46 protein-coding genes (1 of these 46 cut by a window edge) are annotated in these 57671 nt (G+C 73.3%); 21 read left to right on the top strand and 25 right to left on the bottom strand.

Going from position 1 to position 57671, the window contains the following annotated elements; translation table 11 throughout:
• The first annotated feature begins 62 nt into the window (after positions 1-62).
• Positions 63-890, top strand: coding sequence for a PH domain-containing protein (locus tag GXW83_RS29465; RefSeq protein ID WP_182446081.1), 828 nt, complete (start codon positions 63-65; stop codon positions 888-890).
• Positions 891-960: 70 nt separating this feature from the next.
• On the opposite strand, the gene GXW83_RS29460 is transcribed toward GXW83_RS29465, so the two are convergent.
• Together GXW83_RS29460 and GXW83_RS29455 are read right to left on the bottom strand one after the other, a co-directional pair.
• On the bottom strand, positions 961-1722 hold the full coding sequence (locus GXW83_RS29460) for a histidine phosphatase family protein (RefSeq protein WP_225447318.1): 762 nt from the start codon (positions 1720-1722) through the stop codon (positions 961-963).
• Positions 1723-2021: 299 nt separating this feature from the next.
• The gene (locus GXW83_RS29455; protein ID WP_182446080.1) at positions 2022-2783 is read right to left on the bottom strand and encodes a GntR family transcriptional regulator; all 762 of its coding nucleotides are present in this window, start codon (positions 2781-2783) and stop codon (positions 2022-2024) included.
• A 501-nt stretch (positions 2784-3284) separates the two neighbouring features.
• On the opposite strand from GXW83_RS29455, the gene GXW83_RS29450 reads away from it, so the two are divergent.
• The 7 genes from GXW83_RS29450 to GXW83_RS29420 all read left to right on the top strand — a co-directional run bounded on the left by GXW83_RS29450 (position 3285) and on the right by GXW83_RS29420 (position 15740).
• Complete coding sequence (locus tag GXW83_RS29450; protein WP_182446079.1) at positions 3285-4571, top strand: extracellular solute-binding protein; 1287 nt, start codon at positions 3285-3287, stop codon at positions 4569-4571.
• Positions 4572-4667: 96 nt separating this feature from the next.
• Positions 4668-5708 carry a carbohydrate ABC transporter permease gene (locus GXW83_RS29445; protein WP_225447317.1) on the top strand — a complete coding sequence of 347 codons (1041 nt, stop codon included), beginning with the start codon at positions 4668-4670 and terminating at the stop codon, positions 5706-5708.
• Complete coding sequence (locus GXW83_RS29440) at positions 5705-6535, top strand: carbohydrate ABC transporter permease (protein ID WP_182446078.1); 831 nt, start codon at positions 5705-5707, stop codon at positions 6533-6535. Before GXW83_RS29445 ends, GXW83_RS29440 begins: the two co-directional genes overlap by 4 nt.
• A 10-nt stretch (positions 6536-6545) precedes the next feature.
• Positions 6546-8090, top strand: a complete 1545-nt coding sequence (locus GXW83_RS29435; RefSeq protein WP_182447635.1) for a glycoside hydrolase family 3 protein — start codon at positions 6546-6548, stop codon at positions 8088-8090.
• A 323-nt stretch (positions 8091-8413) separates the two neighbouring features.
• Entirely contained in the window at positions 8414-9685 is a 1272-nt protein-coding gene (locus tag GXW83_RS29430) for an extracellular solute-binding protein (protein ID WP_182446077.1), read from the top strand.
• A 427-nt stretch (positions 9686-10112) separates the two neighbouring features.
• Positions 10113-11603, top strand: coding sequence for a sensor histidine kinase (locus GXW83_RS29425; RefSeq protein ID WP_182446076.1), 1491 nt, complete (start codon positions 10113-10115; stop codon positions 11601-11603).
• A 216-nt stretch (positions 11604-11819) separates the two neighbouring features.
• On the top strand, positions 11820-15740 hold the full coding sequence (locus GXW83_RS29420; protein WP_182447634.1) for a Pls/PosA family non-ribosomal peptide synthetase: 3921 nt from the start codon (positions 11820-11822) through the stop codon (positions 15738-15740).
• Positions 15741-16107: 367 nt separating this feature from the next.
• Here GXW83_RS29420 and GXW83_RS29415 read toward each other — a convergent pair whose 3' ends face one another.
• Positions 16108-16359 (bottom strand): WhiB family transcriptional regulator, encoded by a 252-nt coding sequence (locus GXW83_RS29415; protein WP_030257455.1) that lies wholly within the window; start codon positions 16357-16359, stop codon positions 16108-16110.
• 334 nt (positions 16360-16693) lie between these two features.
• A complete protein-coding gene (locus tag GXW83_RS29410; RefSeq protein ID WP_182446075.1) occupies positions 16694-17641 on the bottom strand; it encodes a diacylglycerol kinase family protein in 948 nt (315 codons plus the stop codon).
• Between the two features lie 101 nt (positions 17642-17742).
• Here GXW83_RS29410 and GXW83_RS29405 point away from each other — a divergent pair, with 101 nt between their 5' ends.
• Positions 17743-18240 (top strand): hypothetical protein, encoded by a 498-nt coding sequence (locus GXW83_RS29405; protein ID WP_182446074.1) that lies wholly within the window; start codon positions 17743-17745, stop codon positions 18238-18240.
• A 40-nt stretch (positions 18241-18280) separates the two neighbouring features.
• Here the strand turns inward: GXW83_RS29405 and GXW83_RS29400 are convergent, their stop codons facing one another.
• The 4 genes from GXW83_RS29400 to GXW83_RS29385 all read right to left on the bottom strand — a co-directional run bounded on the left by GXW83_RS29400 (position 18281) and on the right by GXW83_RS29385 (position 20978).
• On the bottom strand, positions 18281-19228 hold the full coding sequence (locus tag GXW83_RS29400; protein ID WP_225447316.1) for an RNA polymerase sigma factor SigF: 948 nt from the start codon (positions 19226-19228) through the stop codon (positions 18281-18283).
• 316 nt (positions 19229-19544) lie between these two features.
• Positions 19545-19958 (bottom strand): anti-sigma regulatory factor, encoded by a 414-nt coding sequence (locus tag GXW83_RS29395; protein ID WP_182446073.1) that lies wholly within the window; start codon positions 19956-19958, stop codon positions 19545-19547.
• Between the two features lie 243 nt (positions 19959-20201).
• Positions 20202-20678 (bottom strand): GNAT family N-acetyltransferase, encoded by a 477-nt coding sequence (locus GXW83_RS29390; RefSeq protein WP_182446072.1) that lies wholly within the window; start codon positions 20676-20678, stop codon positions 20202-20204.
• 30 nt (positions 20679-20708) lie between these two features.
• A complete protein-coding gene (locus tag GXW83_RS29385; protein WP_182446071.1) occupies positions 20709-20978 on the bottom strand; it encodes a UBP-type zinc finger domain-containing protein in 270 nt (89 codons plus the stop codon).
• A gap of 158 nt (positions 20979-21136) precedes the next feature.
• On the opposite strand from GXW83_RS29385, the gene GXW83_RS29380 reads away from it, so the two are divergent.
• Positions 21137-22735: a Na+/H+ antiporter gene (locus tag GXW83_RS29380; protein WP_182446070.1), complete on the top strand. Its 1599-nt coding sequence runs from the start codon at positions 21137-21139 to the stop codon at positions 22733-22735.
• Between the two features lie 67 nt (positions 22736-22802).
• Here the strand turns inward: GXW83_RS29380 and sodN are convergent, their stop codons facing one another.
• Positions 22803-23198 (bottom strand): superoxide dismutase, Ni, encoded by a 396-nt coding sequence (gene sodN, locus GXW83_RS29375; protein WP_182446069.1) that lies wholly within the window; start codon positions 23196-23198, stop codon positions 22803-22805.
• A gap of 173 nt (positions 23199-23371) precedes the next feature.
• Between sodN and sodX the strand changes: the two genes are divergently transcribed.
• On the top strand, positions 23372-23827 hold the full coding sequence (gene sodX, locus GXW83_RS29370; protein ID WP_182446068.1) for a nickel-type superoxide dismutase maturation protease: 456 nt from the start codon (positions 23372-23374) through the stop codon (positions 23825-23827).
• A gap of 25 nt (positions 23828-23852) precedes the next feature.
• Here sodX and GXW83_RS29365 read toward each other — a convergent pair whose 3' ends face one another.
• Positions 23853-24425: a CGNR zinc finger domain-containing protein gene (locus GXW83_RS29365; RefSeq protein ID WP_182446067.1), complete on the bottom strand. Its 573-nt coding sequence runs from the start codon at positions 24423-24425 to the stop codon at positions 23853-23855.
• Between the two features lie 656 nt (positions 24426-25081).
• Here GXW83_RS29365 and GXW83_RS29360 point away from each other — a divergent pair.
• The 3 genes from GXW83_RS29360 (at position 25082) to GXW83_RS29350 (ending at position 28134) form a co-directional block, all read left to right on the top strand.
• On the top strand, positions 25082-26278 hold the full coding sequence (locus GXW83_RS29360) for an NADP-dependent malic enzyme (RefSeq protein WP_304940977.1): 1197 nt from the start codon (positions 25082-25084) through the stop codon (positions 26276-26278).
• Positions 26279-26411: 133 nt separating this feature from the next.
• Positions 26412-27371 carry a zinc-binding dehydrogenase gene (locus tag GXW83_RS29355; RefSeq protein ID WP_182446065.1) on the top strand — a complete coding sequence of 320 codons (960 nt, stop codon included), beginning with the start codon at positions 26412-26414 and terminating at the stop codon, positions 27369-27371.
• Between the two features lie 118 nt (positions 27372-27489).
• Positions 27490-28134, top strand: coding sequence for a TetR family transcriptional regulator (locus tag GXW83_RS29350; protein WP_182446064.1), 645 nt, complete (start codon positions 27490-27492; stop codon positions 28132-28134).
• 75 nt (positions 28135-28209) lie between these two features.
• Here GXW83_RS29350 and GXW83_RS29345 read toward each other — a convergent pair whose 3' ends face one another.
• From GXW83_RS29345 to GXW83_RS29310, 8 genes are all read right to left on the bottom strand, one after another.
• Positions 28210-29280 carry a PadR family transcriptional regulator gene (locus GXW83_RS29345; protein ID WP_182446063.1) on the bottom strand — a complete coding sequence of 357 codons (1071 nt, stop codon included), beginning with the start codon at positions 29278-29280 and terminating at the stop codon, positions 28210-28212.
• Positions 29277-30200, bottom strand: coding sequence for a DUF4097 family beta strand repeat-containing protein (locus tag GXW83_RS29340; protein WP_182446062.1), 924 nt, complete (start codon positions 30198-30200; stop codon positions 29277-29279). The genes GXW83_RS29345 and GXW83_RS29340 overlap by 4 nt, the downstream gene beginning before the upstream one ends.
• Positions 30201-30296: 96 nt before the next feature.
• On the bottom strand, positions 30297-30476 hold the full coding sequence (locus GXW83_RS29335) for a DUF6104 family protein (protein WP_182446061.1): 180 nt from the start codon (positions 30474-30476) through the stop codon (positions 30297-30299).
• A 119-nt stretch (positions 30477-30595) separates the two neighbouring features.
• The gene (locus GXW83_RS29330) at positions 30596-34465 is read right to left on the bottom strand and encodes a multifunctional oxoglutarate decarboxylase/oxoglutarate dehydrogenase thiamine pyrophosphate-binding subunit/dihydrolipoyllysine-residue succinyltransferase subunit (RefSeq protein WP_182447632.1); all 3870 of its coding nucleotides are present in this window, start codon (positions 34463-34465) and stop codon (positions 30596-30598) included.
• Positions 34466-34772: 307 nt separating this feature from the next.
• The gene (locus tag GXW83_RS29325) at positions 34773-35924 is read right to left on the bottom strand and encodes an ATP-binding protein (protein WP_182446060.1); all 1152 of its coding nucleotides are present in this window, start codon (positions 35922-35924) and stop codon (positions 34773-34775) included.
• On the bottom strand, positions 35921-36655 hold the full coding sequence (locus tag GXW83_RS29320) for a response regulator transcription factor (RefSeq protein WP_182446059.1): 735 nt from the start codon (positions 36653-36655) through the stop codon (positions 35921-35923). The genes GXW83_RS29325 and GXW83_RS29320 overlap by 4 nt, the downstream gene beginning before the upstream one ends.
• A gap of 260 nt (positions 36656-36915) precedes the next feature.
• Positions 36916-37626, bottom strand: coding sequence for a spermidine synthase (locus GXW83_RS29315; RefSeq protein ID WP_182446058.1), 711 nt, complete (start codon positions 37624-37626; stop codon positions 36916-36918).
• Positions 37627-37693: 67 nt separating this feature from the next.
• Positions 37694-38638 (bottom strand): ribose-phosphate pyrophosphokinase, encoded by a 945-nt coding sequence (locus GXW83_RS29310; RefSeq protein ID WP_182446057.1) that lies wholly within the window; start codon positions 38636-38638, stop codon positions 37694-37696.
• 254 nt (positions 38639-38892) lie between these two features.
• Between GXW83_RS29310 and lon the strand changes: the two genes are divergently transcribed.
• Both lon and GXW83_RS29300 read left to right on the top strand, forming a co-directional pair.
• A complete protein-coding gene (gene lon / locus GXW83_RS29305) occupies positions 38893-41391 on the top strand; it encodes an endopeptidase La (RefSeq protein ID WP_182446056.1) in 2499 nt (832 codons plus the stop codon).
• A gap of 116 nt (positions 41392-41507) precedes the next feature.
• The gene (locus tag GXW83_RS29300) at positions 41508-42935 is read left to right on the top strand and encodes an FtsW/RodA/SpoVE family cell cycle protein (protein ID WP_182446055.1); all 1428 of its coding nucleotides are present in this window, start codon (positions 41508-41510) and stop codon (positions 42933-42935) included.
• A gap of 43 nt (positions 42936-42978) precedes the next feature.
• Here the strand turns inward: GXW83_RS29300 and GXW83_RS29295 are convergent, their stop codons facing one another.
• Positions 42979-44439 carry a hypothetical protein gene (locus GXW83_RS29295; RefSeq protein WP_370466798.1) on the bottom strand — a complete coding sequence of 487 codons (1461 nt, stop codon included), beginning with the start codon at positions 44437-44439 and terminating at the stop codon, positions 42979-42981.
• Entirely contained in the window at positions 44439-45242 is an 804-nt protein-coding gene (locus GXW83_RS29290) for a polysaccharide deacetylase family protein (RefSeq protein ID WP_182446054.1), read from the bottom strand. Before GXW83_RS29290 ends, GXW83_RS29295 begins: the two co-directional genes overlap by 1 nt.
• A gap of 145 nt (positions 45243-45387) precedes the next feature.
• Here GXW83_RS29290 and GXW83_RS29285 point away from each other — a divergent pair, with 145 nt between their 5' ends.
• Positions 45388-46140, top strand: a complete 753-nt coding sequence (locus tag GXW83_RS29285) for an enoyl-CoA hydratase/isomerase family protein (protein WP_182447630.1) — start codon at positions 45388-45390, stop codon at positions 46138-46140.
• 125 nt (positions 46141-46265) lie between these two features.
• Here the strand turns inward: GXW83_RS29285 and xylA are convergent, their stop codons facing one another.
• Positions 46266-47435, bottom strand: coding sequence for a xylose isomerase (gene xylA / locus GXW83_RS29280; RefSeq protein WP_182446053.1), 1170 nt, complete (start codon positions 47433-47435; stop codon positions 46266-46268).
• A gap of 123 nt (positions 47436-47558) precedes the next feature.
• On the opposite strand from xylA, the gene xylB reads away from it, so the two are divergent.
• The 3 genes from xylB (at position 47559) to GXW83_RS29265 (ending at position 51465) form a co-directional block, all read left to right on the top strand.
• Positions 47559-48971 (top strand): xylulokinase, encoded by a 1413-nt coding sequence (gene xylB / locus GXW83_RS29275; RefSeq protein ID WP_182446052.1) that lies wholly within the window; start codon positions 47559-47561, stop codon positions 48969-48971.
• Positions 48972-49151: 180 nt separating this feature from the next.
• Positions 49152-50312 carry an ROK family transcriptional regulator gene (locus tag GXW83_RS29270; RefSeq protein ID WP_225447573.1) on the top strand — a complete coding sequence of 387 codons (1161 nt, stop codon included), beginning with the start codon at positions 49152-49154 and terminating at the stop codon, positions 50310-50312.
• 97 nt (positions 50313-50409) lie between these two features.
• Positions 50410-51465, top strand: coding sequence for an ABC transporter permease (locus tag GXW83_RS29265; RefSeq protein ID WP_182446050.1), 1056 nt, complete (start codon positions 50410-50412; stop codon positions 51463-51465).
• A 111-nt stretch (positions 51466-51576) separates the two neighbouring features.
• Here the strand turns inward: GXW83_RS29265 and GXW83_RS29260 are convergent, their stop codons facing one another.
• Both GXW83_RS29260 and GXW83_RS29255 read right to left on the bottom strand, forming a co-directional pair.
• On the bottom strand, positions 51577-51804 hold the full coding sequence (locus GXW83_RS29260; RefSeq protein ID WP_182446049.1) for a hypothetical protein: 228 nt from the start codon (positions 51802-51804) through the stop codon (positions 51577-51579).
• 28 nt (positions 51805-51832) lie between these two features.
• A complete protein-coding gene (locus GXW83_RS29255; protein ID WP_182446048.1) occupies positions 51833-53017 on the bottom strand; it encodes an inorganic phosphate transporter in 1185 nt (394 codons plus the stop codon).
• Positions 53018-53438: 421 nt separating this feature from the next.
• On the opposite strand from GXW83_RS29255, the gene GXW83_RS29250 reads away from it, so the two are divergent.
• Positions 53439-54929, top strand: a complete 1491-nt coding sequence (locus GXW83_RS29250; RefSeq protein WP_182446047.1) for a C40 family peptidase — start codon at positions 53439-53441, stop codon at positions 54927-54929.
• Between the two features lie 4 nt (positions 54930-54933).
• Here GXW83_RS29250 and GXW83_RS29245 read toward each other — a convergent pair whose 3' ends face one another.
• Together GXW83_RS29245 and GXW83_RS29240 are read right to left on the bottom strand one after the other, a co-directional pair.
• The gene (locus GXW83_RS29245; protein WP_182446046.1) at positions 54934-57255 is read right to left on the bottom strand and encodes an FdhF/YdeP family oxidoreductase; all 2322 of its coding nucleotides are present in this window, start codon (positions 57253-57255) and stop codon (positions 54934-54936) included.
• Between the two features lie 80 nt (positions 57256-57335).
• A protein-coding gene (locus GXW83_RS29240) for an HAD family hydrolase (RefSeq protein WP_182446045.1) crosses the window boundary here: on the bottom strand, positions 57336-57671 show its end. 363 nt of this gene lie beyond the right edge of the window; 336 of the gene's 699 nt are visible here — the last part of the coding sequence; its start codon lies off the right edge, out of view; its stop codon occupies positions 57336-57338.

Genomic DNA, 57671 nt, shown 5'->3' with positions numbered 1-57671 from the left:
ATGCCATACCGAAACCTGGCCGGGAGCGAGCATCGGGGTCGGTTGGTGCAGAATCGGGAACCATGAGCGACGCCCAGCAGCAGAACCGGCCTGGCCAGGAGCCGTCCGGCGAGCAGACCCCCGCCCAGGAGACCCCTGCGGAGCCGTCCGCCGCCGAGGCCGCCCCGCGCAAGGCCGCCCCGGCCGCGTCCCCCGCCTCCGGCAGCGGGACGGGCGCCGGGAGCAGCGCCCCGGCCTACGGGGACCTGGTCTTCCGCTCGACGCCGAGCGTCCTCGCCGGTGGTCTGATCATCGTGCTGGTGTTGTGGCTGGCCATCGACGCCATCGTCGACGGCCGCCACCGCGCGCCGCTGGAGGGCGTGGCGGCCATCCTCTTCCTGGTGCCGCTGATCGGCGCCTACACCATCTGGCCGTGCGTGCGCGCCAACGCCGACCGGCTGGTGGTGCGCAACCCGCTGCGGACCATCACCGTGGCCTGGACCGATGTGGAGTCGCTGCAGTCGGCGCTCTCGGTGGAGCTGCGCACCGGCGGCCGCAAGTACCAGGTGTGGGCGATCCCGGTCTCGCTGCGGCAGCGCAAGCGTGGCAACCGCCGGGCGATGAGGCAGCTCGGCGACAGCACGCCGCAGACGTCCTCCCGGCGCGGGCGCTTCGGCGGCGGCCAGGACCACCCGGTGGGCGGCCCCGGCCTGCGCTCGCGCGGCCTGAGCGGCGGCCCCACCGCCGACCCGACCCGCGCCTGGGCCGACGGCGTGGTGGACCAGCTGAACGAGATCCGCGAGCTGGCCGGGGAGCCGACGAACGGCGCCGCCCAGGTGCGCTGGACCTGGTGGATCATCGCCCCGGCCGTGGTCGGCGGCATCGCCCTGGTCACGCTGCTCGCCGGCTGACGCGACGCCGGGGCGGGTCGGGCGTCCGGACCGGACGTCCGGGCCGGGGCTCAGCCCGTCCGGGCCGGGGTCACTCCAGGTGCGGGGTGGTGGCGTAGCAGTCCAGCTGCAGCCGCCCCTCCCCGCTGCGGGACCAGCGGGTGACCGAGGTGTTGCCGACCGCGCCGGTTCCGGCCACCTCGATCAGCTCGGCCTCGTCCAGGCCGTCGATGATGTGCCGCAGCATGAGCACCACCGCATCGTGCGCCACCAGCAGTACCCGCCGGTCGGGCTCCTCCTCGTAGAGGTCGCGCAGCAGGCTGCGCAGCCGCAGGGCCACGTCCGCGCAGGACTCGCCGCCGGGCGGACGCCAGCGCAGCTCGCCGAGCAGGCGGCGGCGGGCGGCCTCGCCGGGGTGGTGCAGTTCGATCGCGGCCGAGGTCAGCATCTCCAGGACGCCGAGTTCGCGGTCGCGCAGCCGCTCGTCGGTGCGGACGTCGGGCAGCGGCAGCCCGGCGTCATCGAAGGCGGCGAGCACCGCCTCGGCGGTCTCCTGGGCGCGTAGGTAAGGGGACACCCACAGGCTCTGCGGCACCGGGCCGCCGCCGCGGGAGGCGATCCACCGGCCCAGCGCCTCGGCCTGGCTGCGGCCGAGCGCGGTCAGCCGCAGGTCGGCGTCGCGGCAGCCGATGCCGACGTCCAGCGCCCCGACCGCCTCGGCGGCCTCGAAGGCGGCGTTCGCGGTGGACTGGCCGTGCCGGACGACGGTGAGCGAGAGCGGGAGCGTCGCCGCGCGGGTGGCGTGGCCGCCCTGCGCACTGCTCTGGGTGCTGCGGTGGTTGGTCAGTTCCACGGGAGGCCCCCCTGTGGGCTCGGTCGGCCCGGAGCGGGTGCGCGCGGGCCGCCGTCCCAGTGTGCGGGAGCCGGAGGTCCGAGCGGGGGCGCAAAGGTGGCGCGTTGGGTGGTGAAGGGAGTGACCGCAGGGGCGTGCGCGAGTCCCCGGACGCCGGTCGGCCCGGGTGCGGCCCCGCCGCGGCCGCAGCCTGCAGCGGCGCGGGCCGTCGTTCCGGCCCCGGGCGTGTCGCGGCCGGGGGACGGCGACGGCCCGGCGGCGGGGTCCGCCGGGCCGGGCCGTCGGGCCGGGGGCGCTGGTCAGCTGGGGCGCTGCAGCCGGGCGGTGAACTTGTACCGGTCGCCGCGGTAGACCGAGCGCACCCACTCCACCGGCTCGCCCGCGTCGTCGAAGGAGTGCCGGGAGAGCAGCAGCATCGGCAGGCCGACGTCGGTGCCCAGCTGCCCGGCCTCGGCCGGGGTGGCCAGCGAGGTCTCGATGGTCTCCTCGGCCTCGGCGACGTGCACCCCGTACACCTCGCTCAGCGCGGAGTACAGCGAGTTGTACTTCACCAGGTTCCGCCGCAGCGCGGGGAAGCGCTTGGCGGAGAGGTGCGCCGCCTCGATGGCCATCGGGTCGCCGTTGGCCAGCCGCAGTCGCTCCACCCGGAGCACCCGTCCGCCCGGGCGGATGTCCAGCAGCCCGGCCAGCCGCTCGTCGGCGGTGACGTAGCCGACCTCCAGCAGCCGGGAGGCGGGCTCCAGCCCCTGGGCGCGCATGTCCTCGGTGTACGAGGTGAGCTGGAGCGCCTGCGACACCTTGGGCTTGGCCACGAAGGTGCCCTTGCCCTGGATGCGCTCCAACCGGCCTTCGACCACCAGCTCCTGAAGCGCCTGCCGTACCGTCGTCCGCGAGGTCTCGAACTCCAGGGCCAGGGTCCGCTCGGGCGGTACCGGGGTTCCTGGCGCCTGGGTCTGCGTGATCTGCAGCAGGTGTTTCTTGAGCCGGTAGTACTTGGGGACGCGCGCGCTGATCGCGCCCTCCATGGACGGCTCCACGCCGGGGCCCCCTTCGGTCGTCATTGCCGCTCCTGCTTCCTGTCCCGTGGTCGGCGCCGCTGCACCGTCGTCCTGCGGCACATGGTGGCATGTCTTCCTCTGTGAAGCATGCGTGCGCCGGTGCTGTCAGGGCCCCTGCCGTCGGCGGAACGAACGAAAACGGCAGCCCCGGTGTGGACGAATCCTTTGATTGGTCCAGGCCAAGCGCATCCCATGGTCTAGGGGTTGACAGGGCGTCTTGGCAAGCCCCCATTTTCGGAGCCCTCGACCGGTCCAGGTCAGAGGGTGTACCACCGGATCACACGTTGACGCTTGCCGGGTGTCGGCTTGATAACAGCTGCTTCCCATTCATCTGCAACCCGTTGACACTCGCATTGGTCTAGGCCAAGCTCCAGGCACTGGTCTACACCACATCAACCAAAACGCTCCCTGACTCATCCCCGGGTCGCGGCACCCTCAACCTGCTCATCGCGGGGGCCGCTCACCGGATTGCATGGGGGGATCCGGGCATCCCAGGAGGATGGCGTGAACCGTCGTCTCATCGCAGCAATCGGCACCGCCGCGCTGCTGTTCAGTGTCGCCGCGTGTAGCAGCTCGTCCAAGAGCACCGCCACCAGTGGCAGCAGCTCCACCTCTGCCAGCGGCAAGACCCTCACGGTCTGGCTGATGACCGGCGACAACCCGGCCGGCTGGGTCAGCAGCGTCACGGCGGACTTCAAGGCCGCCAACCCGGGCGTGAAGCTGAACATCCAGATCCAGCAGTGGACCAACATCGTGCAGAAGGTCACCGCGGCCCTCTCGCAGAACAACCCGCCGGACGTCATCGACATCGGCAACACGCAGACCCCCTACTACGCGGCGGCCGGCGGCCTGATGGACATCACCGCCCTCAAGTCCGCGCTGGGCGGCGACGGCTGGACCGCCTCGATGAACGGCTCGGCCGTCTACAACGGCAAGCAGTACGCCGCGCCGTGGTACGCCGGCGGCCGTGCGGTCATGTACAACAAGAAGCTGTGGGCTGCGGCCGGTCTGACCTCGACCCCCACCACCATGGCCGAGTACATCTCCGACCTGAACAAGCTGAAGACCACCTCGGGCGTCCAGTCCGCGCTGTACCTGCCCGGGCAGTACTGGTACTTCTTCGACGGTCTGCTGCAGCAGGCGGGCGCCAACATCGCCACCCAGTCCGGCGGCACCTGGACCGGCACGCTCAGCTCCCCGGCGGCGCTGGCCGCGGCCCAGCAGTTCAAGACGCTGCAGGCGTACGGCACGGCCCCCAAGGACCAGACCGAGACCAACCAGGACAGCTTCTTCGAGAAGGGCAACGTGGCGACCATGATCGCCATGGGCTACGAGCAGGCCACCATCGCCGCCGCCGCCCCCTCGCTGGCCAACGAGATCGGCTGGTTCCCGATCCCCAGCGACACCGCCGGCACCCCCGGCAAGACCTTCCTCGGCGGCTCCAACCTTGCCATCTCCGCCAAGAGCCAGAACGCCACGCTGGCCCAGAGCTTCCTCAAGATCGCCCTGGACCAGAAGAACGAGTCCATGTTCGCCAAGGACTCCGGCTTCCTCCCCAACACCTCCGCCGACTACTCCGCGCTGGCCGGCAACGCCTACGCCGAGGCGTACGAGCAGGCCGCGCCCGAGGCCGGCTACACCCCGCTCGTCCCGACCTGGGCCAACGTGGAGAACGCGCCCAACCCGATCACCACGCTCTTCCTGACCCCCGTGCTGGAGGGCAAGAGCCCGGCGTCCTCCGCTGCCGCTGCCGACGCCCAGATCGCCACCCGTCTGAACCAGCAGCAGTAGTAGCAACCGCCTGTGTGCCGCCCGCCCCGGGGAGAGACTGCCGGGGCGGGCGGCGCCGCCCGCTGATCCGCACAGGGCCTGACAGAAGTGAGAGGCATGGCGATGCCATCCAAGGGAGCGCAGACCGGGCTCCGGGACGACGGCGGCACGGCCGTCGCCGCGCCCGGGACGTCCGGTGACACGGTGGTGGGGGCAGGAAAGGCCGCGAAGACGGCAGGCAGCAGACCGAAGCGTCGCTCGAACGGCAGTACCAACTCGGCCGTCACGCCCTACCTGCTGCTGCTGCCGGCCCTGGTGGCCATGCTGGTGCTGCTGGTCTGGCCGTCCATCGACGAGATCCTCATCTCCTTCCAGCGCCTCAACGCCTTCGAGCTGATCGGGCACGTGACCCGCTGGACCGGCTTCGACAACTACCAGTCGATCCTCTCCAGCTCGACCTTCTGGCAGGTCTTCGAGCGCACGGTGGTGTTCACCGCCGTCAACGTGGTGCTGATCATGGTCGGCGGCACGCTGATCGGGCTGCTGCTGAACCGGCTCGGCACCAAGATCCGCTTCGTGCTGTCGATCGCGCTGGTCTTCGCCTGGGCCGTGCCGGTGCTCGCCGCGACCACCGTCTTCCAGTGGCTCTTCGACCAGCAGACCGGCGTGGTCGACTGGACCCTCGCCCAGCTGGGCTGGAAGAGCATGGCGCACTTCGACTGGATGTCCAACGAGTACTCGGCCTTCTCCGTGGTCGTCCTGTGCATCGTCTGGCAGTCGATACCCTTCGTCGCCTTCAACGTCTACGCGGGCCTGACCACCATCTCCAACGAGCTGTACGAGGCCGCCCGGCTGGACGGCGCGGGACCGCTGCGGATCTTCCGCTCGGTGATCTTCCCGATGCTGAAGCCGTTCTTCTACGGCACCGTCTTCCTGGAGATCATCTGGGTCTTCGGCGCGCTCACCCAGGTGCTGGAGATCACCGGCGGCAACCCGGTCGGCAAGACCGTGACCCTGCCGGTCTACGCCTACGAGGTGGGCGTGGGGCAGCAGGCGTACGGCATGGGCTCCGCCGTCGCGGTGGTCACCATCGTCATGCTCTGCCTGATGATGTCGTTCTACTTCCGCATCATCCTGAAGCAGGAGGACGAGCTGTGAGGCGCTCGCTCGCAACCCGGATCACCTTCAACACCATCGCCCTGGTCCTGGCGGTCGTGTTCATCTTCCCGGTCTACTGGATGATCGTCACGGCCTTCACCCCGGCCAAGGATTTGTTCAGCAAGACCCCGGTGTTCTTCCCGACCGACCTGACCTTCGCGCACTTCAGGACCGTCACCAAGGTCAACGACTTCAGCAACTTCTGGGTCAACAGCCTCACCGCCACCCTCGGCGCGGTGCTGATCTCGCTGGTGATCGCGCTGATGGCCTCGGTGGCCATCGCCCGGATGCGGTTCCGCGGGCGCAAGGCGTTCATCCTGGTGGTCATGGTCGCGCAGATGGCGCCCTGGGCAGTGCTGCAGATCTCGGTCTACATGATCGTCCGCAACAACAACATGCTGGACCAGATCCTCCCGCTGATGCTGTTCTACATGGTGATGATCCTGCCGTTCACCGTCTGGACGCTGCGCAACTTCGTCGGGGCCATCCCCAAGGAGCTGGAGGAGTCGGCGCTGATCGACGGCTGCAACCGGGTCCAGGCGTTCTGGCGGATCATCTTCCCGCTGCTGGCCCCCGGGCTGATGGCCACCTCGCTGTTCGGCTTCATCACCGCCTGGGGCGAGTTCCCGCTGGTGCTGGTGCTGGAGACGGACTCCCCGCACTACACCCTGGCGCTGTGGATCACCTCGTTCCAGACCCAGTTCGGCGACGACTGGGGCGCCACCATGGCCGCCGCGACGCTGTTCGCGGTGCCGGTGCTGGTGCTGTTCATCATCATGCAGCGCCGGGCGGTCGGCGGCCTCACGGCCGGCGCGGTGAAGGGCTGACGTGAGCATCATCGAAAGGACCGCGAGGACCTCGGACACGCTGCACCGCGACGCGCTGGCGGTGCTGCAGCCCGGCTTCGTGGGCACCACCCCGCCGGACTGGCTCCGCCACCACGTGGCCGCGGGGCTCGGCTCGGTGGCCCTGTTCTCCCGCAACGTCACCGACCAGCAGCAACTGGCCGCGCTGACCGCGGAGCTGCGCGCGGAGAACCCCGAGATCCTGGTGGCCGTCGACGAGGAGGGCGGCGACGTCACCCGGCTGGAGTCCGGCAACGGCTCCTCCTGGCCGGGCAACCTCGCCCTGGGCGCCATCGACGACCCCGGGCTGACCCGGGACGTCGCCCGCGAGCTGGGCCGCGCGCTCGCCGAGTGCGGCGTCAACTACAACTGGGCGCCCTCGGCCGACGTCAACTCCAACCCGGGCAACCCGGTGATCGGGGTGCGCTCCTTCGGGGCCGACCCGGACCTGTGCGCCCGGCACACCGCCGCCTGGGTGGAGGGGCTCCAGTCGGTCGGCGTGGCCGCCTGCGCCAAGCACTTCCCCGGGCACGGCGACACCGCCGTCGACTCGCACCTCGGCCTGCCGGTGGTCGACATCGACGTGGACCTGCTGCGCTCGCGCGACCTGGTGCCGTTCAAGGCCGCCATCGCGGCCGGGGCCAAGGCCGTGATGACCGCGCACATCATGGTCCCGGCCCTGGACGGCTCCCGCCCGGCCACGCTCAGCCGGCCGATCCTGGACCTGTTGCGGCGCCCGGCCGCCGAGGGCGGCCTCGGCTACGACGGCCTGATCGTCACCGACGGCATCGAGATGGGCGCGATCGCCCACACCTACGGCACCGCGCGCGGCACCGTGCTCGCGGTCGCCGCCGGGGTGGACGCGATCTGCGTCGGCGGCGGGCTCAGCGACGAGGAGACGGTGCTCCAGCTGCGGGACGCCCTGGTGGCGGCCGTCCGCTCGGGCGAACTGCCGGAGCAGCGGCTGGCCGAGGCCGCCGGGCGGGTCCGCAGGCTGGGCGCGTGGACCGCCGCCCGGGCCCGCACCGGGGGCCGGATCGCGCCGGACCTGTCCATCGGGCTGCGCGCCGCCCGCCGGGCGCTGCGCGTCACCCTCCCGTCCGGGGCGGTCTTCGAGCCGATCACCGACCGGCCCTATGTGCTGTCGCTCAGCCCGGTCGCCAACATCGCGGTCGGCCAGGAGACCCCCTGGGGTGTCGCCGGGATGCTGGCGACCCGGCTGCCCGGCACCAGGACCCGCAGCGCCGGGCCCCGCGAGGCCGCGCCCGAGCTGCTGCCGGGGCTGCTGGAGCAGATCCGGCAGGACGCCGCCGGGCGCCGGGTGGTGGTGGTCGTGCGCGACGCGCACCGGCACGCGTGGATGGACGCCGCCCTGCGCGGGCTGCTGCAACTGCGCCCGGATGCGGCCGTGGTGGAGATGGGGGTGCCGCAGGCGGAGCCGATCGGCGCGCTGCACATCGCCACCCACGGCGCCGCCCGGGTCTGCGGGCTGGCCGCGGTCGAGGTGCTCACCGGCCTTCCGGGGAACCGCTTCTGACGCGCCATCGGATCTACTGAGGGGCGTTCCCCCGTTCCGGCCACTGCAGCCGGGGCGGGGAACGCCCTTTGTGGCAGCGGGAGTTGGGGCGGATGGCGGCCGTACGGCGGGCGGAATCCCAAGGTCCGGCCTACGCCCGGCGTCGGTCCGGTAACGGTTGACCCATGCGTCACACCGGGTTATTGACGCCCCAAATGGTCTAGTCCAAGCTTCCTGCATTCGGATCGGCACGCCCCGGGGGGAGCGTCCTCGAGGGCCCGGCATCCGGCAGCGGCCGCCCGGGCGGCGGGCGGGGCGCCCCCTGCGTTCAAGCGGAGGATGGCATGAATCGTCGGCTTCTGGTCGCTCTCGGCACGGCCGCCACGCTGGCGGCCGTGACCGCCTGCGGGTCCGGCTCGGGCGGCGGCGCGGCCCACGGCTACGCCGGGCAGACCCTGACCGTGTGGCTGATGCAGGGGGACGCCCCCGCCTCCTGGCAGGCGGCCGTGACGGCGCAGTTCGAGGCCGCCTACCCGGGGGCCCGGCTGAACGTCGTCCAGCAGTCCTGGTCCGGCATCCAGGAGCGGCTGTCCGAGGCGCTCTCCGCGCTGACCCCGCCGGACGTGGTGGACATCGGCAACACCCAGACCTCCTACTACGCCTCCATCGGCGGGCTGCTGAACCTCGGCCCGTACCGCAAGCAGCTCGGCGGCGCCGACTGGTCCTCCGCCATGAACGCCTCGACCCTGGTCGGCGGCGTGCAGTACGCCGCGCCCTGGTTCGCCGGGCTGCGGGTGGTGATGTACAACAAGGCGCTCTGGGCCAAGGCCAGGCTCAGCCCGCCGTCCACCCAGGCGCAGTGGATCAGCGATCTGCGGGTGCTGCAGGACACCCCCGGCGTCAGCTCGGCGCTCTGGCTGCCCGGCCAGGACTGGTACGCCTTCGACGGCTTCCTGCAGCAGGCCGGGGCCGGCATCATCGCCCGCAGGGGCAACCGGTGGGTGGGCAACCTGGACTCCCCGGCCGGGCTCAACGCGGCCACGCTGTTCCGGCTGCTCCAGGCGTTCGGCAAGGCGCCCAAGGACAACGACGAGGCGCACCCGGTCCAGGCCGACGAGTTCGCCAAGGGGCACGTCGCCTCGATGATCGCCCTGGGCTACGAGGCCGGCACGGTGCTGCAGGCCAGTCCGGGCATGGCCGACGACATCGGCTGGTTCCCGATCCCCGGGCCTGACAAGGGCGTCCCGGCCAAGACCTTCCTCGGCGGCTCCAACCTGGCCGTGGCCCAGAACACCACCGACCGGACGCTGGCCCTGGGCTTCGTGCGGATCGCCCTGGACGCCGCCAACGAGTCGGCCTTCGCCAAGGCGTCGGGCTTCCTGCCGAACAAGGCCGGCCTGTACCCGGCGCTGCGGGGCAACGCCTACGGCGAGGCGGAGAGCCTGGCTGCGCCCTACGCCGGCTACACCCCGCTCGTCCCCGACTGGGGCGATGTCGAGGCCGGGACCAACCCGATCACCACCGACTTCCTCACCCCGGTGCTGGAGGGTGAGAACCAGGCGCAGGCGGCCGACAAGGCGGACGCGGAGATCACCGCGCGGCTCGGCGGCGGCTGACCCGGGGCCGGGGCGCGTCCGGCCGAGGACGGCACCGGGCCCCGCCGCGCGGGCAGAGCGGCGGGGCCCGGTCGCCTCTCGCGGGGAGGCGAGGAGGCCGCACCTCGAAAGCGCAAGGGCCGTGGCGCCGGGACAGGACCCTCAACCTGTCCGGCACCGCGGCCCGAGGCACAGCCGGGGGCCGCGTCCGCTGCGCAGAGGGTGTGCGGACCCTCAGGGGCGCGGGACGGTGCCGGCCGGCTTCTTCAAGCGGGAGAGGTGCCGGGCGCGGTCAGGGCAGATAGCGCGGCGGCGGTTCTCCTTGGTGCTGACTCCCATTGTGGACTAGACCAATTGGCTTGTCTAGACCATGCCTCCGGCAATCTGTTCCGGCCGCCCGGCGCCCGGCCGCACGCTGACCACGGGCTCTGCCGGATAGGGTCGGAGAATGCCTTCCCTGAACGAGCTGGTGCGCCACCACACCTCCCTGGACAGCGCCGACGTGGAGTGGATCCACCTCCTGGTGTCCGAGTGGCAGCTGCTCTCCGACCTCTCCTTCGCCGACCTGGTGCTGTGGGTGCCCACCCGGGACGGCACCCGCTACGTCTCGCTGGCGCAGATGCGGCCCAATACCGGCCCCACCTCGTACCTGGACGACATGGTCGGGCACCTGGTCCCGCGCGGCCGCCGGCCGATGCTGGACGTGGCGCTGGACGAGGGCCGGATCGTCCGCGAGGGCGACCCGGAGTGGCGGGAGGACGTCCCGGTGCGGGTGGAGTCCATCCCGGTCCGGCGGGAGGGCCGGGTGCTCGGGGTGATCGCCCGCAACACCAACCTGCTGACCGTGCGCACCCCCAGCCGGCTGGAGCTGACCTACCTGCAGAGCGCCTCCGACCTGGCCCAGATGATCGCCGCCGGAACGTTTCCCTTCCCCGGCGAGCAAGTCGACATGGACGCCTCGCCGCGGGCCGGCGACGGCCTGCTCCGGCTGGACGCCGACGGCGTGGTCACCTACGCCAGCCCCAACGCGCTCTCCGCCTACCACCGGCTCGGCCTCGCCGCCGACCTGGTCGGGCTGCACCTCGGCCGGACCACCGCCGAGCTGGCCCCGCCGCAGACCCGCGGCCCGGTGGACGAAGCGCTGGTCAAGCTGGCCAGCGGCTGGGCCCCGCGGCAGGTGGAGGTGGAGTCCACCGAGGGCGTGGTGCAGCTGCGGGCCATCCCGCTGAAGCCCAAGGGCGTGCACACCGGCTCGCTGGTGCTGCTGCGCGACGTCACCGAGCTGCGGCGGCGCGAGCGCGAGCTGATGACCAAGGACGCCACCATCCGCGAGATCCATCACCGGGTGAAGAACAACCTGCAGACGGTGGCCGCGCTGCTGCGGCTCCAGTCCCGCCGGATGGACTCCGAGGCGGCCAAGGGCGCGCTGGACGAGGCCGTGCGCCGGGTGGGCTCGATCGCCATCGTCCACGAGACCCTGTCGCAGAACCTGGACGAGCACGTCGCCTTCGACGAGATCGCCGACCGGGTGCTGACCATGGTGATGGAGCTGTCCCAGGACGGCCTGGTCACCGCCCGGCGCAGCGGCTCCTTCGGCATCCTCCCGGCGGACGTCGCCACCCCCCTGGCCATGGTGCTCACCGAGATCCTGCAGAACGCCCTGGAGCACGCCTACGGCCCCAAGGCGGGCGGGACGGTCGGGGTCTCGGCGGTGCGGCGGCGCGAGCCCGGCGCGCGCGAGGAGCTGCTGCTGATCACCGTCACCGACGACGGACGCGGCCTGCCGGAGGGCTTCGACCCCCAGCAGCAGGGCAATCTGGGGCTGCAGATCGTCCGTACCCTGGTCGTCGGCGAGCTGGGCGGCCGCTTCGACATGGTGGCGGCCGAGCCGGGCGGGACACGGGTGCTGCTGGAGGTGCCGGTCACGGTCGGGCACTGACCGCCCGGCCAGGTCCCGACATACGCGTACACGTCGGCTTTCTCGGGATTAACCCACTTCTCATCGGCTTCGGCACAACTTCGGACGGTAGTCCCTCGTGTACTAGGCGTGGATCCTGACAATCTGACCCTCGCCGCGGCGAACCCCACCGCGGCGACTCTCACCACGGCGACTCTCACAGACCAGCGCCAGCAGCCCGGACGGGCGGCCGGGGCGGTGTGGCCCTCCCGGGCCCCCGCGCCCGCCCGGACCCTGGTGGACGTCCTGGACGACACCGTCCGCCGGTACCCGCTCGCCCCGGCGCTGGACGCCGGGGACGGCGCGGCCCTGGACTACCGCGGCCTGCGCGCGGCGGCCGGCGCGCTCGCCGCCGAGCTGGCCCGGCGCGGCGTCGGCCCCGGCGACCGGGTCGGCGTCCGGAGGCCGTCCGGCACCGCCGGGCTGTACACCGCCGTCCTCGGCGTGCTCTGCGCGGGCGCGGCCTACGTCCCGGTGGACGTGGACGACCCGGACGAGCGCGCCGAGCTGATCTGGGCCGACGCCGGGGTGTGCGCGGTGCTGGGCGAAGGAGGAACGTTCACTCCCGGGCCCGCCCCGGCCGGCGGCGGCTCCCGGCCGCCCGGCCCGGACGACGACGCCTGGATCATCTTCACCTCCGGCACCACCGGGCGCCCCAAGGGCGTCGCGGTCACCCACCGCTCGGCCGCCGCCTTCGTCGACGCCGAGGCCGGGCTGTTCCTGCGGGACGCCCCGCTGGGCCCCGGCGACCGGGTGCTGGCCGGCCTCTCGGTGGCCTTCGACGCCTCCTGCGAGGAGATGTGGCTGGCCTGGCGCAGCGGCGGCTGCCTGGTCCCGGCGCCGCGCTCGCTGGTCCGGGCCGGGGCGGACCTCGGCCCCTGGCTGGCCGAGCGCGGGATCACCGCCGTCTCCACCGTGCCCACGCTGGCCGCGCTGTGGCCGGCCGCCGCACTGGACCGGATCAGGCTGCTGATCGTCGGCGGCGAGGCGTGCCCGGCCGAGCTGGTGGAGCGGCTGGACGCGCCCGGCCGCGAGTTCTGGAACACCTACGGGCCCACCGAGACCACCGTGGTGGCCTGCGGCTCGCGGATGCGCGCCGGGCAGCCGGTACGCATCGGCGAGCCGCTCGACGGTTGGGAGCTGGCCGTGGTCGGCCCCGGGGGCGAACCCGTCGCCTGGGGCGAGGTGGGCGAACTGCTGATCGGGGGAGTGGGCGCCGCCCGCTACCTTGACCCGGCCAAGGACGCCGAGAGGTTCCGGCCGCACCCCGCCCTGCCCGGCCCCCGCTGCTACCGCAGCGGCGACCTGGTCCGGGCCGACCCCGAGGGCCTGGTCTACGTCGGCCGCGCGGACGAGCAGGTCAAGCTCGGCGGGCGGCGGATCGAGCTCGGCGAGATCGACGCCGCCCTGGCCGCCCTTCCCGGCGTCCGGGCGGCGTCCGCCGCGGTGCGCACCACCCCGGCGGGCGGGCAGGTCCTGGTCGGCTACCTGGTGCCGGAGCCGGGTGCCGCCGCGCCCTCGGCGCAGGCGCTGCGGGAGCGGCTGGCCCAGCGGCTGCCGCCCGCGCTGCTGCCGGTGCTCGCCTTCCTGCCGGAGCTGCCCATCCGCACCTCCGGCAAGGTGGACCGGGCGGCCCTGCCCTGGCCGCTCCCGGGCGCCGACGCGCCCGCCGCCGGGGAGCTGTCCGGCACGGCCGGCTGGCTGGCCGAGCGCTGGCGCGAGCTGCTCGGCGTCCCGGCCGGGGCGGACAGCGACTTCTTCGCCCTGGGCGGCACCAGCCTCGCCGCCGCCCGGCTGGTCTCGCTGCTGCGCGAACGCCACCCCGGCGCGTCCGTCGCCGACGTCTACCACCGGCCCCGGCTCGCCGATCTGGCCGCCCACCTGGACCGGGGCCGGGCCGCCGAGGCCGCCGGGGCCGGTGCCGACGGGCTCGATGCCGGTGCCGACGCTGCCCCGGGCCCGGTGCGGTCGGTGCCGCTGCGCGCCGGGGCCGTCCAGGCCGCCGTGCTGACGGCGCTGCAGGCGGTCACCGCCGTGCGCCTGCTGCTGCCGCTGGCCGCCCTGGACAACCTGGTCGGGCCGCTGCCCTGGACCGTGCACACCCCCTGGTGGCTGCTCGGGGTCGGCTGGCTGCTGCTCTCCAGCGCCTTCGGCCGGGCCTCCGTCGGCGCGGGCGGGGCCCGGCTGCTCACCCTGGGCCTGCGCCCGGGCAGCCACCCCCGCGGCGGCGCGGCCCACCTGCGGCTGTGGACCGCCGAACGGCTGGTCGCCGCCTTCAGCGTGGCCGCCGTCGTCGGCACCCCGCTGGCCCGGCGCTACGCCCGGATGCTGGGCTGCCGGGTCGGCCCGGACGTGCACCTGCACACCCTGCCGCCGGTCACCGGGCTGGCCGAGTTCGGCGCGGGCTGCTCGCTGGAACCGGAGGTGGACGCCGCCGGCTGGTGGCTCGACGGCGACCGGCTGCACCTCGGCGCGGTGAGGGTCGGACCCGGCGCGCGGATCGGCACCCGCGCCGTGCTGATGCCCGGGGCGGACGTCGGGGCGGGCGCCGAGATCGCCCCCGGCAGCTGCGTCACCGGCCGGGTGCCGTCCGGGCAGCACTGGCACGGCGTACCGGCCCGGCCGCAGCCGCCGGTGCCCGGCAACGGCGCTGACGGCGCGTCGGCCGCCGCCCGTTGGCCGAACCCGCGCCACCGCCGCTCGCGCGCCTGGGAGCTGGCCTACGGGCTCTCGCTGCCGCTGCTCCAGGGCCTGCCGCTGCTGTCCGCGCTCCCGGCGCTGCTGCTGCTCTACCGCCTGGTCGCGCACCAGCGCACGCTCGGCGGGGCCGGGCTGCGGCTGCTGGCCGCCTCGGGGCCGCTGTCGCTGCTCTCGCTGGCCCTCTACGCGCTGCTGACGGCGGCCCTGGTCCGGCTGCTCTCCCGGCCGCTGACGCCCGGCCTGCACCCCGCGCTCGGCCGCGCCGCCTGGTGCTCCTGGGCCGTGCTCAACCTTACCGGCACCGCCCGGAGCGTCCTCTTCCCGCTCTACGCAAGCCTGTTGACGCCGGGCTGGCTGCGGCTGCTGGGCGCGGACGTCGGCCGCCGGGTCGAGGCGTCCACCGTGCTCGGGCTGCCCGGGCTGATGCGGGTGGACGACTACGCCTTCCTGGCTGACGACACCCTGCTGGCGCCGTTCGAGGTGCGCGGCGGCTGGCTGCGGCTGGGCTCGGCGCGGGTCGGCCGGCGCTCCTTCGTCGGCAACTCCGGCATCGTCGGCCCCGACCGGGCCCTGCCGGACGACTCCCTGGTGGGCGTCCTCTCCGACGTCCCGCCGCCGGGACACCTGGACGCCGGGCCCGGCGGCTCATGGCTGGGCCGGCCGGGGTTCCCGGTCCGGCGCGTCCCGGAGCGGGCCGACGCCGCCCGCACCTACGACCCGCCGCGGCGGCTGGTGTGGGCGCGGGCGGCGGTCGAGCTGTGCCGGGTGGTCCCGGTGCTGCTGAGCGTCCTGCTCGGCGACGCGGCCGTGTGCGGCCTGCAGGCGCTGCTGGCGGCCTCCCCGGGGCCGCTGCCGCTGGTGCTCGGCGGCGGCCTGCTGCTGCTCGGCTGCGGCCTGACGGCCTGCCTGCTGACGACTGCGGCCAAATGGCTGCTGCTCGGCCGCTACCGCGCGGGGCAGCGGCCGCTGTGGAGTTCCTTCGTCTGGCGCAACGAACTCTTCGACAGCTGGGTCGAGGAGCTGGCCATGCCCTGGCTCGGGAGCGCGCTGGTCGGCACGCCGTTCCTGAACCTGTGGCTGCGCAGCCTCGGCGCCGGGATCGGCCGCGGGGTGTGGTGTGAGACCCACTGGCTGCCGGAGCTGGACCTGGTGCGGGTGGGCGCGGGCGCCTCGCTCAACCGGGGCGTGGTGCTGCAGACGCACCTGTTCCACGACCGGCTGCTGCGGATGGACGCGGTGACCGTCGGCGCGGGGGCGACCGTCGGCCCGCACTCCATCGTGCTGCTGGGCGCGGAGCTGGGCGAACGCGCGGTGGTGGGGCCGTCCTCGCTGGTGATGCGCGGGGAGCGGCTGCCCGGCGGCGGACGCTGGCTGGGCAACCCGGTCGCCGACTGGCCGCAGGACCGGGCCCGGAGATGAAGCGAGGCCCTGCCGACCGGGGGGAGGGTCGGCAGGGCCTCTCAGACCTGCTCCGGCCGTCGGGGGGAGTCGGCCGGAGCAGGGGCTCTGGGTGCGGGCCGGGCCCGCGTGCATCGCACGAGTGGCTGCCCTCGGATCCGACGGTATCAAACTGTCGGGCCCGCAGAGCACCACGAGTGGCGTGCGTTGCCTCGGAAAGTACGCCGTCGTGCTCGCCTGGGCGGCTCGGCGCACTCGATCAAGGGCTGATCAGACGTGCGGCTGCGTGGAACAGGTGGTGCGCTGTGCTTCGCGGTACTGCCGTTCCGGGGGTGTGGTGCTCCGAAGAGGCACAACCCCCGGACCCCCGGCGGTGCTTGAGTGCGTGTCAGGCCGTGCGGGCACGGTTGCGGGCGGCACGGCGCTTCATCGCGCGGCGCTCGTCCTCGCTCATACCGCCCCAGACGCCGGCGTCCTGACCGGTCTCCAGGGCCCACTGCAGGCAGCTTTCCATGACGGGGCAGCGACGGCACACGGCCTTCGCCTCCTCGATCTGCAGCAGGGCCGGCCCCGTGTTGCCGATGGGGAAGAACAGCTCGGGGTCCTCTTCCCGGCAGACAGCGCGGTGGCGCCAGTCCATGGTGATCCAACTCCTCCTGCCTGCGGGTTTACCCCCACAGACACCTGGTTGCTTGTGAATGTGAACGCTTTCACGAACCCATGGGCGGACACAGGGCCGACAGGTGGGTCGGCATACGGGTGCTCGCAGCGTTGCGGTGGGTTCGGGCGACTTGGGCGGGTGTCCGGTGACGGACTGTCCCGATCGCCAGGTAAAGGTTCGCAAACCTCGACCCCGGATACAACCCCCTTCGGGAAGTAAATTTTGATTCATTGGTGTCGGCTAGGTCACACCCCGTACTTCTATGGAGTGAAGGGGGTGTGCGTTCGAGAAGAAGGCGAAAGGCCCCCTCTAGTCACACAATCACACGCAGTGCGCGGCGTACGCCTGAGAACCTGACTTGGTTCCGCTCTCCAAGGTGGTCTCCGTCGACCTGAAATGGCAGTGGTTCCTGCGAATGCAAGGTGAATTCGCCGAGGTCGTGATAAGCGACCACATGTTTGCCCCGTGGACCCGCCGCCGAGGCGTCCAGAAGCTGAGGGATGGTGCGCAGCGTCTGAACGAGTGACATCCGGGTCAGACCGAAGATGTCCAGGTCCGCGTCGAACGTGGCCTCGGGCGAGGCGTACACCGGTCGATTGCCCAGGAAGGTCCAGGGGGAGGTGTTGGAGACTATCGAGACGACCAGGCCGTCCACCGGATCCTGCCCCGGAACACTCAGCGTGATCGGGCCGGCCTTGCGGTGCTCCTTGACCCCGAAGTAGTGCCGCACCGCCTGGTTGACGTAGAGCGCATGGGTGGAGCGCCGGCCGCTGCGGCGGTGCTGCTCGACCCGGCCGACCACCCCGGCGTCGAAGCCGAAGCCCGCGGTGAAGGTGAACCAGCGCTCCGGCAGGCCCTCGGTGCTCGCCCTGCCCAGGCCGATGGTGCGCTCGCTGCCGGCCGCGATCGCCTCCAGCAGCACGCTGGTGGCCTCGACCGGGTCGTTGGGCAGTCCGAGCGCCCGGGCGAAGACGTTGGTGCTGCCGCCGGGCACCACGGCCAGCCGGGGCAGGTCCTCGGCGGGGCCGTCGGCGAGCAGCCCGTTGACGATCTCGTTGACGGTGCCGTCGCCGCCCAGGGCGACCACCAGGTCGATGCTGCCGGAGGCGGTGGCCTCCCGGGCCAGGTCGCGGGCGTGGCCGCGGTACTCGGTACCGGCGATCTCCAGCTTGAGGGTGCTGGCCAGCGCGTGTGCGAGCACGTCCCTGGTCCGGCCACTGGTGGTGGTGGCCTTCGGGTTGAAGACCAGGAGGGCGCGCATACGTTCAGCTTACCTACCGGCAGGCTGGGTGCTTTCGAGCCCCCGGCCGCCGACGGGCGGGCCGCCGACCGGGCCCGCGCCGGGCCGGTTAGCCTGGACGCGTGACTGCAGACTCCGCCCTTCCCGCGCCCCCCGCCGCCCGTCCCTGGACGCTCACGGCCGGGGCTGCCACGGCCGTGCTCCAGGGCGTCGTGATCGCCCTCTACGGGGTGTACCTCATGGTCACCGCGGTCACCTCGCACACCCGGTCCGACCTGGGCGGCACCGCCTTCGGCGGCGGCATCGTGGTGATCCTGGGCATGCTGCCGCTGTTCGCCGGGCGGGCGCTGCTGCGGCGCCGGCGCTGGGGCCGCAGCCCGGCGGTGATGATGGACACGCTCTGCCTGGCCGTCGCGTACGTGGCGGTGCGCCACGGCGGCGGCGACCTGCCGCTGGGCATCGCGGTCGGCCTGTTCGGGGTCGCGGGCATCGTGCTGCTGCTGCACCCGCGCAGCACGGCCGCGCTCTGGCCGGAGCAGGACGCCGGGGCACAGAACGTCGATGCACCGGACGCCGGGGCGCGGAACACCGGCGCGCAGGCGGGGCCCGGCCGGTCCTAGCGGCCGGTGGCGGGCCCGGTGCGGGCCCGCCGGGGCGGTGTCACTCCTCGATCAGCAGCCGGTCGCGCAGCTGGGCCAGGGTGCGGGCGAGCAGCCGGGAGACGTGCATCTGCGAGATGCCGACCTCGGCCGCGATCTGCGACTGGGTCATGTTGCGGAAGAACCGCAGCACCAGGATCCGCTGCTCGCGCTGCGGCAGCTGGGCCAGCAACGGCTTCAGCGACTCCCGGTACTCCACGCCCTCCAGGGCGTCGTCCTCCGCGCCGAGGGTGTCGGCGACGGCCGGGGACTCGTCGTCGGTGTCCGGGACGTCCAGCGACAGGGTGCTGTAGGCGTTGGCGGACTCCAGGCCCTCCAGCACCTCCTCCTCGGAGATGCCGAGCCGCTCGGCCAGCTCGTGCACGGTGGGGGAGCGGCCGTGCTGCTGGGACAGCTCGCCAGTGGCCGTGGTCAGCGCCAGCCGCAGCTCCTGCAGCCGGCGCGGCACCCGGACCGCCCAGCCCTTGTCGCGGAAGTGCCGCTTGATCTCGCCGACGATGGTGGGGGTGGCGTAGGTGGAGAACTCCACGCCCCGGTCCACGTCGAACCGGTCCACCGACTTGATCAGGCCGATGGTGGCGACCTGGGTCAGGTCGTCCAGCGGCTCGCCGCGGTTGCGGAACCGCCGGGCCAGGTGCTCGACCAGCGGGATGTGCATCCGCACCAGCTGGTTGCGCAGCTCGACCCGCTCCGGGGACTCCCGGGGGAGCGCCGCGAGCTGCACGAACAGCGCGCGGGCGGCCTCCCGGTCGGGGGCGCCGTGGCGCGGCGCGGTGAGCGGCCGACCGCCGCCCCAGATGTGCGGCTCCTGGGCGGCGGCGTGCTCGGTGTCGGCGTGCTCGACGTCGGCGTCCGGCCCGGCGGCCCGCGCCGGGGCGGCGGAATCGGCGCCGGGCTCGGCCGTGTCCAGGCTGTCCGCCTTGTCCAGGCCGTCCGTCTCGCCGACCACGGCCGCGGTCGGCTCATCAGAACCGTCGGGACCTTTGGGACGTTCGGGATCGTCTGCGAACACCCTGTCCTCCGCCTGCTCGGCCCCGGCGTGTGCGGACTCCGGGGATGACGACACTCCAACCTGGCCTGGCAGGACGGGTCTGCCCGAGCCGTACCCCGGTCCGGCGGCCTGCAGCCCCGTACCGCTCGCGCGCTCAAGATCACTCACGGCGATCCCCCGCTCCGTTCCGTTCCGGGATCAGTCTTGATTTCTACCGGTGCCTGTCAGCTTGAACGCGCCGGACACGCGGCAGTGTTTCCCATGTGCGCCGTCCTCACGGCTGGCCGGGGCCGGCACCGCGCTTCTTGTGCAGGCTGATGCCGACCGTCCGGTCCTCCGCGACCGTCGCCTCGACCTCGCCCGCCAGTGCCGACAGCACCGTCCAGGCGAAGGTGTCGCGCTCGGGCGCGCGCCCGTCGGTGGTCGGGGCCGACACGGTGACTCTCAGTGAATCGCCGACCAGGCGGAACACACAGCGCAGCACGCTGCCCGGCACCGCCTGCTGGAGCAGGATCGCGCAGGCCTCGTCGACCGCGATCCGCAGGTCCTCGATCTCGTCCAGGGTGAAGTCGAGCCTGGCCGCGAGCCCTGCGGTCGCGGTGCGCAGGACCGAGAGGTAGGCACCCGCCGCTGGCAGCCGGACTTCGACGAAGTCCTTAGCGTCGGGCTCGCCGTCGTTCTGGGACACCCTCACCTCCGATGGTGTTGCGCCGCGCCGGGGGCGGTGCCGCCGCCGCGGTTCTCACAGTGCTGTGCTCTGCTGTATGCCCGGGTGACGCTACCGCGATCCGCGCCGCGATGTCGCCGCTCCGGCCGAGGCCGCAGCCGGGGCTCCGACGGCTGGTTACTCATGGTATGCCGTCGGGTACGGAGCGTGTCCGGCGGGGCTGGCCGAAACCGCTCGCCCGGCCGAACTGGCGTGAACCGGCTCTCAGTTCGCCCCGAGCAGGGCCAGGGGTTCACCGGTGAGCCGGAAGACCGTCCACTCGTCCATGGGGAACGCGCCCAGCGCCTTGTAGAAGCCGATCGAGGGCTGGTTCCAGTCCAGCACCGACCACTCCAGCCGCTCGTAGCCGCGCTCCGTGCAGATCCGCGCCAGCGTCGCCAGCAGCGCCTTGCCGTGGCCGCCGCCGCGGGCCTCCGGGCGGACGTACAGGTCCTCCAGGTAGAGGCCGTGCACGCCCTTCCAGGTGGAGAAGTTCAGGAACCACAGGGCGAAGCCGACGACCGACCCGGTCGTGTCATCCTCGGCGATGTGTGCGAAGGCGGCCGGGTGCGGGCCGAACAGGGCGTCCCGCACCTGCTGCTCGGTCGCCACGGCTTCGTCGAGGGCCCGCTCGTAGTCGGCGAGCTCGCGGACCATGGCGTGGATGGCGGGGACGTCAGCGGCGGTGGCGGTTCGGATCATGTGACCAGCCTACGGCGGCCGCCGCGGCGATCACACGAGCGAGCTGTGCAGATAGCACCAGCGCCAGGACTCGCCCGGCTCGACCGTCCGCATCACCGGGTGCCCGGACTCGCGGGCGTGCCCGGTGGCGTGCTGTCCCGGCGAGGAGTCGCAGCAGCCGACCAGGCCGCAGGTCAGGCAGGCGCGCAGCTGCACCGGCCGCTGGCCGAGGGCCACGCAGCGCAGGCAGGTCGCGGTCTGCGGCGCGGGCTCGGGCGAGGGCAGGTCGGCGGTGTGCGAGCAGCCGGTTCCTCCGGGCATGCGCCCAGCGTACGCGCCCGCCCCGCGCGCCGCCGGGCCCGCCGCGCGCCGCTGTGCTTCGGTGGCCCTGCGGGGCCCGTACGCCCCCGCCGCGCCGCTTCGGCAGCCCCACCGGCCCGCCGGTCCGCCGGCCGCCCGCACCAGCCCAGGACGGAGCCATGGCCACCAGCGCCCTGCTGCTGCTCGTCGCCGGCAGCGCGACCGTAGCCGGGGTCGCCCGCCGCACCGGGCTGTCCGCGCCGCTGCTGCTGGTCGCGGCCGGCCTGGCCGCCTCGTACCTGCCCGGCGTGCCCGACTACACCCTCGACCCGGAGCTGGTGCTGCCGCTGCTGCTGCCCCCGCTGCTGTACACCTCCGCGCTGGACAGCTCCTACCGCGGCCTGCGCGCCAACGTCCGCTCGGTGGCGCTGCTCTCCTTCGGCTACGTCCTGTTCAGCACCTTCGCGGTGGGGCTGATCGCCCACGCGGTGATCCCCGGGCTGCCCATCCCGGCCGCCTTCGTCCTCGGCGCGGTGGTCGCCCCGCCCGACGCCGTGGCCGCCACCGCCATCGCCCGCAAGGTGGGGCTGCCGTCCAAGCTGGTCACCATCCTCCAGGGGGAGAGCCTGGCCAACGACGCCACCGCCATCACCGCCTACCGGGTGGCCCTGGCCGCCGCCGTCGGCGAGGGCTTCTCCTGGGGCTCGGCGCTGGGCGAGTTCGCGCTGGCCGCGCTCGGCGGCGTCGCGGTGGGCCTGGTGCTGATGGTGCCGTTGCAGTGGGCGCGCACCCGGATCCGCGATCCGCTGCTGCTCAACACCTTCTCGCTGCTGGTGCCGTTCGCCGCCTACGCGGCCGCCGAGGCGTTCCACGCCTCCGGGGTGGTCGCCGTGGTCGTCGTCGGCCTCTACCTGGGCCACCACGCCCACACCGTGGACTTCGCGCTGCGGCTGCAGGAGGACGCGGTCTGGACGATGGTCGCCTTCGTCCTGGAGTCGGCCGTCTTCGCGCTGATCGGGCTGCAGCTGCCGGTGGTGCTGCGGGCGCTGGGCGGCTACCCGGCCGGGGAGCTGCTGCTGTGGGCGGCGCTGCTGCTGGGCGCGGTGATCGTGGTCCGCTTCGCCTGGTGCTGGCCGGCCACCTACCTGCCGGGGCTGCTCAGCGCCCGGGTCAGGGAGCGCGAGGGCCGTCCGCACTGGACCAGGCCGCTGGTGATCGCCTGGGCCGGGATGCGCGGCGTGGTCTCCCTGGCCGTGGCCTTCTCGATCCCGCACACCGCCGACGGCGGGGCGGCCTTCCCGGACCGGGACCTGATCCTCTACCTGACCTTCGTGGTGGTCATCGGCACCCTGCTGGTGCAGGGGCTGACCCTGCCGGCCCTGGTCCGGGCGCTGCCGCTGCCCGCGCCGGACCGGCAGCGGGAGGTGCTGGTCGAGGCGCAGGCCCAGAACGACGCCTCGGCGGCGGCCCAGGCCCGGCTGGACGAACTGCTGGCCGATCCGCGCAACCGGCTGCCCGAGCCGCTGGAGGAGCGGCTGCGCCGGGCGCTGGACCGGCGCCGGAACGCGGTCTGGGAGCGGCTGGGCGCGGCGGTGCACGAGGACACCGGGGAGTCGGCGGACGCCGTCTACCGGCGGCTGGGCAAGGAGGCGGTCGCCGCCGAGCGGGCCGTCTTCGTCCGGCTGCGGGACGCCGACCGGATCGACGACGATCTGCTGCGCGGGCTGATGCGGCGGCTGGACTTCGAGGAGGCCCTGGTCGACCACGGCGAGGAGTGACCGCCGCCGGAACGGCCGCCGGCCGGCGCGGGCAACGGCCCGGCCGACCGGAGGAGCTGAGCGCTGATCAGGCCTTCTTGGTCTCCCAGAAGATCTTCTCGACCTCGGCGATGAGGTCCAGGGCCTTCTGGCCCGTGGCCGGGTCGGTCGACGCCTTGGCCGCGCTGAGCGCCTTCAGGGTGTCGTTGACCAGCTGGTGGAGCTGCGGGTACGCCTCGAAGTGCGGGGCCTTGAAGTAGTCGGACCACAGCACCGAGACGTGGTGCTTCGCCAGCTCGGCGCGCTCCTCCTTGATGACCGTGGCGCGGGCGCGGAAGTGCGGGTCTTCGTTGGCCTGGTACTTCTCCTGCGTGGCCTTCACCGACTCCGCCTCGATGCGGGCCTGGGCCGGGTCGTAGACACCGCACGGCAGGTCGCAGTGGGCATGGACAGTGACCCGCGGTGCAAAGAGCCGAGAGAACATGAGAGTCCCTTTCCTGTGATCGTCTTCCCGGGACGAGATTACTCCCGTTCGGGTCCCGACAACCCGTCTGCCCCGTGGTCCTAGGGCAAAAGCTGTACGAACCGTGGACTTGGCGCCCCGGTCGGCGAAGATGGATCCGACGGTCCGACGCACGGCAGGCAAGGGTGAACGGCATGGCAGAGCAGATCAACGACCGTGCTCCGGGGGCTCTGCCGCAGGAGCCCCCGGAAGGGGGAAGCAGGCCAGCGGGGTACGGGCTGCTGGACGTTGACGGCCCGTCCATGGCGCCCACCCTTGGTCACGGCGACCGGCTGCTGTGCCGGTACGGCGCGCGTCTGCGGCCCGGGGCCATCGTGGTCGCCCGGCACCCGCTGCGGCAGGAGCTGCTGGTGGTGAAGCGTGCGGCCGAACGCAGGACCGGCGGCTGGTGGCTGCTGTCCGACAACAGCCGGGTCGAGGGCGACAGCCGGGACTTCGGCGTCGTCCCGGACGAGCTGGTGCTCGGCCGGGTGCTGTGCCGGCTCGCCCCCCGCCCCTCCTGGCTGGCCCCGGCGCGCTGGTGGGGCCCGCTGCTGCGGCGCACCCCGTACGCCTTCGCCCGCCGGTTGGGCGCGCTCCCGCCCGGCTGACCGGCCCCGCGGCCGGAGCCCGGCGCTACTGCGCCGAGGCGGCCTCGCGCTTGCGGGCGCGGTAGGCGGCGACGTTGGCCCGGGTGGCGCAGCGGTCCGAGCAGTAGCGGCGGGAGCGGTTGGTGGAGGTGTCCAGGTAGGCGTTGCGGCAGGGCGCGGCCTGGCAGATGCCGAGCCGGTCCACGCCCTGCTCGGTCAGGTGGACGGCCAGGCCCATCCCGGCCACGGCCGCGTACAGCGCGGTGGCGGTGTTGGCGTTCTCGGCGATGTGCAGGTGCCACTGCGGCCGGCCGCCGTCGTCCAGCAGGCCGTGACCGGAGATGATCGGGCTGATCGGGTACTCGGTGAGCAGCTCGTTGAGCAGGTTCACCGCGCGCGACTCGTCGCCCTCGGCGGCCGACTCGAAGACGGCCCGCAACCGCAGCCGGACCGAGCGCAGCCGGGGCAGGTCGGACTCGTCGGCGAGCCGCAGCCCCCGGCTGCCCCGGCCGAACAGCGCCCGGACCGCCTCGACCGTGGTCAGCCCGTCCCGGTGCCGGGCGGGCTCCTCGGTGTTCACCAGGCGCACGGCCATGTCCGCATAGGAGGCCAGTTCCACGGGATGTCCCTCGATGATCTGCCGGGGCGCGGTCGGTAATGACCCACCATGACACAAGGGTATTACGAGGGCGTTGCATTGCGGCGTCGTTCGGCTCCGGTCCCCACTGTGGAGGGACCGGAGCCGAAGCCGGGCCACAGTGTTCCAGAGCGGTTCCGCCGGGCCCCGGCCGGGTGGGCGCAGACCGCCGGAATCCGGACATGTCAGCCCCCGGCTCCCGCTCGGCGGGGGTTCTGTGCCAAAATCCGGTAACGGGTGACCCCCGTCGCATGAGCAGGCCACCGGATCGGGACCGATCCGGGTGGTGCGCAGGACCGGAAGCCGTCACACAGGCTCCGGAGCCGAGGCACCATCCAGTCCCGCCTGCTCGGCCGCACCACCTGTCCCAAGCCGCCCTCGAGTGCGTTGGGCGACCCTTCTGCTGGCCCCGCTCGTACGAGTGCGTGTCCCTCCGTCTGTGCGGGCGGATCGAACGAGCGTCGGGCGAGTGAAGGGCTCGTTGCGCGGACGAAAAGACAACGGTGCGGCAGCAGCGCCCCGGCTAGTGTCGGGAGCGGCACCGACCGGAGACACCACAGCTCAACCCACCCTCAATGCGAGGCCGACGCCGCTCCCGCGCGGCGGCGGCCTCCACGAACGACGACGAAGAGGTCATCGTGGCAGCCGAGATCATCAGCCCCCGTCCCCTGAACGACCAGGACCCGATCGATCCTGCCTTCGCGCTGCACCGCGGCGGCAAGATGGAGATCACTGCGACTGTGCCGGTGCGCGACGCGGACGACCTGTCCCTGGCCTACACGCCCGGCGTGGCCCGGGTCTGCACCGCGATCGCCGACAACCCGGAGCTGGTCAACGACTACACCTGGAAGTCCAATGTGGTCGCCGTGGTCACCGACGGCACCGCAGTGCTGGGCCTCGGCGACATCGGCCCGGAGGCCTCGCTGCCGGTCATGGAGGGCAAGGCGATCCTCTTCAAGCAGTTCGGCGGCGTGGACGCGGTCCCGATCGCGCTGGCCACCACCGACGTCGACGAGATCGTCGAGACCGTGGTGCGGCTGGCGCCGTCGTTCGGCGGGGTCAACCTGGAGGACATCTCCGCCCCCCGCTGCTTCGAGATCGAGCGCCGCCTGCAGGAGGCGCTGTCCATCCCGGTCTTCCACGACGACCAGCACGGCACCGCCGTGGTCACCCTGGCCGCGCTGCGCAACGCCGCCCGGCTCACCGACCGCACCCTGGCCGACCTGCGCGCGGTGATCTCCGGTGCGGGCGCGGCCGGGATCGCCATCGCCAAGATCCTGGTCGGCGCGGGCATCGGCGACGTGGTGCTGTGCGACCGCCAGGGCGCGGTGCACGTGGGCCGGACCGACCTGACCGACGTCAAGCGCGAGATCGCCGAGCTGACCAACCGCGGCGGCCTGGCCGGGTCGCTGGTGGACGTGCTGGCCGGCGCCGACGTGTTCATCGGCGTCTCCGGCGGGACGGTCCCGGAGGAGGCGGTGGCCACCATGGCCAAGGACTGCTTCATCTTCGCCATGGCCAACCCCGACCCCGAGGTCCACCCGGAGGTCGCGCACAAGTACGCGGCCGTGGTCGCCACCGGCCGCAGCGACTTCCCCAACCAGATCAACAACGTGCTGGCCTTCCCGGGCATCTTCGCCGGGGCGCTGCAGGTCCGGGCCAGCCGGATCACCGAGGGCATGAAGATCGCCGCCGCCGACGCCCTGGCCGGCCTGGTCGGCGACGACCTCACGGCCGCGCAGGTCATCCCCAGCCCGTTCGACGCCCGGGTGGCACCGGCGGTCACCCGGGCCGTCGCCGCCGCCGCCCGCGCCGAGGGCGTGGCCCGGCTCTGACGCCCGGGCCGGCCGGGCGGGGGTCGCGGCCCCGCCCGGCCGGCGGGCACGGCGTCCGCGCGGGACGCCACCGGACGTATGTCACACCGCGCCGCCGTTCCGCCCGGCGGCGCGACCGCCCTAGGGTCGGACCATGTTCGCTGCCTACGCCGCCCGCATTGACGCCGACGACCCGCTCAGCGGGCTGGAGCTGGGTGAACGCCCGGAGCCGGAGGCACGCCCCGGCTGGAGCGTGGTCACCGTCCGGGCCGCCAGCCTGAACCACCACGACCTGTGGTCGCTGCGCGGGGTCGGCCTGCCGCCCGGCCGGCTGCCGATGATCCTCGGCTGCGACGCGGCCGGGACCGACGAGCACGGCAACGAGGTCGTGCTGCACTCCGTCGTCGGCCAGAGCGGCCACGGCGTCGGGCCGGACGAGCCGAGGTCCATCCTCACCGAGCGCTACCAGGGCACCTTCGCCGAGCGGGTCGCCGTGCCGACCTGGAACCTGCTGCCCAAGCCGCCCGAGCTCTCCTTCGAGCAGGCCGCCTGCCTGCCCACGGCCTGGCTCACCGCCTACCGGATGCTGTTCACCAACGCCGGGGTCAAGCCCGGCGACACCGTCCTGGTGCAGGGCGCGGGCGGCGGCGTCTCCACCGCGCTGATCGCCCTCGGCCGGGCGGCCGGGCTGCGGGTCTGGGCCACCAGCCGGGACGAGGCCAAGCGGGCCCGGGCGCTGGAGCTGGGCGCGGACGCGGTCTTCGAGAGCGGCGCCCGGCTGCCCGAGCGGGTGGACGCGGTGATGGAGACCGTCGGCGCCGCCACCTGGTCGCACTCGGTCAAGTCGCTGCGCCCGGGCGGCACCATCGTCATCTCCGGCGCCACCAGCGGCCCCAACCCGCCGGCCGAGCTGACCCGGATCTTCTTCCTGGAGCTGCGGGTCGTCGGCTCCACCATGGGCACCAAGGAGGAGCTGGCCGGGCTGCTCTCGTTCTGCGCCAACACCGGCCTGCGGCCGGTCGTCGACAGCGTGCTGCCGCTCACCGAGGCCCGGGCGGGCCTCGCCCGGCTGGCCGAGGGCGACGTCTTCGGCAAGATCGTGCTGCGGCCGTGAGGCCGTGACACTGTGACGCCGTGACGTCGGCGCGTCCTGAGCTGCCCGGTTCCCCCCTGACACATAAGCTGACCGACGTCGGTCGGGGGCACCACGGCGGGACAGGAGTGCGCAGACGATGGCGATCGACCGGGACCTGGCTACGCGCACGGCCCTGCGGCTGCTGGACGAGGAGGGCCTGGAGCGGCTCTCGCTGCGCCGGGTCGCACAGGAGCTGAACGTCCCGGCTCCGGCGCTGTACCGGCACTTCACCACCAGGCGGGCGCTGATGGACCGGATGACGGACCTCATGCTCGCCCCCTCGCTGCCCGATCTCGACCCCCCGGTCGAGCCCGGGGAGTGGCCGCAGTGGCTGCTGCACACCGCCGAGGTGCTGCGCCGGGAACTGCTGGCGCACACCGACGGCGCCCGGCTGGCGCTCGGCGCCGACCTGCGCCGCGCGGGCTCGCTCGGCGCCTGCTTCGAACGGACCGTGGTGGTGCTGCACCAGGCCGGGTTCGGCCTGGTGCACGCCTCGCGCGCGGCCGGGGCCTTCATCGCCCTGGTCCTGGGCCGGACGGCCGAGGAGCAGTCCGGGCCAGGACCGGCCGGGGAGGGCGGGGCCACCCGCCTGGCGCACCACCCGGGGGCCTCGCGGGCAGCGGCGAGGGCCGCGGCCGGGCGCCGCGCCGCCGGGGAGAGCCCGGAGGAGGCGTTGTGCCATGGCGTGACGGCCATGGTGGAGGCGCTGCGGGCGGCCGACCGGGAGCGCGTGCCCGCCTGAGGCGCAGGCCGGACGCACCGCAGGACGCCCCCGCCGTTTCGGCGGGGGCGTCCTCGTGCGGGTCCGGCGGCGGCGTCAGTCGCGCAGCCTGCGGGCAGCGGCGGCCAGCACCGCGCGGGCCCGGGCCAGGGCGGCGGGCGTCACGCCCTCGTCCCGGGCGTGGTCGCGCACCTCGTCCCGGAACCGGTCCAGCAGCCCCAGCAGCTCGCGCAGCGGATCGCCGGACGCGTCGGTCTCGGCCCAGTCCGGCAGGGGCTCCGGGGCTGCTCCGTCCTTGTCCGGATCGACCCGGTCGGGGTCCAGGTCCACCCGCTCGGCCGCCGTCCGCTCCCCGGTCCGCGCCGCGCCCTGCCCACGGCAGTCGGAGCCCGACTGCGCCCCGGGCTCGGCCGACGCGCCCCAGCGGGCCGGGTCGGCCAGGCCGGAGAGGGTGCGGGTCAGCTCGGCCAGGCCCTCGGCGAGGCCGGTCGGCCAGTCGCCGTTCTTGGCGTGGGCGCGCATCTGCTCGCCGACCCGGTGCGCCTCGGCGCGGACCTGGTCGCGTACCGCCCGGGTCTGCTCGCGGGCGGCCCGGGCCTCCTCGCGGGCGCTGCGGGCCTGCTCCTTGGCCTGCCGGGTCTGCTCCCTGGCCTGCTCCTTGGCCTGCCGCCACTCCTCCTTGGCGCGCTGCCAGGCCTCCTTGTCCATGCCGGGCCAGGGGCCCTCGGCGCCCCAGACCGGGTCGGGCCCCCAGCCCTTGGAGGTGTTCTTGGTCTGCCGCTTGGACTCCTTGGCGGCCCGCCGCATCTCCTCGCGCAGATCCTGCGCGGAGTCGCGGACATCCTCCCGGATTTGGTCGGCGAGCTGCGAGACGGAGTCCCGGATCTCCGCCTCCAGGGCGTCCAACTCCGTTGCGCGGTCGCTGAGTTCGGCGCGCCCGGCGTCGGTGATCCGGTAGACCTTGCGGCCGCCCTCGACGGTGTGCGCGACCAGGCCCTCCTGCTCCAGCTTGGCCAGCCGGGGGTAGACCGTCCCGGCGGAGGGCGCGTACAGGCCGTGGAAGCGCTCCTCCAGCAGCCGGATCACCTCGTAGCCGTGGCGCGGGGCCTCGTCCAGGAGCTTGAGCAGGTACAGCCGCAGTCGGCCGTGCGCGAATACGGGGCTCATGCCTGGTCCTCCTGGTCGGTGTCGACCTTGTCGTCCTTGCCGAAGTCGATGCCGTCGGCCGGGTCGAGGGCGAGCGGCGCGTCGGCCGGGGCGTCGTCCTCGGTGGCGGGGCGGCGCAGCAGCGCGACCGAGCCGGAGACCGTGGTGATCTTCAGGGTGCCGGTGCCGGCGCCCAGGGTGCCGGTGATCTGCTTGGCGCCCCAGGTGCCGCCGACCCGCAGCTCGTCGAAGGCGCTGGAGATGTCGCCGCTGGTGGTGTTGGCGTTCACCTTGGCGTCGGTCGGCGCGGGCAGCCGCACCGCGACCTCGCCGGAGACGTTGTTCAGGCTGACGTCGGTGGCGTTGTCGTGGGCCAGGTCCAGGGTCATGGCCCCGCTCACCGAGTTGGCCTTGAGTCGGCCGCTGGCGCCCTCGAAGACGGTCAGTTCGCCGGAGACCGTGTTGACCTTGAGGTCACCGGAGACCGACTGCGCCTGGACGTTGCCGGAGGCGCTGTTGGCCTCGACCTTGCCTGCCAGCCGGACCAGGGTGATGGCCCCGCTGGCGCTGTGCACGGTCACCGGGGCGGTGATGCCGGAGATGACCGTCTCGGAGGAGGCCGAGCCCAGCTCGACGGTGGTGCCCGCCGGGACGGCCAGCGAGACCACCGCCCGCCGCTTGGTCCGCCACAGCCCGATCACGTGCGACAGGCCCTTCCACTGGAAGTCCTTCCAGGCCAGGTCCTCGTAGGAGACGGTGAGCTCGCCGCCCTTCAGGACGACCCTGAGCGGCGGCCCCTCGATCTCGCTGACCTCCAGCCGCGCGGGCCCCTCGGCGGCGACGACGTTGACCTCGCCGGCGACGGTGCGCACGCGCAGCCGCCGGACGTCCTGGTCGAGGGTGAGCTTCTGCGGTGCGTCGATGGTCCACTGCTCGGACATGCCTGACTCCCCGAATGCGAAGGCGAGAGGACGCGTCATGTATCGCGTCTTCTGGTATTCACGATATATCGCGTCGCTGGGAAGTCAAGCCGCGTGCTACTCCTCGTCCTCGTCGTCCAGCCGGGCCAGCCAGGTGGCCAGCCGCTCGACCGGGACCTCGAACTCCGGGTTCAGGTCCACGAACTCCTGCAGCCGGTCGGCCAGCCAGTCGAAGCTGACCTCCTCCTCGCCGCGACGGCTCTGCAGCTCCTCGATGCCTCGGTCGGTGAAGTACATGCGCTCTCCGGTACGGGTGACGGTGGTAGGGGGTGGGGGTGCGGCGACGGCGAAGGCCCGGGGCCCTCCTGGTGGGGAGGGGCGCCCGGGCCTTCGCCGTACGGCGGGGGGAACCAGGATCAGATCGAGAAGACGTCCTCGACCAGCTGGGCCTGCTCGACCGCGTGGCGCTTGGCCGAGCCGACCGCCGGGGCGGAGGAGGCCGGGCGGGCGACGCGGCGCAGCCGGGAGCCGTTGGCGTTGCGGCCGACGACCACGTCCAGGTGGTCCACCAGGTTCAGCGCGATGAACGGCCACGCGCCCTGGTTGGAGGGCTCCTCCTGGGCCCAGACGTACTGCACCTCGTTGCCGTAGCGCTGCAGCTCCTCCTGGAGCTCGGCGATGGGCAGCGGGTACAGCCGCTCGACGCGGACGATCGCGGTGTCGGTGATGCCGCGCTCGGTCCGGGCCGCCTCCAGGTCGTAGTAGAACTTGCCGGAGGTGATCACGACCTTGCGCACGGCGGCCGGGTCCACGGTGGAGTCGCCGATCACCGGGCGGAAGCCGCCGCTGGTGAACTCCTCCACCTTGGAGTTGTTGGCCTTCAGACGCAGCATCGACTTCGGGGTGAAGACGATCAGCGGCTTGTGGTGCGGGTTGTGGACCTGCCACCGCAGCAGGTGGAAGTAGTTCGACGGCAGCGTCGGCATGGCCACGGTCATGTTCCTGTCCGCGCACATCTGCAGGTAGCGCTCGATGCGGGCGGACGAGTGGTCGGGCCCCTGGCCCTCGTAGCCGTGCGGCAGCAGCAGCGTCACGCCGGAGTGCTGGCCCCACTTCATCTCGGCCGAGGTGATGAACTCGTCCACGATGGTGGAGGCGCCGTTGGTGAAGTCGCCGAACTGGGCCTCCCACGCCACCAGGGCGTTCGGGCGGGCCAGCGAGTAGCCGTACTCGAAGCCCATGGCCGCGTACTCGCTCAGCAGCGAGTCGTAGACGGTGTAGCGGGCCTGGTCCTCGGCCAGGTAGAGCAGCGGGGTGTAGTCCTCACCGGTCTCCCGGTCGACCAGCACCGCGTGCCGGGTGCCGAAGGTACCGCGGCGGGAGTCCTGGCCGGCCAGCCGGACCGGGTGGCCCTCCATCAGCAGCGAGCCGATGGCGAGGGTCTCGCCCATGCCCCAGTCGATCGTGCCGTCCTCGACCATGGCCGCGCGCCGCTGCAGCTGCGGCAGCAGCCGCGGGTGGACGGTGAACCACTCGGGCAGCGCCACCTGCGACTCGGCGATGCGCTTCACCACCTCCTGCGAGATGGCGGTGTTCAGCGCGACCGGGAACTCGGCCTTGGGCCGCTCGCTGATGGTCGGGGTCGGCGTGGTGTCGGCCTCGTGGACCTCCGCGAAGACCTTCTCCAGCTGGTCCTGGTAGTCCTTGAGCGCCTGCTCGGCCTCTTCCAGGGTGATGTCGCCGCGACCGATCAGGCCCTCGGTGTAGAGCTTGCGCACCGAGCGCTTCTTGTCGATCAGGTCGTACATCAGCGGCTGCGTGAACGAGGGGTTGTCGCCCTCGTTGTGCCCGCGGCGGCGGTAGCAGATGAGGTCGATCACGACGTCCTTGTTGAACGCCTGGCGGAACTCGAAGGCCAGCCGGCCGACGCGGACCACGGCCTCCGGGTCGTCGCCGTTCACGTGGAAGATCGGGGCCTCGATCATGCGGGCCACGTCGGTGCAGTACGTGGAGGAGCGCGAGGCGGCCGGGGCGGCGGTGAAGCCGACCTGGTTGTTGATCACCAGGTGCACGGTGCCGCCGGTGCGGTAGCCGCGCAGCTGCGACATGTTCAGCGTCTCCGCCACCACGCCCTGGCCCGCGAAGGCCGCGTCGCCGTGGATCTGGATCGCCAGCACGTCGAAGGAGTCGCCGGCCTTGTCCAGGATGTCCTGCTTGGCGCGGACGATGCCCTCGACGACCGGGTCCACCGCCTCCAGGTGCGAGGGGTTGGCGGCCAGCGCGACCTTGATGGTCTCGCCGTTCAGGCCGGTGAAGGTGCCCTCGGAGCCCAGGTGGTACTTGACGTCGCCGGAGCCGTGCATGGAGGTCGGGTCCAGGTTGCCCTGGAACTCCCGGAAGATCTGCGCGTACGACTTGCCGATGATGTTGGCCAGGACGTTCAGCCGGCCGCGGTGGGCCATGCCGACCACGGCCTCGTCCAGCCGCGCCTCGGCGGCGGAGTCCAGCACCGCGTCCAGCAGCGGGATGACGGACTCGCCGCCCTCCAGCGAGAAGCGCTTCTGGCCGACGTACTTGGTCTGCAGGAAGGTCTCGAACGCCTCGGCGGCGTTGAGCCGGCGCAGGATGCGCAGCTGCTCCTCGCGCTCGGGCTTGTCGTTGCCGCGCTCGACCCGGGCCTGGATCCAGCGGCGCTGCTTCGGGTCCTGGATGTGCATGTACTCGATGCCGATGGTGCGGCAGTACGAGTCGCGCAGCACGCCCAGGATGTCGCGCAGCTTCATCATGGCCTTGCCGGCGAAGCCGCCGACGGCGAACTCGCGCTCCAGGTCCCACAGCGTCAGGTCGTGCGCCTGGACGTTGAGGTCGGGGTGCTTGCGCTGCTTGTACTCCAGCGGGTCGGTGTCCGCCATCAGGTGGCCGCGGACCCGGTAGGAGTGGATCAGCTCCATGACCCGGGCGGTCTTGTTGACCTCGTTGTCGTGGCTGTTGTCCACGTCGGTGGCCCAGCGCACCGGCTCGTACGGGATGCGCAGCGACTCGAAGATGCGGTCGTAGAACTCGCCCTCGCCCAGCAGCAGCTGGTGCATGCTGCGGAGGAACTCGCCGGACTGCGCGCCCTGGATGACCCGGTGGTCGTAGGTCGAGGTCAGCGTCATGACCTTGGACACGCCCAGGCGGGACAGGGTCTCCTGGGACGATCCCTGGAACTCGGCCGGGTACTCCATCGAGCCGACGCCGAGGATGGTGCCCTGACCGGGCATCAGCCGCGGCACCGAGTGGACGGTGCCGATGCCGCCCGGGTTGGTCAGCGAGCAGGTGACGCCGGAGAAGTCGTCCACCGTCAGCTTGTTCTGGCGCGCGCGGCGGACGATGTCCTCGTACGCCTGCCAGAAGCCGAAGAAGTCGAGGGTCTCGGCCTTCTTGATGGCCGCGACGACCAGCTGCCGGTCGCCGTTGGCCTTGGTCAGGTCGATGGCCAGGCCGAGGTTGACGTGCTCCGGCTTGACCAGGAAGGGCTTGCCGTCCTTCTCCTGGAAGCCCTGGTTCATGGCGGGCATCGCCTTGATCGCCTGCACCATGGCGTAGCCGATGATGTGGGTGAAGGAGACCTTGCCGCCCCGGGCCCGCTTGAGGTGGTTGTTGATCACGATGCGGTTGTCGATCAGCAGCTTCGCCGGGACGGCGCGCACGCTGGTCGCGGTCGGCATGGTGAGCGAGGCGTCCATGTTCGCCACGATCCGTGCAGAGGGGCCCTTGAGGGCGATCAGCTCGGGACCGGCGGGGGCGACAGGGGACGTCACGTTCTTGCTGTCCTTAGGGGCGTCGGCCTGCTCGGCCGGAGTGGAGGGCGCGCGGCGGATCGTCGGCGCGGGCGGAAGCGGGGGGCGCGGAGCGCTCACCGTGGCCGCCGGTGCCGGGGGTGCTGCCGGGGCGGGCGCGGCCTCGGCCGGAGCCGGTGCGGCCGCGGGCGGGGCGACGGGAGTCTGCGCCGCCGCGGGGGCCGCTGCCGGCGCCGAGGTCGGTTCGGGGGCCGGGGCCGCCGTCACCTCGGTTCCGGCGGTGGCACCCGCCTGGTAGTCGGCGAAGAAGTCCCACCAGGCCCGGTCGACGGAGTTCGGGTCCTGGAGGTACTGCTGGTAGATCTCGTCGACGAGCCACTCGTTGGGGCCGAACCCGGCTGACGGGTCGGCCCCGGGACCGGGGTCCGTGGCAGTCGAGCTGGTCGAGGTATGGGGGACTGTGGCGACACGGCGGCAACCGCCCTCTTCCGCTTCCTTATGAATGGTGGACAGCGGATGCCAAGGCTACGCCCCTTACGCCTGTCTGCGCAGGTCCCGGCCGCCGGTCGTCGCCCAGATCACAGTATCGGGGGCGAGTTTGGCGCGAAATCGATGTTAGGGATCGGTCGTGAAGGGGCATAACGAGTAGCTGTTCGCTCAGGAAAGTATGACAAATCGGGGCGAGCCGTGCGTCGTTTCCGGGTCGGGCGGCGTTCCCCCGGCGTTTGTCCCAAGTTTGTCGCAGAGTGTCCCGAAGGGAGTGCTCTTGATCACTGACGCCGCCCGGCGATCACCGACGCCGCCCGGCTGATCACTGGGGCAGCCTCTGGCCGGGCAGCGTGATCCGAATCAGGCAGCCCTGGGACGAGTCGGCGACCGCGATCGTGCCGCCGTGCAGATCCACCGCCCAGCGGGCGATCGCCAGGCCCAGGCCGGTCCCGCCGTCGCTGCCCGGGCCCTGCGCGGTCGGCCCGCTGCCCCGGCTGAACCGCTCGAACACCCGGTGCCGGTCCTCCGGGCGGATGCCCGGGCCCTGGTCCGCCACCTCCAGCAGCAGCCCGCCGGGGCCGTGCGCCCCCCAGGCGTCGGTGCGGGCGCGGACGGTCACCGTGCCGTCCACCGGGCTGTGCCGGCAGGAGTTGTCGACCAGGTTGGCCACCACCTGGTGCAGCCGCTCCGGGTCGGCGACGGCGGTCAGCCCGTCCGCGACGTCCAGCTCCAGCGAGACGTCGCGCCGACGGCGGCTGGCGCCGCCGGAGGTGGAGCCGTCCACGGTCAGCCCGCGCAGCACCCCGGCCAGGAACGGCTCGACCTCGAAGCTGCGGACGTCCAGCGAGGCCACGCCGTCCGCGATCTTCGACAGGTCCAGCAGGTGGGCCACCAGCCGCCCCAGCCGCTCGGTCTGCTCCAGTGCGGCGGCCATGGTCGCCTGCTCCGGCTGGACCACGCCGTCCACCACGTTCTCCAGCACCGCGCGCAGCGCCGCGATCGGGGTGCGCAGCTCGTGCGAGACGTTGGCGACCAGCTCGCGGCGCTGCCGGTCGGCTGCCTCCAGATCGGCCGCCATGGTGTTGAAGGCCGTGGCCAGTTCGCCGACCTCGTCCCGGGAGGTGGCCCGGACCTGTCGGCTGTAGTCCCCGGCCGCCATCGCCCGGGCGGCGGCGGTCATCTCCCGCAGCGGGGCGGTCATGCCGTGCGCGAGCAGCTGGGTGATCAGCAGCGAGGCGACCACCGAGAAGATCATGATGAGCCGGATCTGGGTGTCCGAGTTCAGCGCCAGGACCACCATCAGCGTCGATATGCACACCGAGGTGATCACCAGGATCGCCAGCTTGGCCTTGATCGAGCGCAGCGGGTCGAGCGGGCGCAGGTCCGCCCAGATCCTGCGGGCCAGTCGGGCGAGCAGGCCGCGCTCGCGCTCGGCGGCCTGGTCGGGCGGGCTGGTCCGGTGCGGGTGGGTCACGGCGTCGGGGATTCCAGCGCGTAGCCGACACCGTGCACGGTACGGATCCAGTTGGCGCCGATCTTCCGGCGCAGCGCCTTGACGTGGCTGTCGACGGTGCGGGTGCCGGAGGCGTCGGTCCAGTCCCAGACCTCGGCCAGGAGCTGTTCCCGGGTCAGCACCGCGCGCGGCTGCTGGGCCAGGCAGGCCAGCAGGTCGAACTCGGTGGGGGTGAGGTGGATGTCGCCGCCGGCGACTCTGACCCGGCGCTGCACGTGGTCGATCTCCAGGTCGCCGAGCCGCAGCGTGCCGCTGACCGGGGTGCGGGCGGCCAGCTGGGCCCGCTCCACCCGGCGCAGCAGGACGTTGACCCGGGCCGCGAGTTCGCGCATGGAGAACGGCTTGGTCATGTAGTCGTCGGCGCCGACGCCGAGGCCGACCAGCATGTCCGTCTCGTCGTCACGGGCCGTCAGCATCAGCACCGGCACCGGCCGGTGGGCCTGGATCCGGCGGCAGACCTCCAGGCCGTCGAAGCCGGGCAGCATGACGTCGAGGATCACCAGGTCGGGCTGCCAGGACTGGAAGGTGTCGACGGCGGTGGGCCCGTCGTGGGCCATGGTGACCCGGAATCCCTCCGCGCCCAGGCGGGCGGCGATGGACTCGGCGATGGTGGGCTCGTCCTCCACGACCAGGACCCGCCGCTGACCGCCGGCTCCACCGGGCTCCTGCTGCTGAACATCTGTCACGGTCATGCCACGCCCCCAGGGCTCCCGGGCCCGGCGCGGAGCCGCCCGGTCCCGCTGTGTTCGGTCCGATCTGCGTCTGAACTGCGAATGCCTGCGTCTGAACTGCGTCTGTCGTCTCTGCGTCCGCGGCCGCCGGAGCGACCCGTCGCTGCTGCCCCCCTCGCCGGACGGTTCAGTCGCAGCGTACGTACTGGAGGCCGCCCCGGGGGCCAGTCAGGGATAAACCGGCCCTTCGGGGGGTTCAGCGCGACGACCCTACCGGCAGTTCACGCCTGACGGGAGGCCAGGTAGACCACATCCGGCTCCCCGCGTTCCACTTTCACGTCCACCTCGACGCGGTCCACCTGCCGAAAGCGGGCCCGCAGCCGCTGCTCGAACTCGGGCGCGGGTGCGGCGCTCCACACCGCGAGCACGCCCCCCGGGCTCAGCACGCGCTGCAGGACGGTCAGCCCGACGAAGCCGTAGAGGCCGCCGTTGGCGTCGGTGACCGTCCAGTCCGGGCCGTTGTCGATGTCCAGGCACAGCGCGTCATAGCGGGCGGTGGTGGTCCGCAGGTGGTGCAGCAGGTCCTCCTGGACCAGCCGGACGCGCGGATCGCCGTGGCCGCCGCCGGCGAAGGCGGCCAGCGGGGCGGGGGCGACGGTGTGCCAGTCGATCACCGCCTGCTCGCGCTCCAGCACGGTGATCCGGCCCGGGCGCGGGTCGGCCGCCGCTTCGGCCAGCGAGAAGCCCACGCCCAGGCCGCCGATCAGCAGGTGCGGCCGGGGCGCCTCGGCCGGGTCGAGCGCGTCCAGCGCGGCGCTGACCAGCAGCCGTTCGGAGCGGCCGTCCGAGGTGTCCATCAGGAAGCAGCCGTTCGCAATGATCTCGTAGCACTCGCCCCGGCGGCGCAGCGCCACCTCGCCGTACGGGCCGTCCCGGCGGTCCAGCAGTTCGGGTGCGGTCGCCGGTGCGGTCGGGCGGTACGCGGCGGGCATGGCTCTGCCTCCTGGGGCTGGATCTCTGGGGGATGCGGGTGTCGGGGGCGCGGTTCGGGGGCGCGGGTCAGGAAGGATCGAACAGGGCGCTCACCGACTCGCCGTTGTGGATCCGCCGCACCGCCTCGGCCAGCGCCGGGGCGATCGACAGGATCCGCAGCTTGTCGGTGCGCTCACCGGCCGGGACCGGAACGGTGTTGGTGCAGACGATCTCCAGCACGTCCGGCTGGTCGGACAGCCGCTTCAGTGCCCCGGCGGTGAACAGGCCGTGGGTGCAGGCCACCCGGATCGAGCGGGCGCCCAGCTCCCGCAGTCGGTCCAGCAGCTCCAGCACGGTGCTGCCCTTGGCGATCTCGTCGTCCAGCACGATCACGTCCCGGCCCGCGATGTCGCCGATCACCGAGCTGATGGTGACCCGGTCGTCGGCGAACCGCTGCTTGGCCCCGGCCGCCACCTGCGCCCCGAGCAGCCGGGCGAAGGCCGCGGCCTCCTTGGCGTTGCCCAGGTCGGGGGAGACCACGGTGGTGTGGGACAGGTCGTAGCGGCGGAAGTGCGCGGCCAGCTCGCGCAGCGCGTGCAGGTGGTCGACCGGCACCGAGAAGAACCCGTGCACCTGCGGCGAGTGCAGCGTCAGCGCCAGCACCCGGTCGGCGCCCGAGGTCACCAGCAGGTCGGCCACCAGCCGGCCGCCTATGGAGATCCGCGGGGCGTCCTTCTTGTCCGAGCGGGCGTAGGCGTAGTGCGGCATGACCACGGTGATCCGGCCCGCCGACGCGCCGCGCGCGGCGTCGCACATCAGCAGCAGCTCGACCAGGTTCTCCTGCACCGGGGTCACCAGCGGCTGGATCAGGAAGACGTCGCGCTCCCGGCAGTTCGCCTGCAGCTGCACCTCCAGGCAGTCGTTGGCGAACCGGTTCACCCGCGACGGGGCCAGCGGCACCCCCAGGTGGGCACAGACCTCGGCGGCCAGCTCGGGGTGGGCACTACCGCTGAACACGGCGATGTCTCGCACGAACGGCTCCTTGCATGGTCGGTCGGACTGCGGCCGGGCTTGTCGACCATCGTATTCGGCCGGGAGCGAAGGGCCCCCGGAGCCGGATGGGAACCGGCCGCCCGGACGTTGCAGCGAAGGCGGCACGGCCGCCCGTCGGCTGTCGTCCGAGCGGGTGAACAGCTGATCGCTCACAGCGAACAGGGCCTGGGAACACCAGCGGGCTCCATCTCCTTTAGTCCAAGTAACTCAACTTCGGTGACTGGGGAGAGATCATGGCTTCGACGTCCAACCCGCTGACCCTGCCGGTGCTGCCGCTCGACGACGACGCGGTCCTGCCCGGCATGGTCGTTCCGCTCGACCTGTCCGACGCCGAGGTGCGCGCGGTGATCGAGGCCGCCCAGGCGGCGGTGCGCGAGCCGGGGGCGCAGGCCCCCGGCATCCGCACGGTCGCGGGCGCCCGCAAGGCGCGGGTGCTGCTGGTTCCCCGGACCGACGGCGCCTACGGCGCGATCGGCACGCTGGCCACCGTGGAGCAGGTCGGCCGGCTCGCCGACGGCGATCCGGCGGCGCTGGTGCGCGGTGTCCGCCGGGTGCGGATCGGCGCGGGCACCACCGGCCCCGGCGCCGCCCTGTGGGTGGAGGCCGCCGCCGTCGACGAGCCACCGGCCGACCAGGCCCCCGGGGCCGTCGCCGAGCTGGTCCGCGAGTACAAGGCGCTGACCACCACCTGGCTGCAGAAGCGCGGCGCCTGGCAGATCGTGGACCGGGTCGCCCAGATCGAGGACGTCTCCGAGCTGGCCGACAACATCGGCTACGCCCCCTTCGTCAGCGGCGCGGAGAAGGTCGCCGTGCTGGAGGAGCTGGACCCGGCCGCCCGGTTGAAGCTGTCGCTGCAACTGCTGCGCGACCACCTCGCCGAGGCGGACGTGGCCGAGACCATCCGCAAGGACGTCCAGGAGGGCATGGAGAAGCAGCAGAAGGAGTTCCTGCTGCGCCGCCAGCTGGACGCGGTGAAGAAGGAGCTGGCCGACCTGGAGGGCGACTCCTCCTCCGAGGAGGAGGACTACCGCGCCCGGGTCGAGGGCGCCGACCTGCCCGCGAAGGTCCGCGAGGCCGCGCTGAAGGAGGTCGACAAGCTGGAGCGCTCCTCCGACGCCTCCCCCGAGGGCAGCTGGATCCGTACCTGGCTGGACACCGTCCTGGAGCTGCCCTGGAACGAGCGCAGCGAGGACGCCTACGACATCGCCGGGGCCCGCGCGGTGCTCGACGCCGACCACTTCGGCCTGGACGACGTCAAGGAGCGGATCGTGGAGTACCTGGCCGTGCGCAAGCGGCGCGCGGCCCAGCAGGGCGAGGCCCATCGGGCCGCCCCGTCCGAGGCCGGGCTGCCCTCCGGACGGCGCGCGGGCGGCGCGGTGCTGGCCCTGGTCGGCCCGCCCGGGGTCGGCAAGACCTCGCTGGGCGAGTCCGTGGCCCGCGCCATGGGCCGCTCCTTCGTCCGGGTCTCGCTCGGCGGCGTCCGTGACGAGGCCGAGATCCGCGGCCACCGGCGCACCTACGTCGGCGCGCTGCCCGGCCGCATCGTCCGCGCCATCAAGGAGGCCGGGTCGATGAACCCGGTGGTGCTGCTGGACGAGATCGACAAGGTCGGCTCCGACTACCGCGGCGACCCGGCCGCGGCCCTGCTCGAAGTGCTCGACCCGGCGCAGAACCACACCTTCCGCGACCACTACCTGGAGGTCGAGCTGGACCTCTCGGACGTGGTCTTCCTGGCCACCGCCAACGTGCTGGAGTCCATCCCGGAGGCCCTGCTCGACCGGATGGAGCTGGTCCGGCTGGACGGCTACACCGAGGACGAGAAGGTCGTCATCGCCCGCGAGCACCTGCTGCCCCGGCAGCTGGAGCGGGCCGGGCTGGGCGCGGACGAGGTCACGGTCGAGGAGGAGGTGCTGCGCAGCCTGGCCGGGGAGTACACCCGCGAGGCCGGGGTGCGCAGCCTGGAGCGGGCCGTCGCCCGGATCCTGCGCAAGGTCGCCGCGCAGCAGGAGCTGGGAGAGGCCGCGCTGCCGCGCACCATCGCCGTCGGCGACCTGCGCGGGCTGATCGGCCGGCCCCGGCACACCCCCGAGGCGGCGCAGGAGCCCGGCGAGCGGCGCACGGCCGTCCCCGGCGTCGCCACCGGCCTGGCCGTCACCGGCGCGGGCGGGGACGTCCTCTACATCGAGGCGTCGCTGGCCGATCCGGAGACCGGCTCCACCGGGCTGGCGCTGACCGGCCAGCTGGGCGACGTGATGAAGGAGTCCGCGCAGATCGCGCTGTCCTTCCTGCGCTCGCACGGCGCCGAGCTGGAGCTGCCGGTCACCTCGCTCCGCGACCGCGGCGTCCACCTGCACGTCCCGGCCGGGGCGGTGCCCAAGGACGGCCCGAGCGCCGGGGTGACCATGACCACGGCCCTGGCCTCGCTGCTCTCCGGCCGCAAGGTCCGCCCGGACGTCGCCATGACCGGCGAGGTCTCGCTGACCGGCCGGGTGCTGCCGATCGGCGGCGTCAAGCAGAAGCTGCTGGCGGCGGATCGGGCGGGGATCACCACCGTGCTCATCCCGGCCCGCAACGCCCCGGATCTGGACGACGTCCCGGCCGAGGTCCTGGAGCGGCTCACCGTCCACCCGGTCTCGGACGTCCGCCAGGCCCTTGAACTGGCCCTCGAACCCGCCACCAGCAGGTTCGGCCCCACCGGCCAGTCCAACGGCCGCCAGGCCGCAGCGGCGTAACCGCACCGAACCGGCCGCGGAGGAACCGTCGCTTCGAGGGGGCCGTCCACCCAGTGGGCGAGACCTGCGAGAATGCGACGGTTCTTCACGCGAGTAGGGGTGGGTGGATTCGGACGATGGGCGCACGAGGGGCAGCGACGCGAGGCCCGGGGCCGGGCAGCGGCCGCAAGCGCAATCTCGAACTGGTCCTGATCGTGTTCGCCGTCGCCGTTCCCGCTTTCGGCTACGCGGACGCGATGCTGGCGCTCAAGGGCGCGCTGCCCAGCGGCTTCGTGCTGCAGGTCGGCTGCTTCGCGGTGCTGGCGCTGGCGGCGCACATGGTCGTCCGGCGCTGGGCGGCCTACGCCGACCCGCTGATACTGCCGATCACGGTGCTGCTCAGCGGCCTGGGCCTGATGATGATCAAGCGCCTGGACGTCTCCTACGGCAAGGAGTACCAGGGCTACGTCCCCCTCATCGGGGGGCAGATCCAGTGGCTGGTCATCGGCGTGGCGGTGTTCCTGGGCTGCGTGGTGGTGATCAAGCACCACCGGGTGCTGCAGCGCTACACCTACGTGCTGATGGCGGCCTCGCTGGTGCTGCTGATCGGGCCCGCCTTCTTCCCGGCCACCTTCGGCGCCCGGCGGTGGATCTACATCGGGCCGCTCCAGTTCGAGCCGGCCGAGTTCACCAAGATCTCGATCGTGATCTTCTTCGCCAGCTACCTGATGGCCAACCGGGACGCGCTGGCGCTGGTCGGCCGCAAGGTCTGGGGGGTCAGCTTCCCCCGGGGCCGCAACCTGGGCCCGATCCTGGTCATCTGGGCGGTGTGCCTGCTGGTGCTGATCTTCGAGGTGGACCTCGGCACCTCGCTGATCATCTTCGGCATCTTCGTCATCATGCTGTACATCGCCACCGAGCGCACCGGGTGGGTGATCCTCGGTGTGGCGCTGGCCACCGGCGGCGCGTATGTGGTGGGCTCGCTCTCCCCGCACGTCGGGGCCCGGGTCACCGGCTGGCTGCACCCGATGGACGCGTTCAAGACCGGCTCGACCATGTCGCCGCAGCAGGCGCAGGCGCTGTTCTCGCTCGGCCACGGCGGTTTCCTCGGCACCGGCCTGGGCGAGGGGCAGCCCTGGCTGATCGGCTTCGCCGGGCAGAGCGACTGGATCGTCGCCTCCTTCGGCGAGGAACTGGGCACCGCCGGGGTGATGGTGATCATCATGCTGTACGTGCTGATGGCCGAGCGCAGCCTGCGCACCTCGATCCGGCTCACCGACCCCTTCGGCAAGCTGATGGCCGGCGGTCTGGCCGCCGGCCTGGTGCTGCAGGTGTTCGTGGTGGTCGGCGGGGTCATCGGGCTGATCCCGGAGACCGGGAAGGCGCTGCCGTTCCTGGCCCAGGGCGGGTCGTCGATGGTGGCCAACTGGATCATGGTGGCGCTGATGATCAAGCTCAGCGACGCCGCCGGGCGGACCGAGCTGGAGCCCGTGCCCGACCCGTCGGAGACGCTCACCATCTCGCCGGAGGAGATCGCCGCCGCCCGGGCCGAAATGGAACACTGACCGCCGGGGGCGGCCGCCCGGCCGCACGGGGCGGCCGGGCGGCTCAGCGGAAGACGCCGGTGTGCCCCAGCGAGTAGCGGCCCGGCTGCGGGTAGACGCACAGCCCGTGCGGGCCGTCGCCGACCGGGATGCGGGCGAGCAGCCGGCCGTCCGTGGTGGACATGGCGTACACCTCGGCGTTGTAGCGGCCGGAGAGCCACAGCACCTTGCCGTCGGCGGAGACGCCGCCCATGTCCGGGCTGCCGCCGCCGGGGATCCACCACTTGTGCACCAGCTTGCCGGTGGCGAAGTCCAGGACCGAGACCGAGCCCTCGCCCCGGTTGGAGATGTAGAGGGACTTGGAGTCCCGGCTGACGTACAGGCCGTGCGCCCCGGCCCCGGTCTTCAGCAGCGTCGGGGCGGCGAAGGTGTCGCCGTTCAGCTCCCAGACGCCGTCGGCCATCATGTCGGCGATGTACCAGACCTTGCCGTCCGGGGAGATCTTGACGTCCTGCGGCATGGAGCCGTCGATGGGGATCTTCTGCTTGGCGACGACCTCCATCTTCGCCGTGTCCACCTTGAGCAGGTCGCCGGAGAACTCGCAGGAGACGATGAAGTAGCGGCCGTCCGGCGAGAAGTCGGCGTGGTTGACGCCCGCGCACTGCGAGGGCACCGACTTGACCAGCTTCATGGTGTGCGCGTCCCGGAACACCAGGGCATGGTCGTTGGAGGCCATCACCACCGCGTACTTGCCGTCCGGGGTGAAGTACAGGTTGTAGGGGTCGTGCACGTCGACCGCCTTGCCGACGGCGCCGGTGGCCGGGTCGATCGGGGTGAGGCTGTTGCCGAGGTCGTTGTTGACCCACAGCGTCTTCAGATCCCAGGACGGGACGACGTGCTGCGGCTCGTGGCCGACCGGGATGGTGTCGATCACCTTGTAGGTGGCCGGGTCGATCACGGTGACCGTGTTTGACAGGGTGTTGGGCACGTAGATCCGGGAGGGGAACTTCTGCACCACCGGCGAGAGCACGTTCGGCCGGTCGGCGGCGTAGACGTCGGTGGGGGAGAGCAGCGGCGGCATACCGGGCAGCCCCGCAGCGGCGCCCAGCGGGAAGCCGTTGTGCAGGTCGGCGATGCCCGGACCACCGGCCTGCGCGGCCACCGCCGTCATCGGCTGCCATGCCTGCGGCTTGGCGTGGCCGCCGCAGGCGCTGAGCGCCAGGCCGCTGCCGGCCAGCAGCGTGGCCACTGCCACCGCCAGCAGCACCCGCCCGGCGCGCGGCGGCGGGGCGGCGGCCGCGGCGGCGACCGGCGCGGGCTGCGGCTGTACGGCGGGCTGCGGCACGGGGCCGGGCGCGGCCGGGGCTGCGGCCGGAGCCGGTGCCTGGGCCGGGGCTGCCGCCTGAGCCGATGTCTGGGGGCGGGCCCGGTTCGGCTGGGGCTTCCTGGCGCGGGGCTTTCCCGGGCGGGCCTTCTTCGGCCGGGGTTCGGGCTGGGGCGCGGAGGGGGAGGCGGAGGTGGACATCAGCTGAGCAGCTCCGAGGTTGTGACCGCGCGGAGTCCGCGCTGGTGCAGGCCGTCGAGGATGGCGGGCAGGGCGGCGACGGTGCCGGTGTGCCCGAAGTGCAGGCTGACCACCGACCCCGGCCGGACCGCGTCCAGCACGGTGCGGGTCACGGCGTCCGGCCCGGGGTCGGTGTAGTCGAGCGAGTCCAGGTCGTAGCTGAGGCAGTGCGCGTAGCCCGCACGGCGGGCCTGGGCGGCGACGGTGGCCGTGCAGTCCTGGGCCTGCGACGGCCGGAACCAGCGTCCGGGCGTTCCGGTGAGCCGGGTGAGCCGCTGCGCGCAGCGGGCGATCTCCTGGTAGGCGTCGTCGGCGCTCATGGTGGAGATGGCGCCGTGGTTCTGGGTGTGGTTGCCCAGTTCGTGGCCGCCGTCGAGGATGCGCCGGGCCATCTGCGGCTGCTCGTCCAGCCAGCTGCCGACGGCCAGCACGGTGACCCGGGCGCCCGCCCGCTCGGCCTCGGCCAGCAGCGATCCGGCGATCGCCGGATCGCCCTGGCCGTGGAAGGTGAGCGCGACCGCCGGGCGGTCGCGCGGACCGGTGCCGATCTCGAAGGGCAGCCCGGCGGCCAGTCGGGGGAGCCCGGCCGGACCGGGGGCGGCGCTGCCCGCAGCCGCGGCGGTCCCGGCCGAGGGCGTGCTGCGGACGGGGGACGGCTGCACCGCCGCGCTGCGGGCGGATCCGTCCGCGCAGGCGGCGGTGAGCGAACCGGCCGCGCCCAGGGCGGCCAGTCGCAGGAGGTCACGACGCTCAAGAGGGCTCATTGGGACAATCGTATGGTGATCGTCCGATTGCGCACGGTGAGCGGGGGCGGCGGACCGTACAGTGGCGCTCGGCGGGAGCGGTCGAGTGGGTGGGGAGCGAGCGGTGCACGAGGGACGCAAGGAGCTGGCGTACGGGGTTCCCGGGCTGCGGGCGGCGCTGGGGGACGACGGGATCGCCGTGCTCACGCTGGACCGGCCGGAAAAACGCAATGCCCTCACCTCGGCCATGTGGGGGGCGCTGCCGGAGCTGCTGCGGCAGTTGGCGGCCGAACCGGGCCTGCGGGCACTGCTGGTGACCGGGGCGGGTGGGACCTTCAGCGCGGGCGCCGACATCGGCGAGCTGCGCACCGTCTACGCCGACCCGGACACCGCGGACGCCTACCACGCCGTCAATGTGCGGGCGGAGGAGGCGCTGGCGGCTTTCCCGCACCCGACGCTGGCGGTGGTCCGGGGCGCCTGCGTGGGCGGCGGCTGCCAGCTGGCGGTCGCCTGCGACCTGCGCTTCGCCGAGCCCCGGGCCCGGCTCGGGATCACCCCGGCCAAGCTGGGCATCGTTTACCCGGCCGTGCCGACCGCCCGGCTGGCCCGGCTGCTGGGCCCGGCGCGGGCGAAGTACCTGCTGTTCTCCGGGGAGCTGGTGACGGCGGAGCAGGCACTGGCCTTCGGCCTGGTGGAGGTCGTGGCCGAGGACGTGGAGGCGCGGGCGCTGGAGTTCGCGCGGACCCTGGCGCAGCGCTCGGCGCAGACCCTGGGCGCGGTCAAGGAGGTGGTGGCGGCGGTGGCCGAGGGCCGCGACCCGCAGGCGGCGGTGGCCGGGTGGGAGCGGGCGTCGCGCACCGCGCCGGATGTGGCGGAGGGCCTGGCGGCCTTCCTGGAGCGGCGCCCGCCGAGGTTCTGAGCGGACGGGCGGACCCGCGCCCCCGCCTGCTCCGCCCGGCCTGCCCGCTCCCGGCGGCGGTGCGGACGGGAGCAGGCGGTGCGGACGGGTGCGGACGGGAGCGGGCGGGGCGGTGGGGCGGCGGGTCAGATGCCGAGCAGGTGGTCCAGGGCGAGCTGGTCCAGCTGCTCGAAGGCCATGCCGCGCTCGGCGGCGGCGTCGGCGTCGAAGTCCTCGTAGGCGGAGCGGTCGGCCAGCAGCCCGGCCAGGGTCTCGCCCTCGGCCAGGGTGGGCCGGGCCAGGTCGTCCAGGCGGGCGGCGCGCAGGGCGGCCCGGACGGCGGGGTCGGCCCGGAAGTCCGCGGCCTTCTGCTTCAGTGCCAGGTAGTTGCGCATGTTCCCGGCGGCGGAGGCCCAGACGCCGTCCATGTCCTCGGTGCGCGGGGGCTTGAAGTCGAAGTGGCGCGGGCCGGTGTAGCCGGCCGACTCCAGCAGGTCGACCAGCCAGAACGCCTGGCGCAGGTCGCCGGCGCCGAAGCGCAGGTCCTGGTCGTACTTGATGCCGGACTGGCCGTTGAGGTCGATGTGGAACAGCTTGCCGTGCCACAGCGCCTGGGCGATGCCGTGCGGGAAGTTGAGCCCGGCCATCTGCTCGTGGCCGACCTCCGGATTCAGGCCGACCCGGTCGGCGTGCTCCAGGGAGTTGATGAAGGCCAGGGCGTGGCCGACGGTGGGCAGCAGGATGTCGCCGCGCGGCTCGTTGGGCTTGGGCTCGATGGCGAAGCGCAGGTCGTAGCCCTGGTCGACGACGTAGTCGCCGAGCAGGTCGAACGCCTCCTTGAGGCGGTCCAGGGCGACCCGGACGTCCTTGGCCGCGCCGGATTCGGCGCCCTCGCGGCCGCCCCAGGCGACGTAGGTGGTGGCGCCGAGCTCGACCGCGAGGTCGATGTTGCGGATGGTCTTGCGCAGGGCGAAGCGGCGGACGTCGCGGTCGTTGGCGGTGAAGGCGCCGTCCTTGAAGACCGGGTGGGTGAACAGGTTGGTGGTGGCCATCGGCACCTTGAGGCCGGTGGCGTCCAGGGCCTGGCGGAAGCGCTTGACGTGGGCCTCACGGGCGGCGTCGTCGCTGCCGAAGGGGATCAGGTCGTCGTCGTGGAAGGTGACGCCGTAGGCGCCCAGCTCGGCCAGGCGGGCGACGGACTCCACCGGGTCCAGCGCCGGGCGGGTGGCGTCGCCGAAGGGGTCGCGGCCCTGCCAGCCGACGGTCCACAGACCGAAGGTGAACCTGTCGTCGGGGGTGGGGATGAGGGCGGTCATGTCGGCTCCAGCTGGTGAGGGGTGCGGCCGGGGGCTATTCGTCATCGCACAAAACAAATTAGTATCAGACCGCCCGGAGGGGAAGCCCCCGGGGGAAGGAACCCCGGACGCAAGGAGGCAGTCGTGCAGGTGGTCATCGGGATCGACAGCTCGACGCAGTCGACCAAGGCCCTCGCCGTGGACGTGGACAGCGGCGCGGTGCTCGGACGGGGCCGCGCCGGGCACACCGTCAGCGGTGGCGCGGGCCGCGAGAGCGACCCGCGCGAGTGGTGGCGGGCGCTGGGCGAGGCCGTCGCCGGGACCGGCCACGCCGACCGGGCCGCCGCCGTCTCCGTCGGCGGCCAGCAGCACGGGCTGGTCACCCTGGACCGGGCGGGCGAGCCGGTCCGGCCCGCGCTGCTGTGGAACGACGTCCGCTCCGCGCCGCAGGCCGCCGCCCTGGTCGCCGAGCGCGGAGCCGAGACCTGGGCCCGGCGGGCCGGAAGCGTCCCCGGGGCCTCCTTCACCGCCGCCAAGTGGCAGTGGCTGCGCGAGCACGAGCCCGAGGCCGCCGACCGCACCGCCGCCGTCCGGCTGCCGCACGACTACCTCACCGAGCGGCTGACCGGCGTTGCCGCCACCGACCGAGGCGACGCCTCCGGCACCGGCTGGTGGACCCCGGACGGCTACGACACCGAGCTGCTCGCCCGGCTCGGGCTGACCGAGTCCATGCTGCCCCGCGTCGTCGGCGCGGGGCAGCCCGCCGGGTCGGTGCTGCCCGGGCTGCCGCTGCCCGCCGGGGCCCTGGTCGCCGCCGGGACCGGGGACAACATGGCCGCGGCGCTCGGGCTCGGGCTGCGCCCCGGCGTCCCGGTGCTCAGCCTCGGCACCTCCGGCACGGTCTACGCGGTCACCCCGGGGCGGCCCGCCGACGCGGGCGGCACCGTCTGCGGCTTCGCCGACGCGCTGGACGCCTGGCTGCCGCTGGCCTGCACGCTCAACTGCACGCTCGCCGTGGACCGGGTCGCCGCGCTGATCGGCCGCGACCGGGAGGCCGTCGAGCCCGGCGGCAGCGCCGTCGTCCTGCCGTACTTCGACGGCGAGCGCACCCCGGACCTGCCGTACGCCTCCGCGCTGTTCCACGGCCTGCGCCACGACACCACCCCCGGACAGCTGCTCCAGGCCGCCTACGACGGCGCGGCCTTCTCCCTGCTCGCCGCGCTGGACCAGGTGCTGGCGGCGGGCGGCGCGGAGACCGCCGAGGGCACCGGCGGCGAGCTGCTGCTGATCGGCGGGGGTGCGCGCGGCCGGGCCTGGCAGCAGACGGTACGGCGGCTGTCCGGACGCCCGGTGCGCATCCCGGCCGCCGAGGAGCTGGTGGCCCTGGGCGCGGCGGCGCAGGCGGCGGGCCTGCTCACCGGGGAGCGCGCGGACGAGGTCGCCCGGCGCTGGGGCACCGCCGAGGGGGAGCTGCTGGAGCCGCTGCCGCGCGACACCGAGGCACTGGAGCGCATGGTGGACACGCTGCGCCGGTCCGGGACACTGTTCGAGTCCTGACCACGATCGTGACACGGGGGTCCGATGCCGAGCGATGACCGCGCCAACGCAGCAGCCGAAGCAGCCGCAGCCGAAGCAGCCGCAGCCGCAGCCGAGGCAACTGCCGCAACGACTGCTGCCGTACCGGCCGCTGCCGCTGCCCGGCCCGGGGGCGGCCCCGGGCCGGCCTCCCAGCAGGGCATGCGGCGGCAGAACCTGGCGCTGGTGCTGGGCGCGGTCGCCGCGCACGGCCCGCTGTCCCGCGCCGACGCCGCCGCGGCCACCGGACTGACCAGGGCCGCCGTCTCCAGCCTGGTCGTCGAGCTGCTGCAGGGCGGCCTGGTGGTGGAGCTCGGCCCGGCCCCCAGCGGGCGGGTGGGCCGCCCCGGCAACGCGCTGGCGCTCAGCCCGCGCGGACCGGCCGGCCTGGGGCTGGAGGTCGGCGTCGAGCACCTGGCCGCCTGCGTGGTGGACCTCCGCGGCGAGGTCCGGGCCGAGGCCCGGCTGCCCGCCGCCAACCGGGGGCGTCCGGCCGACGCCGTGCTGGCCGAGCTCGCCGGGCTGGCGGAGCGGGTCACCGCCGAGGCGCGCGGTCTCGGGCTGCGCCCGGTCGGCGCGACGCTCGCCGTGCCCGGCCTGGTGGACGCGGCCACCGGTACCGTGGTCCGCGCACCCAACCTCGGCTGGAGCGCGCTGGAGCTGCCCGGGACACTGCTCGGGCTGCCGCTGGTGGCCGAGAACGAGGCCAACCTGGGCGCGCTGGCCGAGCTGTGGCAGGGCGGGGCACTGGACGTGGTGCACGTCTCGGCGGAGGCGGGCATCGGCGCGGCCCTGGTCGTCGGCGGACGCCTGTTCCGGGGCGCGCGCGGCTTCGCCGGGGAGCTGGGCCACGTCCCGGTCCGCCCGGACGGCCCCGACTGCGCCTGCGGCGCGCGCGGCTGCCTGGAGCAGTACGCGGGCGAGCAGGCGGTGCTGGCCGCCGCCGGTCTCGATCCGGCGCCGGAGGACCAGGTGGGGCTGCTCGCCGCGCGCGCCGCCGCCGGGGAGCCGCGGGTGCTGGCCGCGCTGGAGCAGGCCGGGACGGCCCTGGGCACCGCGCTGTCCGGCGCGGTCAACCTGGTGGACCCGGCCGCGGTCGTCCTCGGCGGGGCCTACGCCGAGCTGGGCGCGTGGCTGCTGCCGGGCATGCGCCGGGAGCTGGCCGGGCGGGTGCTGGTCCGGCCGTGGCGGCCGGAGCTGCTGACGGTCTCGGCCCTGGGCCGGCGCGGACCGCTGCTGGGCGCGGCGCTGGTGACGATCCGTCGGATCCTGGACGATCCGGGCTCGGCGGCGGCGTCCGGACCGCCCCGAAGCGCCGGATAGTCCGCCGGACCCCGGCGTGGATCGCGCCGGGCCGGGCAGACGGGTGTTACGAATGTTGTGATTTGAACACCTTGGCCCGAATGGACGGATCGTCAGCATGTCGAGTGGACTGGGCGGCGCGAGCCGCGAGCGGGGATTCCGCGGAGAGCTTCGGGACGCGGTGACCGGGCGCGCGGCGCTGTTGGTCATCGGCACGCTGCTGCTGCAGTTCGGCTTCATCGTCTCCTACGTGGGTGCGCTGCACCACCCGCACCCGCACCGGGCGTCCATCGCCGTGGTGGCCCCGGCGCAGGTCAGCGGCCAGCTGGTGAGCCGGCTCAACGCGCTGCCCGGCAAGGAGCTGGACGCCCGGGCGGTCGCGGACGAGGCGACGGCCCGTCAGCAGATCCACGACCGCAAGGTCTACTCGGCGCTGCTGGTCAACCCGAACGGAAACCGGGACACCCTGCTGGTGGCCGACGCCACCGGCCCGGCGCTGGCCTCGGCCATCCAGCAGGTGGTGACCCGGGTCGAGGCGACCCAGCACCGCACCCTGGCGGTGGTGGACGTGGAGCCGCTGGCGGCGGGCGACCAGAGCGGGCTCTCCTCGTTCTACCTGGTGGTGGGCTGGTGCGTGGGCGGCTACCTGGTCGCGTCGATCCTCGGCATCAGCGCCGGTGCGCGCCCGGCCAACCGCTCCCGGGCGGTGATCCGGCTGGGCGTGCTGGCGCTGTACTCGGTCGCCGCCGGGCTCGGCGGGGCGGTGATCATCGGCCCGGTGCTGAACGCGCTGCCGGGCAGCCTGCTCGGGCTGTGGGGCGTCGGCGCGCTGCTGGTCTTCGCCGTGGGGACCTTCACCATGGCGCTGGAGTGCCTGTTCGGCATCGTCGGCATCGGGCTGGCGGTGCTGCTGTTCGTGGTGCTCGGCAATCCCAGCGCGGGCGGCGTCTACCCGCCGCCGCTGCTGCCGCCGTTCTGGCGGGTGATCGGCCCCTGGCTGCCCAACGGCGCGGCGACGTCGGTGGTCCGCTCGATCGCGTACTTCGGCGGGACCAGGATCCTCGCCCCGCTGCTGGTGCTGGTGGTGTGGGCGGTGGTCGGCACGGCCGTCTCGCTGCTGGCCACCGACTTCAAGCCCCGGGGCGGCCGGGCGGCGGAGGAGACCATGGCCTAGCGGCAGCCCGCACGGACAGCGCCGAAGGGCCCGCCGGACGTCCGGCGGGCCCTTCGGCGTGCTGCGCTGCGGGCGTGCTGTGCTGCGGGCCGGGGGCCCGGGGCGCCGGGCTCAGCCGGCGATGACGTACAGGCCGTAGCCGACGGCCGCCGCGCAGAGCGCGAAGCAGAGCACGGCGCCGCCGAGGGCGGCCGTGCCGCGCCCGGCCGCGCCGTCCGCGAGTGCCTCCTCGCGGCGCGCCAACGCCGAGACGCCGAAGCAGAAGGCGGCGACGACGGCGAGGCTGATGACGACGCTGACGCCGAAGGTGCTGCCGAGAGCGGCCCAGTTGATCTTCATGGTCGGGACTCCAGATCCGTGCGGGCGCTCAGGCCGCGACGACGTCGGCTGCGGCGGCCGGGGTGGCGGCCGTGGTGGGAACGGCGGCCGGAACCGGCGCCGGGGCCTGCTCGTCGGCGGCCAGGGAGGCCGCGTCGACCGGGCGGCGGCGGTTCAGCAGGTAGATCCAGGCCGAGAGGCCGGCGCCGATCAGGCCCAGCAGCACCACGCCCCAGGTGCCCCGGTCGGCCAGGAACGCGCCCAGGCCGCCCAGCGCGCCCGCGGCGGGCAGGGTCAGGCACCAGGCGTAGGCCATCCGGCGCGCGGTGGACCAGTGGACCACGCCGGTCGGACCGCCCTTGCCCGCGCCCATGATCCCGCCGGAGCAGACGTGGGTGGTGGACAGGCCGTAGCCCATGTGCGAGGAGGTCAGGATGACGGTCGCCGAGGCGGTCTGGGCGGTGAAGCCCTGCGGGGCGGCGATGTCGGTGATGCCCTTGCCCAGGGTGCGGATGATCCGCCAGCCGCCGATGTAGGTGCCGGCCGCGATGGCGGCACCGGAGGAGACGATGACCCACAGCGGCGGGGCCGAGTGCGGCGCGACCACGCCGGCGGCGACCAGCGTCAGCGTGATCACGCCCATGGTCTTCTGCGCGTCGTTGGTGCCGTGCGCCAGCGAGACCAGCGAGGCGGAGGCGATCTGCCCGGCCTTGAAGCCCTTCCCGGTGGCGCTGCCCCGGCCCTTGCGGGTGATCCGGTAGGCGGTCTTGGTGGCGCCCCAGGCGGCGACTCCTGCCACGACCGGCGAGGCCACCGCCGGAATGATGATCTTGGTGACCACGACCGAGAACACCACCCCGTGCATGCCCACCGCGACCAGCGTGGCGCCGATCAGCCCGCCGTATAGGGCGTGCGAGGAGCTCGACGGGATGCCGCGCAGCCAGGTGACCAGGTTCCACAGGATCGCCCCGATCAGGGCGGCGAACACCACCTGGGGCCTGATCCCGGAACTCTCCTGAATGATCCCGCCGGAGATCGTCTTGGCGACCTCCACCGACAGGAACGCCCCGGCCAGGTTCAGGACCCCGGAGAGCGCGACCGCGACCTTCGGTCGCAGGGCGCCGGTGGCGATGGAGGTGGCCATCGCGTTGGCGGTGTCGTGGAAGCCGTTGGTGAAGTCGAAGGCGAGGGCCGTGATGATCACGACAGTCACCAGGAACGTCATGTGTTCCATTACCAAACAATCTCTCAGCGGAAGAGTCGAGCAGACCGTAGGCATTCTGGATGAACGGAAAGTGAACTGACGGCCTATGTGCAGTTGATGCGGCCGCGCAACCGGGGCGAAAAGGGCGCGCAGCCTGGGAAGTACACGGATCACTCCGCAGCCGGACGAGAGATGTGTCACACCGCCCAGGTGTCCCGGAGGCGTCCTCCGGAGGCGGACTGTCTGTAGAACGCATGAGAATCCGGAGGCGGTCTGCCGCTTCCAGCGCCTCCATGGCAGGATCGCTGGGGGCCGGGCGGCCCCGGGCGCGGTCAAGGGACGACCGCGTACCACGGGACGCCGAGGCGCCCGGTGCGTCAGGGATGCCGGGAAACGCAGGGCGGAGGGGGAACAGGTGCTGGTCATGCGCGGGGCGGGCCGGGCTCGTCGGGTGGAACAGGCACGGCCCTGGCTGGCCGGGGTGCTGCGCTGCGGCGCGCTGCTGGTAGCCGCCGCGCTGGCGGCGCTCCCGCTGGTCGTGGCGCCCGCCGCCTACGCCGCCGGCAGCGGCGAGGGCACGGCCGGGACCGTCGACGCGCAGACCCTGACCCAGGCCGAGGCCTCGCTCCAGCCGATCCTGAACCGGCTCCACTCCACCTACCAGCAGGCCGAGGTAGAGACCCAGAAGTACGACTCGCTCGCCGAGCAGCTGGTCCAGGCGCAGGCCGACGACGACGCCCTCGAGGTCCAGGTCCAGAACTCGCAGGCGCAGGTGGACGACGGCGTCACGCTCGCCGGGGAGATCGCCGACGCCCAGTACCGCAACGGCGGCCTGTCGCAGCTCGGCGAACTGCTGCTGGCCAGCGACCCCGAGCAGGCCATGCACACCCAGGAGCTGCTCTCCATGGTCGGCCGCTCGCAGGCGGCCTTCGTCGCGCAGCTCAAGAGCGACCAGAAGGCGCTGCTCGCCGCCAAGCAGGCCGCCGACACCGCCAAGCAGCACGCCGCCCAGCTGCTCAAGGAGGAGGGCGTGCAGCGGACGGCGATCAACAAGCAGCTGGCCTCCGTCGAGCAGCAGGTCTCCACGCTCACCGGGGCGCAGAAGCAGGAGCTGTCGCAGTTGGAGCAGAAGGACGCCAACGCCGCCCAGCTGGCCTTCCTCGCCTCCGGCATCCTCGGCAAGGACGACGCCAAGCCCTCCCAGGCCGGGGCCCAGGCCATCGCCTTCGCCTTCGCCCAGCTCGGCGCGCCCTACGTCTGGGGCGGCATCGGCCCGTACGCCCAGGGCTTCGACTGCTCCGGGCTGACCTCGCAGGCGTGGCTGAGCGCGGGCGTGGCGATCCCCCGCACCAGCGAGGAGCAGTGGGCCGACCTGCCGCACGTGGCCCTGGACGCGCTCCGGCCCGGCGATCTGATCATCTACTTCTCCGGCGCCAGCCATGTGGCGCTCTACATCGGCGACGGCCAGGTGATCGAGGCGCCGCGGCCCGGCGGCGTGGTGGACGTCGAGCCGATCGCGGCCAACCCCATCCTCGGCGCGGTCCGGCCGGACTCCGGCGCCTCCTCGCTCGGCAGCTACCAGCCGCCGGTCATCCCGCCGTCGGCGACCAAGCCGCTGCCGATCGCGCCGACGCCGCCGCCCGCGCCGACCAAGCCGAAGCCCCCGACCAAGCCCAAGCCGCCGACCAGGCCCACCGCGCCGCCGTCCGCCAAGCCCACGCCGAAGCCGACGCCCAGCGGCAAGCCCTCGGGCCCGCCGTCCGGATCGCCGTCGTCCGCGCCGTCCGCTCCGGCCTCCCCGACGCCGTCGGACTCCGCCTCCGCCCCGGCCTCGGCCGGGCCGTCCGCCTCCCACTCGGCGGCGGCGACGGACCCGGCCTCGGGCCCGGCCTCGGGCCCGGCGTCCGGCCCGGCCTCGGCCTCCGCCTCGGGCCGAGGCTGACGCCTCAGGCCGTGGCCGAACCGGCCGCTCCGGCCCCGGAGTCGGGCTCGAAGCGGACGACCACCGACTTGGAGGTCGGCGTGTTGCTGGTGTCCGCCGTGCTGTCCAGCGGCACCAGCACATTGGTCTCCGGGTAGTAGGCGGCGGCGCAGCCCGGCGTGGTCGGGTAGTGCACCACCCGGAAGTGCGGCGCGCGCCGCTCCACCCCGTCCGCCCACTCGCTGACCAGGTCGGTGTAGTCGCCCTCGGCCAGACCGTGCTCGGCGGCGTCCTGCGGGTTCAGCAGGACCACCCGGCGGCCGTCCTTGATGCCCCGGTAGCGGTCGTCCAGGCCGTAGACGGTGGTGTTGTACTGGTCGTGCGAGCGCAGCGTCTGCAGCAGCAGCCGGCCCGCCGGGACCTCGGGCGCGACCAGGTCGTTGACGGTGAAGTTGGCCTTGCCGGTGGCGGTGGGGAAGGCCCGGCGGTCGCGCGGGCCGTGCGGCAGGGCGAAGCCGCCGGGCTTGCGGATCTTCTCGTTGAAGTCCTGGAAGCCGGGGACGACCCGGGCGATCCGGTCGCGGATGTTGCCGTAGTCGGCGCTGAAGTCCTCCCAGGGCACGGTGTTGGCCGCGCCCAGGGTGCGCCGGGCCAGGCCGCAGATGATCGCGGTCTCCGACAGCAGGTCGGCGGCGGGCGGCTTCAGCGCCCCGCGCGAGGCGTGCACCATGCCCATCGAGTCCTCCACCGTGACCTGCTGCGGGCCGCCCGCGCGGACGTCCAGGTCGGTGCGGCCGAGCGTGGGCAGGATCAGCGCCCGCGCGCCGGTGACCACGTGAGAGCGGTTGAGCTTGGTCGAGACGTGGACGGTCAGCCGGCAGCGGCGCATCGCCTCCTCGGTCACCTCGGTGTCCGGCGAGGCCGCGACGAAGTTGCCGCCCATGGCGAAGAAGACCTTGACCTTGCCGTCGCGCATGCCGCGGATGGTGTCCACCACGTCCAGGCCGTGCTCGCGCGGCGGCTCGAAGCGGAACTCCGCGCCGAGGGCGTCCAGGAAGGCGGCGCTCGGACGCTCGAAGATGCCCATCGTCCGGTCGCCCTGGACGTTGCTGTGTCCGCGCACCGGGCACACGCCCGCGCCGGGCCGGCCGACATTGCCGCGCAGCAGCAGGAAGTTGACCACCTCGCGGATGGTGGGCACCGAGTGCTTGTGCTGGGTCAGCCCCATCGCCCAGCAGACGATGATCTTCTCGGACTCCAGCACCATCCCGGCCAGCTCCCGGATCTGCTGCTCGGGCAGGCCGGTGGCGGCCAGCACCGCGTCCCAGTCGGTGCTGCGGGCGTCCTCGGCGAAGGCCTCGAAGCCGTGGCAGTGCTCCTCGATGAAGGCGCGGTCCAGGACCGTGCCCGGCTCCTTCTCCTCGGCCTCCAGCAGCAGCAGGTTCAGCGCCCGGAACAGCGCCAGGTCGCCGCCGAGGCGGATCTGCAGGAACAGGTCGGTCAGCTTGGTGCCGTTGCCGACCAGGCCGCGGGCGTTCTGCGGGTTCTTGAACCGCTCCAGGCCCGCCTCCGGCAGCGGGTTCACGCTGACCACCCGCGCCCCGGCGCGCTTGGCGCGCTCCAGCGCGGACAGCATCCGCGGGTGGTTGGTGCCCGGGTTCTGGCCCGCGACGATGATCAGATCGGCCTGGTAGAGGTCCTTCAGGTGGACGCTGCCCTTGCCGATGCCGATGGTCTCGCTGAGCGCCGAACCGGACGACTCGTGGCACATGTTCGAGCAGTCCGGCAGGTTGTTGGTGCCGAACTGCCTGGCGAACAGCTGGAAGGAGAACGCGGCCTCGTTGCTGGTCCGGCCGGAGGTGTAGAACGCGGCCCCGTTCGGGTCGTCCAGGCCCTTCAGCTCCTCCGCGACCAGCTCCAGCGCCGCGTTCCAGCTGATCGGGGTGTAGTGGGTGGCGCCCTCGTCCAGCAGCATCGGCGTGGTGAGCCGGCCCTGCTGGCCCAGCCAGTAGCCGGAGCGCTCGGCCAGGTCCGCGATCGGGTGCTCGGCGAAGAACTCCGGGCCGATCCGGCGCAGCGTCGCCTCCTCGGCGACGGCCTTGGCGCCGTTCTCGCAGAACTCGGCGGTGTGGGTGTGCTCGGGCTCCGGCCAGGCGCAGCCGGGGCAGTCGAAGCCGTCCGGCTGGTTGAGCTTCAGCAGGGTGCGCACCGACCGGGCCGCGCCCATCTGCGCGGCGGCGATCTGGGTGGTGTGCAGCAGCGCCGGGATGCCAGCCGCGGCGTGCTTGGGGGCGGTCACCTCGGGCGCGTCCTGCGCCGGGTCGGTCGCGGGAGCCTGCCTGGCCATGTGTCGTCCACCTCCGGTCGGGGGCGCGGCCCGGGCCCCTTCGCCCGGCGCGCCTTCCTGCGTGCTCTCACCTCATCCTTTCACTCGGGGCGCGCGGCGACGAGGTCGAGTACCGGGGAGAGGCTCTGCGGGCGCTGCTCCACCGGCAGCGGATCGACCTCGTAGAAGGGGCAGCCGAGGGCGGTCGCGCCGCCGTCGTCGGGCCGGTGGTCGCCCACCATCAGCACCTGCGCCGGCGGTAGGCCCAGCCGCTCGCAGGCGGACCGGAAGATCCGCGGGTCGGGCTTCTGCACTCCCAGCTCGAAGGAGAGCACGAAGGCGTCCACCAGGCCGTCCAGACCGCCGCGGACGAAGATCGGCCGCAGGTCCCAGCCGATGTTGCTGACCACGGCCACCGGCACGCCGCGCCGCCGCAG

The organism is Streptacidiphilus sp. PB12-B1b (assembly GCF_014084125.1).
Lineage (GTDB): Bacteria > Actinomycetota > Actinomycetes > Streptomycetales > Streptomycetaceae > Streptacidiphilus.
This window is presented reverse-complemented; position numbering and strand designations above follow the sequence as displayed.

What these genes read in the sequence shown, in the direction of transcription:
- GXW83_RS29455 (WP_182446080.1), bottom strand. Translation starts at nt 2,783, where the DNA reads ATGACGACCGAAGGGGGCCCCGGCGTGGAGCCGTCCATGGAGGGCGCG.
- GXW83_RS29340 (WP_182446062.1), bottom strand. Translation starts at nt 30,200, where the DNA reads ATGTCCGAGCAGTGGACCATCGACGCACCGCAGAAGCTCACCCTCGAC.
- GXW83_RS29300 (WP_182446055.1), top strand. Translation starts at nt 41,508, where the DNA reads ATGGGCGCACGAGGGGCAGCGACGCGAGGCCCGGGGCCGGGCAGCGGC.
- sodN (WP_182446069.1), bottom strand. Translation starts at nt 23,198, where the DNA reads ATGTTCTCTCGGCTCTTTGCACCGCGGGTCACTGTCCATGCCCACTGC.
- xylA (WP_182446053.1), bottom strand. Translation starts at nt 47,435, where the DNA reads ATGACCGCCCTCATCCCCACCCCCGACGACAGGTTCACCTTCGGTCTG.
- GXW83_RS29315 (WP_182446058.1), bottom strand. Translation starts at nt 37,626, where the DNA reads ATGCCCGCCGCGTACCGCCCGACCGCACCGGCGACCGCACCCGAACTG.
- GXW83_RS29425 (WP_182446076.1), top strand. Translation starts at nt 10,113, where the DNA reads ATGCCTTCCCTGAACGAGCTGGTGCGCCACCACACCTCCCTGGACAGC.
- GXW83_RS29380 (WP_182446070.1), top strand. Translation starts at nt 21,137, where the DNA reads ATGGCCACCAGCGCCCTGCTGCTGCTCGTCGCCGGCAGCGCGACCGTA.
- lon (WP_182446056.1), top strand. Translation starts at nt 38,893, where the DNA reads ATGGCTTCGACGTCCAACCCGCTGACCCTGCCGGTGCTGCCGCTCGAC.
- GXW83_RS29255 (WP_182446048.1), bottom strand. Translation starts at nt 53,017, where the DNA reads ATGGAACACATGACGTTCCTGGTGACTGTCGTGATCATCACGGCCCTC.
- GXW83_RS29385 (WP_182446071.1), bottom strand. Translation starts at nt 20,978, where the DNA reads ATGCCCGGAGGAACCGGCTGCTCGCACACCGCCGACCTGCCCTCGCCC.
- GXW83_RS29260 (WP_182446049.1), bottom strand. Translation starts at nt 51,804, where the DNA reads ATGAAGATCAACTGGGCCGCTCTCGGCAGCACCTTCGGCGTCAGCGTC.
- GXW83_RS29465 (WP_182446081.1), top strand. Translation starts at nt 63, where the DNA reads ATGAGCGACGCCCAGCAGCAGAACCGGCCTGGCCAGGAGCCGTCCGGC.
- GXW83_RS29295 (WP_370466798.1), bottom strand. Translation starts at nt 44,439, where the DNA reads ATGTCCACCTCCGCCTCCCCCTCCGCGCCCCAGCCCGAACCCCGGCCG.
- GXW83_RS29245 (WP_182446046.1), bottom strand. Translation starts at nt 57,255, where the DNA reads ATGGCCAGGCAGGCTCCCGCGACCGACCCGGCGCAGGACGCGCCCGAG.
- GXW83_RS29445 (WP_225447317.1), top strand. Translation starts at nt 4,668, where the DNA reads ATGGCGATGCCATCCAAGGGAGCGCAGACCGGGCTCCGGGACGACGGC.
- GXW83_RS29390 (WP_182446072.1), bottom strand. Translation starts at nt 20,678, where the DNA reads ATGATCCGAACCGCCACCGCCGCTGACGTCCCCGCCATCCACGCCATG.
- sodX (WP_182446068.1), top strand. Translation starts at nt 23,372, where the DNA reads ATGGCAGAGCAGATCAACGACCGTGCTCCGGGGGCTCTGCCGCAGGAG.
- GXW83_RS29270 (WP_225447573.1), top strand. Translation starts at nt 49,152, where the DNA reads ATGCGGCGGCAGAACCTGGCGCTGGTGCTGGGCGCGGTCGCCGCGCAC.
- GXW83_RS29410 (WP_182446075.1), bottom strand. Translation starts at nt 17,641, where the DNA reads ATGCGCGCCCTCCTGGTCTTCAACCCGAAGGCCACCACCACCAGTGGC.
- GXW83_RS29350 (WP_182446064.1), top strand. Translation starts at nt 27,490, where the DNA reads ATGGCGATCGACCGGGACCTGGCTACGCGCACGGCCCTGCGGCTGCTG.
- GXW83_RS29320 (WP_182446059.1), bottom strand. Translation starts at nt 36,655, where the DNA reads ATGACCGTGACAGATGTTCAGCAGCAGGAGCCCGGTGGAGCCGGCGGT.
- GXW83_RS29335 (WP_182446061.1), bottom strand. Translation starts at nt 30,476, where the DNA reads ATGTACTTCACCGACCGAGGCATCGAGGAGCTGCAGAGCCGTCGCGGC.
- GXW83_RS29345 (WP_182446063.1), bottom strand. Translation starts at nt 29,280, where the DNA reads ATGAGCCCCGTATTCGCGCACGGCCGACTGCGGCTGTACCTGCTCAAG.
- GXW83_RS29415 (WP_030257455.1), bottom strand. Translation starts at nt 16,359, where the DNA reads ATGGACTGGCGCCACCGCGCTGTCTGCCGGGAAGAGGACCCCGAGCTG.
- GXW83_RS29265 (WP_182446050.1), top strand. Translation starts at nt 50,410, where the DNA reads ATGTCGAGTGGACTGGGCGGCGCGAGCCGCGAGCGGGGATTCCGCGGA.
- GXW83_RS29430 (WP_182446077.1), top strand. Translation starts at nt 8,414, where the DNA reads ATGAATCGTCGGCTTCTGGTCGCTCTCGGCACGGCCGCCACGCTGGCG.
- GXW83_RS29355 (WP_182446065.1), top strand. Translation starts at nt 26,412, where the DNA reads ATGTTCGCTGCCTACGCCGCCCGCATTGACGCCGACGACCCGCTCAGC.
- GXW83_RS29290 (WP_182446054.1), bottom strand. Translation starts at nt 45,242, where the DNA reads ATGAGCCCTCTTGAGCGTCGTGACCTCCTGCGACTGGCCGCCCTGGGC.